This is a genomic window from Flavobacterium sp. CBA20B-1, assembly GCF_028473145.1.
Taxonomy (GTDB): Bacteria; Bacteroidota; Bacteroidia; order Flavobacteriales; family Flavobacteriaceae; genus Flavobacterium.
The window spans coordinates 230,686-288,356 of sequence record NZ_CP092370.1 but is presented as its reverse complement, the minus strand read 5'-3'; the positions used below and the strand labels follow the sequence as shown (position 1 = coordinate 288,356).

At 33.9% G+C, this 57,671-nt stretch carries 60 protein-coding genes (1 of these 60 running past the window's edge); 22 read left to right on the top strand and 38 right to left on the bottom strand.

The window, feature by feature from the left end:
* The first annotated feature begins 190 nt into the window (after nt 1-190).
* The 3 genes from MG290_RS01400 to MG290_RS01390 all read left to right on the top strand — a co-directional run bounded on the left by MG290_RS01400 (nt 191) and on the right by MG290_RS01390 (nt 1,389).
* Nucleotides 191-400: a hypothetical protein gene (locus MG290_RS01400; RefSeq protein ID WP_264562141.1), complete on the top strand. Its 210-nt coding sequence runs from the start codon at nt 191-193 to the stop codon at nt 398-400.
* 91 nt (nt 401-491) lie between these two features.
* Nucleotides 492-1,010 carry a DUF421 domain-containing protein gene (locus MG290_RS01395; RefSeq protein ID WP_264562140.1) on the top strand — a complete coding sequence of 173 codons (519 nt, stop codon included), beginning with the start codon at nt 492-494 and terminating at the stop codon, nt 1,008-1,010.
* Between the two features lie 82 nt (nt 1,011-1,092).
* Nucleotides 1,093-1,389 (top strand): hypothetical protein, encoded by a 297-nt coding sequence (locus MG290_RS01390; protein WP_264562139.1) that lies wholly within the window; start codon nt 1,093-1,095, stop codon nt 1,387-1,389.
* Nucleotides 1,390-1,703: 314 nt separating this feature from the next.
* On the opposite strand, the gene MG290_RS01385 is transcribed toward MG290_RS01390, so the two are convergent.
* From MG290_RS01385 to MG290_RS01350, 8 genes are read right to left on the bottom strand one after another with little or no spacing between them, the layout of a single operon-like run.
* A complete protein-coding gene (locus tag MG290_RS01385) occupies nt 1,704-2,552 on the bottom strand; it encodes a DUF2911 domain-containing protein (protein WP_264562138.1) in 849 nt (282 codons plus the stop codon).
* A gap of 7 nt (nt 2,553-2,559) precedes the next feature.
* Nucleotides 2,560-4,539 (bottom strand): protein-disulfide reductase DsbD family protein, encoded by a 1,980-nt coding sequence (locus MG290_RS01380; protein WP_264562137.1) that lies wholly within the window; start codon nt 4,537-4,539, stop codon nt 2,560-2,562.
* Nucleotides 4,536-5,849: a tRNA lysidine(34) synthetase TilS gene (gene tilS, locus MG290_RS01375; RefSeq protein WP_264562136.1), complete on the bottom strand. Its 1,314-nt coding sequence runs from the start codon at nt 5,847-5,849 to the stop codon at nt 4,536-4,538. Before tilS ends, MG290_RS01380 begins: the two co-directional genes overlap by 4 nt.
* Nucleotides 5,843-7,138, bottom strand: a complete 1,296-nt coding sequence (locus tag MG290_RS01370) for an anthranilate synthase component I family protein (RefSeq protein WP_264562135.1) — start codon at nt 7,136-7,138, stop codon at nt 5,843-5,845. The genes tilS and MG290_RS01370 overlap by 7 nt, the downstream gene beginning before the upstream one ends.
* The gene (locus MG290_RS01365) at nt 7,138-7,659 is read right to left on the bottom strand and encodes an NADPH-dependent FMN reductase (protein ID WP_264562134.1); all 522 of its coding nucleotides are present in this window, start codon (nt 7,657-7,659) and stop codon (nt 7,138-7,140) included. The genes MG290_RS01370 and MG290_RS01365 overlap by 1 nt, the downstream gene beginning before the upstream one ends.
* Before the next feature lie 4 nt (nt 7,660-7,663).
* Nucleotides 7,664-8,134 (bottom strand): hypothetical protein, encoded by a 471-nt coding sequence (locus MG290_RS01360; RefSeq protein ID WP_264562133.1) that lies wholly within the window; start codon nt 8,132-8,134, stop codon nt 7,664-7,666.
* Nucleotides 8,134-9,174, bottom strand: coding sequence for an RluA family pseudouridine synthase (locus MG290_RS01355; protein WP_264562132.1), 1,041 nt, complete (start codon nt 9,172-9,174; stop codon nt 8,134-8,136). The genes MG290_RS01360 and MG290_RS01355 overlap by 1 nt, the downstream gene beginning before the upstream one ends.
* A 3-nt stretch (nt 9,175-9,177) precedes the next feature.
* Entirely contained in the window at nt 9,178-9,801 is a 624-nt protein-coding gene (locus tag MG290_RS01350) for a PASTA domain-containing protein (RefSeq protein ID WP_264562131.1), read from the bottom strand.
* A 113-nt stretch (nt 9,802-9,914) separates the two neighbouring features.
* On the opposite strand from MG290_RS01350, the gene MG290_RS01345 reads away from it, so the two are divergent.
* The 3 genes from MG290_RS01345 to MG290_RS01335 all read left to right on the top strand — a co-directional run bounded on the left by MG290_RS01345 (nt 9,915) and on the right by MG290_RS01335 (nt 12,543).
* A complete protein-coding gene (locus tag MG290_RS01345; protein WP_264562130.1) occupies nt 9,915-10,898 on the top strand; it encodes a D-alanine--D-alanine ligase in 984 nt (327 codons plus the stop codon).
* The gene (gene coaD, locus MG290_RS01340; protein WP_264562129.1) at nt 10,898-11,350 is read left to right on the top strand and encodes a pantetheine-phosphate adenylyltransferase; all 453 of its coding nucleotides are present in this window, start codon (nt 10,898-10,900) and stop codon (nt 11,348-11,350) included. Before MG290_RS01345 ends, coaD begins: the two co-directional genes overlap by 1 nt.
* A gap of 647 nt (nt 11,351-11,997) precedes the next feature.
* On the top strand, nt 11,998-12,543 hold the full coding sequence (locus tag MG290_RS01335; RefSeq protein ID WP_264562128.1) for a transposase: 546 nt from the start codon (nt 11,998-12,000) through the stop codon (nt 12,541-12,543).
* Between the two features lie 130 nt (nt 12,544-12,673).
* Here the strand turns inward: MG290_RS01335 and sucD are convergent, their stop codons facing one another.
* The 9 genes from sucD to hutH form a co-directional block, all read right to left on the bottom strand.
* Nucleotides 12,674-13,549, bottom strand: a complete 876-nt coding sequence (sucD, locus tag MG290_RS01330) for a succinate--CoA ligase subunit alpha (protein WP_257499142.1) — start codon at nt 13,547-13,549, stop codon at nt 12,674-12,676.
* Nucleotides 13,550-13,633: 84 nt separating this feature from the next.
* On the bottom strand, nt 13,634-14,005 hold the full coding sequence (locus MG290_RS01325) for a nuclear transport factor 2 family protein (RefSeq protein WP_264562127.1): 372 nt from the start codon (nt 14,003-14,005) through the stop codon (nt 13,634-13,636).
* A 6-nt stretch (nt 14,006-14,011) separates the two neighbouring features.
* The gene (locus tag MG290_RS01320; RefSeq protein ID WP_264562126.1) at nt 14,012-14,923 is read right to left on the bottom strand and encodes a UDP-3-O-(3-hydroxymyristoyl)glucosamine N-acyltransferase; all 912 of its coding nucleotides are present in this window, start codon (nt 14,921-14,923) and stop codon (nt 14,012-14,014) included.
* 9 nt (nt 14,924-14,932) lie between these two features.
* Nucleotides 14,933-15,499 (bottom strand): elongation factor P, encoded by a 567-nt coding sequence (efp, locus tag MG290_RS01315; RefSeq protein ID WP_257499145.1) that lies wholly within the window; start codon nt 15,497-15,499, stop codon nt 14,933-14,935.
* A gap of 24 nt (nt 15,500-15,523) precedes the next feature.
* The gene (gene lpxA / locus MG290_RS01310) at nt 15,524-16,309 is read right to left on the bottom strand and encodes an acyl-ACP--UDP-N-acetylglucosamine O-acyltransferase (RefSeq protein ID WP_257499146.1); all 786 of its coding nucleotides are present in this window, start codon (nt 16,307-16,309) and stop codon (nt 15,524-15,526) included.
* Nucleotides 16,310-16,327: 18 nt separating this feature from the next.
* A complete protein-coding gene (locus MG290_RS01305; protein ID WP_264562125.1) occupies nt 16,328-17,716 on the bottom strand; it encodes a bifunctional UDP-3-O-[3-hydroxymyristoyl] N-acetylglucosamine deacetylase/3-hydroxyacyl-ACP dehydratase in 1,389 nt (462 codons plus the stop codon).
* Nucleotides 17,717-17,722: 6 nt separating this feature from the next.
* Nucleotides 17,723-18,757 (bottom strand): UDP-3-O-(3-hydroxymyristoyl)glucosamine N-acyltransferase, encoded by a 1,035-nt coding sequence (gene lpxD / locus MG290_RS01300; protein WP_264562124.1) that lies wholly within the window; start codon nt 18,755-18,757, stop codon nt 17,723-17,725.
* A gap of 21 nt (nt 18,758-18,778) precedes the next feature.
* On the bottom strand, nt 18,779-20,017 hold the full coding sequence (locus tag MG290_RS01295) for an HD domain-containing protein (protein ID WP_264563167.1): 1,239 nt from the start codon (nt 20,015-20,017) through the stop codon (nt 18,779-18,781).
* An 88-nt stretch (nt 20,018-20,105) separates the two neighbouring features.
* A complete protein-coding gene (hutH, locus tag MG290_RS01290) occupies nt 20,106-21,599 on the bottom strand; it encodes a histidine ammonia-lyase (RefSeq protein ID WP_264562123.1) in 1,494 nt (497 codons plus the stop codon).
* Between the two features lie 219 nt (nt 21,600-21,818).
* Here hutH and MG290_RS01285 point away from each other — a divergent pair, with 219 nt between their 5' ends.
* Nucleotides 21,819-22,256, top strand: coding sequence for a lipocalin family protein (locus tag MG290_RS01285; RefSeq protein ID WP_264562122.1), 438 nt, complete (start codon nt 21,819-21,821; stop codon nt 22,254-22,256).
* Between the two features lie 783 nt (nt 22,257-23,039).
* Here the strand turns inward: MG290_RS01285 and MG290_RS01280 are convergent.
* The 3 genes from MG290_RS01280 to MG290_RS01270 form a co-directional block, all read right to left on the bottom strand.
* Complete coding sequence (locus MG290_RS01280) at nt 23,040-23,735, bottom strand: hypothetical protein (RefSeq protein WP_264562121.1); 696 nt, start codon at nt 23,733-23,735, stop codon at nt 23,040-23,042.
* Between the two features lie 250 nt (nt 23,736-23,985).
* Nucleotides 23,986-24,369 carry a DUF3037 domain-containing protein gene (locus MG290_RS01275; protein ID WP_264562120.1) on the bottom strand — a complete coding sequence of 128 codons (384 nt, stop codon included), beginning with the start codon at nt 24,367-24,369 and terminating at the stop codon, nt 23,986-23,988.
* Entirely contained in the window at nt 24,359-25,135 is a 777-nt protein-coding gene (locus tag MG290_RS01270) for a HipA family kinase (protein ID WP_413614612.1), read from the bottom strand. Before MG290_RS01270 ends, MG290_RS01275 begins: the two co-directional genes overlap by 11 nt.
* 171 nt (nt 25,136-25,306) lie before the next feature.
* On the opposite strand from MG290_RS01270, the gene MG290_RS01265 reads away from it, so the two are divergent.
* Entirely contained in the window at nt 25,307-26,731 is a 1,425-nt protein-coding gene (locus MG290_RS01265; RefSeq protein WP_264562119.1) for a WG repeat-containing protein, read from the top strand.
* A gap of 45 nt (nt 26,732-26,776) precedes the next feature.
* Here MG290_RS01265 and MG290_RS01260 read toward each other — a convergent pair whose 3' ends face one another.
* Nucleotides 26,777-27,667 carry a lytic transglycosylase domain-containing protein gene (locus MG290_RS01260; protein WP_264562118.1) on the bottom strand — a complete coding sequence of 297 codons (891 nt, stop codon included), beginning with the start codon at nt 27,665-27,667 and terminating at the stop codon, nt 26,777-26,779.
* Nucleotide 27,668: 1 nt separating this feature from the next.
* Nucleotides 27,669-28,322 carry an alpha/beta hydrolase gene (locus MG290_RS01255; RefSeq protein WP_264562117.1) on the bottom strand — a complete coding sequence of 218 codons (654 nt, stop codon included), beginning with the start codon at nt 28,320-28,322 and terminating at the stop codon, nt 27,669-27,671.
* 175 nt (nt 28,323-28,497) lie between these two features.
* Here MG290_RS01255 and MG290_RS01250 point away from each other — a divergent pair, with 175 nt between their 5' ends.
* Nucleotides 28,498-28,779, top strand: a complete 282-nt coding sequence (locus MG290_RS01250) for a GNAT family N-acetyltransferase (RefSeq protein ID WP_257499108.1) — start codon at nt 28,498-28,500, stop codon at nt 28,777-28,779.
* Between the two features lie 48 nt (nt 28,780-28,827).
* On the opposite strand, the gene MG290_RS01245 is transcribed toward MG290_RS01250, so the two are convergent.
* The 10 genes from MG290_RS01245 to MG290_RS01200 form a co-directional block, all read right to left on the bottom strand.
* Entirely contained in the window at nt 28,828-29,103 is a 276-nt protein-coding gene (locus MG290_RS01245) for an ATP-dependent Clp protease adaptor ClpS (RefSeq protein ID WP_264562116.1), read from the bottom strand.
* Between the two features lie 4 nt (nt 29,104-29,107).
* Complete coding sequence (gene prmA, locus MG290_RS01240; protein ID WP_264562115.1) at nt 29,108-29,950, bottom strand: 50S ribosomal protein L11 methyltransferase; 843 nt, start codon at nt 29,948-29,950, stop codon at nt 29,108-29,110.
* Nucleotides 29,951-30,026: 76 nt separating this feature from the next.
* Nucleotides 30,027-31,244 carry an OprO/OprP family phosphate-selective porin gene (locus MG290_RS01235; RefSeq protein WP_264562114.1) on the bottom strand — a complete coding sequence of 406 codons (1,218 nt, stop codon included), beginning with the start codon at nt 31,242-31,244 and terminating at the stop codon, nt 30,027-30,029.
* A gap of 122 nt (nt 31,245-31,366) precedes the next feature.
* A complete protein-coding gene (locus MG290_RS01230) occupies nt 31,367-33,073 on the bottom strand; it encodes a sodium:solute symporter (RefSeq protein WP_264562113.1) in 1,707 nt (568 codons plus the stop codon).
* Between the two features lie 101 nt (nt 33,074-33,174).
* Nucleotides 33,175-35,628, bottom strand: coding sequence for a PIG-L family deacetylase (locus tag MG290_RS01225; protein WP_264562112.1), 2,454 nt, complete (start codon nt 35,626-35,628; stop codon nt 33,175-33,177).
* A 606-nt stretch (nt 35,629-36,234) separates the two neighbouring features.
* On the bottom strand, nt 36,235-36,741 hold the full coding sequence (locus MG290_RS01220; protein ID WP_264562111.1) for a mechanosensitive ion channel family protein: 507 nt from the start codon (nt 36,739-36,741) through the stop codon (nt 36,235-36,237).
* On the bottom strand, nt 36,741-37,322 hold the full coding sequence (locus tag MG290_RS01215; protein WP_319800351.1) for a Maf family nucleotide pyrophosphatase: 582 nt from the start codon (nt 37,320-37,322) through the stop codon (nt 36,741-36,743). Before MG290_RS01215 ends, MG290_RS01220 begins: the two co-directional genes overlap by 1 nt.
* 198 nt (nt 37,323-37,520) lie before the next feature.
* On the bottom strand, nt 37,521-38,414 hold the full coding sequence (locus MG290_RS01210; RefSeq protein WP_264562110.1) for a hypothetical protein: 894 nt from the start codon (nt 38,412-38,414) through the stop codon (nt 37,521-37,523).
* A 19-nt stretch (nt 38,415-38,433) separates the two neighbouring features.
* Nucleotides 38,434-38,961 carry a KdsC family phosphatase gene (locus MG290_RS01205; protein ID WP_257499099.1) on the bottom strand — a complete coding sequence of 176 codons (528 nt, stop codon included), beginning with the start codon at nt 38,959-38,961 and terminating at the stop codon, nt 38,434-38,436.
* Nucleotides 38,954-39,703 carry a Rossmann-like and DUF2520 domain-containing protein gene (locus tag MG290_RS01200; protein ID WP_264562109.1) on the bottom strand — a complete coding sequence of 250 codons (750 nt, stop codon included), beginning with the start codon at nt 39,701-39,703 and terminating at the stop codon, nt 38,954-38,956. The genes MG290_RS01205 and MG290_RS01200 overlap by 8 nt, the downstream gene beginning before the upstream one ends.
* A 202-nt stretch (nt 39,704-39,905) precedes the next feature.
* Between MG290_RS01200 and MG290_RS01195 the strand changes: the two genes are divergently transcribed.
* The gene (locus tag MG290_RS01195; RefSeq protein ID WP_264562108.1) at nt 39,906-41,522 is read left to right on the top strand and encodes an ABC-F family ATP-binding cassette domain-containing protein; all 1,617 of its coding nucleotides are present in this window, start codon (nt 39,906-39,908) and stop codon (nt 41,520-41,522) included.
* A gap of 240 nt (nt 41,523-41,762) precedes the next feature.
* Nucleotides 41,763-43,028, top strand: a complete 1,266-nt coding sequence (locus MG290_RS01190) for a T9SS type A sorting domain-containing protein (RefSeq protein ID WP_264562107.1) — start codon at nt 41,763-41,765, stop codon at nt 43,026-43,028.
* Nucleotides 43,029-43,067: 39 nt separating this feature from the next.
* On the opposite strand, the gene MG290_RS01185 is transcribed toward MG290_RS01190, so the two are convergent.
* Together MG290_RS01185 and MG290_RS01180 are read right to left on the bottom strand one after the other, a co-directional pair.
* Entirely contained in the window at nt 43,068-44,102 is a 1,035-nt protein-coding gene (locus MG290_RS01185; RefSeq protein WP_264562106.1) for an AMP-binding protein, read from the bottom strand.
* A gap of 2 nt (nt 44,103-44,104) precedes the next feature.
* On the bottom strand, nt 44,105-44,989 hold the full coding sequence (locus tag MG290_RS01180) for a CPBP family intramembrane glutamic endopeptidase (RefSeq protein ID WP_264562105.1): 885 nt from the start codon (nt 44,987-44,989) through the stop codon (nt 44,105-44,107).
* A 56-nt stretch (nt 44,990-45,045) separates the two neighbouring features.
* Here MG290_RS01180 and arsC point away from each other — a divergent pair, with 56 nt between their 5' ends.
* From arsC to MG290_RS01130, 10 genes are all read left to right on the top strand, one after another.
* Complete coding sequence (gene arsC, locus MG290_RS01175) at nt 45,046-45,387, top strand: arsenate reductase (glutaredoxin) (protein WP_264562104.1); 342 nt, start codon at nt 45,046-45,048, stop codon at nt 45,385-45,387.
* Nucleotides 45,388-45,496: 109 nt separating this feature from the next.
* Nucleotides 45,497-47,962 (top strand): TonB-dependent receptor domain-containing protein, encoded by a 2,466-nt coding sequence (locus tag MG290_RS01170; RefSeq protein ID WP_264562103.1) that lies wholly within the window; start codon nt 45,497-45,499, stop codon nt 47,960-47,962.
* 55 nt (nt 47,963-48,017) lie between these two features.
* Complete coding sequence (locus tag MG290_RS01165; RefSeq protein ID WP_264562102.1) at nt 48,018-48,944, top strand: EamA family transporter; 927 nt, start codon at nt 48,018-48,020, stop codon at nt 48,942-48,944.
* Between the two features lie 128 nt (nt 48,945-49,072).
* A complete protein-coding gene (locus tag MG290_RS01160; RefSeq protein ID WP_257498579.1) occupies nt 49,073-49,345 on the top strand; it encodes a DUF2089 domain-containing protein in 273 nt (90 codons plus the stop codon).
* Nucleotides 49,346-49,348: 3 nt separating this feature from the next.
* Nucleotides 49,349-49,927, top strand: coding sequence for a YIP1 family protein (locus MG290_RS01155; RefSeq protein WP_264562101.1), 579 nt, complete (start codon nt 49,349-49,351; stop codon nt 49,925-49,927).
* A gap of 5 nt (nt 49,928-49,932) precedes the next feature.
* Entirely contained in the window at nt 49,933-51,288 is a 1,356-nt protein-coding gene (locus tag MG290_RS01150) for an alpha/beta hydrolase family protein (RefSeq protein ID WP_264562100.1), read from the top strand.
* A 1-nt stretch (nt 51,289) separates the two neighbouring features.
* Nucleotides 51,290-51,748 carry a hypothetical protein gene (locus tag MG290_RS01145; protein WP_264562099.1) on the top strand — a complete coding sequence of 153 codons (459 nt, stop codon included), beginning with the start codon at nt 51,290-51,292 and terminating at the stop codon, nt 51,746-51,748.
* 65 nt (nt 51,749-51,813) lie between these two features.
* Nucleotides 51,814-52,158: an SdpI family protein gene (locus MG290_RS01140; RefSeq protein ID WP_264562098.1), complete on the top strand. Its 345-nt coding sequence runs from the start codon at nt 51,814-51,816 to the stop codon at nt 52,156-52,158.
* Between the two features lie 522 nt (nt 52,159-52,680).
* Nucleotides 52,681-52,929, top strand: coding sequence for a type II toxin-antitoxin system ParD family antitoxin (locus MG290_RS01135; protein ID WP_264562097.1), 249 nt, complete (start codon nt 52,681-52,683; stop codon nt 52,927-52,929).
* On the top strand, nt 52,929-53,228 hold the full coding sequence (locus MG290_RS01130) for a type II toxin-antitoxin system RelE/ParE family toxin (protein WP_264562096.1): 300 nt from the start codon (nt 52,929-52,931) through the stop codon (nt 53,226-53,228). Before MG290_RS01135 ends, MG290_RS01130 begins: the two co-directional genes overlap by 1 nt.
* 78 nt (nt 53,229-53,306) lie before the next feature.
* Here the strand turns inward: MG290_RS01130 and ltrA are convergent, their stop codons facing one another.
* Nucleotides 53,307-54,602: a group II intron reverse transcriptase/maturase gene (gene ltrA, locus MG290_RS01125; protein WP_264562095.1), complete on the bottom strand. Its 1,296-nt coding sequence runs from the start codon at nt 54,600-54,602 to the stop codon at nt 53,307-53,309.
* Between the two features lie 1,053 nt (nt 54,603-55,655).
* Here ltrA and MG290_RS01120 point away from each other — a divergent pair.
* Nucleotides 55,656-55,829, top strand: coding sequence for a hypothetical protein (locus MG290_RS01120; protein ID WP_264562094.1), 174 nt, complete (start codon nt 55,656-55,658; stop codon nt 55,827-55,829).
* 295 nt (nt 55,830-56,124) lie between these two features.
* Here the strand turns inward: MG290_RS01120 and MG290_RS01115 are convergent, their stop codons facing one another.
* From MG290_RS01115 to MG290_RS01105, 3 genes are all read right to left on the bottom strand, one after another.
* Complete coding sequence (locus tag MG290_RS01115; RefSeq protein ID WP_264562093.1) at nt 56,125-56,403, bottom strand: hypothetical protein; 279 nt, start codon at nt 56,401-56,403, stop codon at nt 56,125-56,127.
* Nucleotides 56,404-56,496: 93 nt separating this feature from the next.
* The gene (gene yaaA / locus MG290_RS01110) at nt 56,497-57,261 is read right to left on the bottom strand and encodes a peroxide stress protein YaaA (RefSeq protein ID WP_264562092.1); all 765 of its coding nucleotides are present in this window, start codon (nt 57,259-57,261) and stop codon (nt 56,497-56,499) included.
* Between the two features lie 86 nt (nt 57,262-57,347).
* Nucleotides 57,348-57,671: the end of a metal-dependent hydrolase gene (locus tag MG290_RS01105; protein WP_264562091.1), read on the bottom strand. 663 nt of this gene lie beyond the right edge of the window; the window shows 324 of its 987 coding nt (coding positions 664-987); the start codon falls outside the window, past its right edge; its stop codon occupies nt 57,348-57,350.

Sequence of the window (57,671 nt, the reverse complement as noted above, 5' to 3'; positions counted from 1 at the left end):
ACAAGTAAGTAAGCATTTAAAATATGCTACTTTAAAGAATCACTTATAACTCAAAAGATAAGCAAAGATGGAACATTGTTTGCCCATAGATTATTGTGCAATTTAGTTTTTAGGAGAGATTATGTTAGGTATTGACCAAATAAATCCAGAAAAGAATTAAGGAAACATTAATTATAAAATTTGTAGCATTATGGCAACAGCAAGATGGAGCAAATATCCGGAGAATCAGCCTGAAGAATCAGGAGTTTATGTGGTGAATTGGAGAATAAATAACGTGTACATGACCGTTTTATCTTTTTTTGACCGCAACACAAAAAAATGGTACAATTGTAATGATCGGGATCAATTATTAGAGGGAATTAACGCATTTAATCCTTTTAAAATTGTTCCTAATTTTTAGAATTCCGTAATAAAAACGTATCCTATCAAATGAATTTAAACCTTTATAAGCGCTCTTTTGTAGTGCTTTTGTTCACAAATATTTTTAAAATATGAAAGACCTATTCTTCAAAAATTGGGAAAGTTTGTACCACATACTAATTTGTGGAACAATAGCTTATTTAAGCCTCTTTATATTCATTAAAATATCTGGAAAAAGAACATTAGCCAAATTAAATGCATTCGATTTTGTGGTATCTGTAACACTAGGGTCAATATTATCGTCTATTATTTTATTAAAAGTATCGATTGCCGAAGGATTAACCGGTCTTTTTATAATCATCTCGTTGCAATACCTATTAGCTTTTCTTGCTAAAAAATCAGATACAATGGAAAAAGTAATTAATTCCACACCAAGCCTTTTATTTTACAATGGAAAATTTTTAAACGATGCTCTACAAAATGAACTAATTACAAAAGAGGAAGTTTATGCCGAAATCAGGAGTTATAAAATTGAGAATATTAACGATGTACGTGCCGTGGTATTGGAACTTAATGGAGATATGACAGTAGTTAAAAAATCGGATGTATTGAATAAAAAAACTTCTTTAAAAGATATAATTAAAGAATAAAAATCAAAAATTTAGCAGTTAACAAACAATTATTTATTTTTTACGATACAAATATAGTTTAACAAATTAAAACAAATCATCTATGAACAATAACTCGCAAAATAGTGAAAAACCGCAGTCTGATGTATATGTGGAACTTTTTGGATTAGATCAAAATAAATTACAAAACGGTGTTATTTTTAGTAGAGGTAATTCGCTAAAGCAGGATTGCAAAATATCCTACGAACCAAATGAAAATCCATTACCTCCTGGGATTTACTCGTTTGATTTATTTTACGAACCAGATATCACTGTTGATGATGCTGCTCCGAATCAACAAACTACAAATCACCAAGCAAGCAGCAACATAATACTTAAATTGAATAAACCAATAGATTAAAATTAGCAGATAAATGAAATCTTTCTAAAAAAAATAAGAAAATAAAAACCGTATTATTCACCGCACAGGATTTTAAAAAAGCACCAACAGGCTTTGTGTATATTACACCATGTATCGATGCTTAAAATATAAAATTTACTATTGAAGCATCCAGCCGATTTAAAAAAAGCATATATAAAAACAATTTTAGAGAATTAAACCATGACAGCATTATTTCAGAGATATAGAATTTTCAATTATATTTCTTAATAATTTGAGGGTATTTAAATGAACGAAAGAATAAAAAACGTCCCAATAGAGGGACGTTTTCTTCATTATGATCTACTCCATTCTAAAATTGAGTTTCGGTTCATTTTTACATAGTCTTCATTTCCTGCTTTTTCCGAAAGTTCTAAAGACTTTTTAGCGGTTTCAATAGCGCCTTTTTTATCGCCGTTTGCTGCTTGTATCAACGATTTCTGACGCAACATATAGAATGGTGCTTCGCCGTTTTGCATAGCAATTGATTTGTTTACATAATCTAATGCTTTTTTCACATCGGTATTCGATGTAAACAAATAAACACCTGCTGCATAATAATCTGTAGCTTTTGAATTCTCATTGATGCTTGTTTGAATGCTTTCCATTGCGATTTTGTGAGTAGGCACTGTGAAAGGTATATGTACAATGGTTTTTTCCCAAGCCATATCTATTGAGCCTTTTTCATTGTTTTCTGGTGTAATGCTAATGGTAAAATATTCTACATCTTTGGTTAATGTTTCTGGTTTAACCGATGTTTTTATAACCACATCTTCTTCGTTCCATTTTTGTGGCAATCCCCAATTGTCTGTTGTTTTATAGAAAATCACATCCCACATTTGTGCTTTTGGCACTGTGTACAATGCATATTTACCAGCAGGCAATGCACTTCCGTTGATTTCAACATCTGTATCAAATTCAATGGTTGTATTTTGGTTGGCACCTGTTCTCCATGTTTTTCCGTAAGGAACTAAGTCACCAAAAACCAAACGCCCTTTTTTTGCCGGACGAAAATAGTCAACCTCTACATCTGTTAAGCCTACCATTTGTTCCACTTCTGCTTTTAAACTTGCTTGAGGTGTTTTTATTTGTGCATTTGTTTGTATCGCTACTATCAATGCTGCTGCTATTAATATCTTTTTCATTTTTTATTTATTTTGAATAATTTGTAATTCCTTCTTGTAGCCAATTTTCGTATTCAGTAACTTCTGGTGTGTAACCAACCGGTGTGTTCAATGAATTTCCTTCATTATCTAAAACAATATAATAAGGTTGTGCATTTGCCTGATACTTTTCAATCTGGAAATCACTCCATTTATTACCTACCGTTTTAATTTTCTTGCCCGTTGTTTTAGAAACGTATTGTTCTGCTTCTGGCAATGGCTTCTTTTCATCAACGTATAAAGATATTAAAACCACCTGGTCATTTAAAATTTTTAACACATTAGTTTCAGACCAAACGTTTTCTTCCATCTTACGACAATTGACACATGCATGACCTGTAAAATCTAACAAAACTGGCTTGTTGACCTCTTTTGCATAATCCATTCCTTTATCATAATCTGTAAAAGTGATGATTCCTTGTGGCCCTTCTTTTGCGCCATCTGGAATTTCGCTTAAAGATCCTACACCCCCTTTAGAATTCCCTACACCATACGGACTTTCAGAATAGGTCATTGGTGGTGGAAAGCCTGAAATTAATTTCAAAGGCGCACCCCATAATCCAGGAACCAAATAAATGGTAAAAGTTGATACCAACAATGCCATGAATAATCTACCTACCGATATTTTATCTAATTTAGAATCATGCGGTAACTGAATTTTTCCGAACAAATAAACTGCCCACGCTGCAAAAATGGCGATCCATATTGCCAAGAATACTTCGCGTTCTAACCAATGTGCTTGCAAAACCAAATCGGCATTCGATAAAAATTTGAAAGCAAAAGCTAATTCTAAAAATCCTAAAGAAACTTTTACGGTGTTCATCCATCCGCCAGAACGGGGCATAGAATTCAACCAACCCGGAAACATGGCAAACAACATAAATGGTAATGCCAATGCTAATGAAAAACCGAACATTCCTACAAGGGGAGCTATACCACCCATCGAGGCGGCTTCAACTAGTAAACCTCCAACAATAGGCCCTGTACATGAAAAAGACACAATTGCCAATGCCAATGCCATGAAGAAAATACCAATCATACCTCCTCTATCTGCTTGACGATCTACTTTATTTGCCCATGAATTTGGAAGCATAATTTCGAACGCTCCTAAAAAAGATGCAGCAAAAACCACTAACAATACAAAGAAAATTATATTGAATGAAACGCTTGTAGATAATTCGTTTAAAGCATCGGCTCCAAATATTTTAGCAACTGCAAAACCTAAAACCACATATATAAAGATGATTGAAAAACCATAAATAAGTGCGTTTTTGATTCCTTTTGCACGCGATTTGCTTTGTTTGGTAAAAAAACTAACCGTCATGGGAATCATTGGAAAAACACACGGAGTAAATAGTGCGGCAAACCCACCTAAAAAAGAAAGTATAAAAATAGTCATTAATCCTTTCTTTTCTGACTTATCTGTCGCCGGATTATCTGCTAATGGTTTTGTTTTTGTTGTATCGTTTGAAGTAGGTGTAACTGTAGATAAATCTTCAAAATTTAAAACTTCCTTTGATGTAACAGTTGCTAAATCAAACACAAAAAATTTATTCTGCTGAATACACATATCAATACAAGCCTGATAAGAAAGTTCTAATTGAATATTTTTAACTTCAGGGTTTGTAATTTTTATGTTGTGTGTAAAATGCGCTTCTTTAGCAAAATAATATTCATCAACTTCGAAAATATCATTAAATTTTTTGGTGTATTCACTTTCATTTGCTTTTCCTTGGGGTTCGTAGTTTCCTTGGGCATTGTTGTAGATAAACTCTAATGGAAGTGGTCCGCCTTCTGGTGTAAATTGCGAATACATGTGCCAAGGTTCTTCAATGACAGCATCTAGTTTTATTTGATATTCTGTATCTGAAATTTTTTCGATACTCGATTTCCATTTTACAGGATCTTGCACCTGCGAAAAACCTAAACTGGTTACAAACAGCACCAGAAAAGTGAGTAAATTTCTCATTGGTTTAAAGTTATTTTATAGTTTTGTTGAATGTTATTCGTAATTTTAAATCGGTCATCGGCGCGTAAACCAACAATCCAAATTATTTTTCCATCGCCGTTTTGCAAAATCCAAACTTGGTCTTTTTCTATTTGAGACAGCTTTTCATCTTTAAAAAATTTCGACACTTTTTTCATGCCGTTCATGCCAAAAGGCTGAAACACATCTGTTGCCTTTTTTTTCCGCAAAACCAATGGCCATTTTAAAAGCTCCGAATTTACAAAAATTGTATGTTTATCTGTGTTAATTTCGTCATTTTCTATCTTTAAAATATTCATAAAAATAGGCAAATGCAAAACATCTTCTTTATCTTTAATAAAAAAAACGCCTGAATCGCTTTCACGTTGTTGAAAAACAATCAATTCATTTCGGTTTTTTAAAATGGTATGGCTATTGTTTTGAAGTATTTTTCCGGAATGGGCTTTGCAAATTTTTTGAATTTCTGTTAAAGAATGAAATCCATAAGGCATTAAAACTTGCACTAAATAATGTAATTTATTTTGAAATTTTGCTGCTTGTTCCAAATCAATCCGCACCATATCTTGTTCACAAATCACACATTTATCTTTAAAAAAAAGGAATGCATCAGCTGCTAAAAGTTGGGTTTGCTTTAAATGATGAAGCGTGTTTTGAAATGATTTTAAAAACTGATGGTTTTCTTCTTTTAAAACGGGCAACACCAAATGGCGCATTTTATTTCTTAAATATTTTGTTGTTGTATTTGATTGATCTTCCCTCCACTCTACACCATTTTCAATTGCATAATTTAGAATATCCTCTCTAGAAAAATTCAATAATGGCCGAATGATGTTTTCATTTTTTTCAGGGATTCCAACCAAACCATCAATTCCGGTTCCGCGTGTAAAATTGATTAAAAACGTTTCTGCCTGATCGTCTAAATGATGCGCAGTTGCAATCAATTGATAATCGTTTTCGATACAAAGCTGCTTAAACCAATTATATCGTAATTCGCGCGCTGCAATTTGAATGGAAACTTTTCTGCTTTCAACAAACTGCATGGTATCAAATCGTTCTACAAAACACGGAATATTATTTTTTGTACAAAAATCCACAACCAATTTTTCATCTAAATCACTTTCTGTACCGCGCAGTTGAAAATTGCAATGTGCAACAGCAAAATCCAATTTTAAAGCAAAGTACAAATGCAACAACACCATACTATCTACCCCACCGCTCACAGCCAGCAAGGTTTTTTGATTTACAGATTCCTGAAAATGTTGCTCGATATGTTTCTTAAACGCTTTTAACATTGTTCTAAAACTTTTTGCATGGCTTGTGCTTTCAACAAGCATTCGTTGTATTCATCGGCTGCATTTGCGCTGATGGTAATAGCACTTCCCACGCTAAACGATGCGTATTTTTGTTCTTGATTATACAAAATACTGCGGATAATCACGTTAAAATCAAAATCGTTATTAGGCGTGAAATAACCAATGGCACCGCTGTAAAGACCGCGTTTTGTTTGCTCCACATCTTCGATAATCTTCATTGCCGATAATTTCGGTGCGCCCGTCATGCTTCCCATCGGAAAAGTAGATTTAATAATATCAACCACATTTTCGTTGGGTGAAACTTCTGAAACAACCGTGGAAATCATTTGATGCACCTGTTTAAAAGTATAGATTCCGAACAATTCTTCTACTTGAACCGATGCTTTTGTTGCAGTTTTAGATAAATCGTTTCGAACCAAATCAACAATCATTACGTTTTCTGATTGTTCTTTTTTGTTTGATGCCAGATTTTGTTTTAAAAGCAAATCTTCTTCAGCAGAAGTTCCGCGTTTCGCCGTTCCTTTAATTGGTTGCGAAATGATTTTTAAACCGTCTTTTTTAAGATAACGTTCTGGCGAAGCACTCAGCACAAAGTGTTGGTTGAATTTTGCAAAACATGCAAAAGGCGGTTCGGAAATTTTGTTTAATTTCCAAAACAAATCGTTTGAATTCAACTGTACATTCTCTGCGAAAAATTCCATGCAATAATTGGCTTCGTAAATATCGCCTCGCTGAATATGGCTGATTACTTTTTGAAATCCTTTTTCATACTCGTTAAAGGTTAATTTGCTTTCTACGTTGATTTTTTCTTGTTGATGTGTTTTTGTAATTTGAGTAGAAATAATCTCTTGGAAATCATCATCCATATCGTCATCACACATTCCCAGATATTCCAATCGAACCGAATGATCTTCAAAAAAAATGAGTTTCTTTGGTTGAAAAAACAATAAATCAGGGAAATGTAATCCATCAAAATTATTTGATTCCAATCGTTCCACATCGTTTTTTAAATCGTATGTCAAATAGCCAAAAAGCCAATCGTTGGTATTTTGTTGGTATTCTTTTAATTGTTCAAAAGCATTGAAATAATCGGTTTGCAGCAGTGTAAAAGCATCAAAAGCCAAAACAGCTTGGTGTGTGCTGTATTTGGCTTTGTGATTGTTCGATTCTAAAAAAACAACTTCGCGGAACTGTTGCGCCCACTGAAGCATTTGTTTTTTAAAATAAGGAATATTTTCTACTGGATACGTTTTTGAAAACCGTTGCATTAACTTTTTAAAATAATGTTGAGTTTATGATTGATTTCTTCTAAGAATTTTTTGTTGGTGATTTCTTGTGTTTCTTTATTAAAATGTTCTGAAAAAGCTGGAAAGGTGTATGCTTCTGAAACTTCACAACCAAAGCGATGCACCATTTTTTGCAGCAATTCATTTGCACTTAAACCTCCGCGCTTTCCGTTTGATGTACTTAAAATAAAAACTTTCTTTCCTTGTAAAAAACTTTTATCAGCGCGTGACAACCAGTCCAATATGTTTTTGAAAAATGCTGACAAATTGCCGTTGTGCTCATTTGTAGTAATGAAAATGTGTTCAAAGGCATTTATTTGATCTAATAAAGAAACAATTCCTTGGGGCAATTTAATTTCTCGCTCTAAATCTTCGCTAAATAAAGGAACATCTAATGTTTTAAGATCAACAAAGGTGTGTGTTATATTCAGTTGCTTTAAAACCGCTTTGGTTAACTGTTCGTTGATTGATTGTGATGAATTGCTTCCTACAAATACCAGCATTTTTTTAATATTTAATTTCTATATTTAATTGTCTGTTCTCTTCGACTGCTTTTTTGTCCATTGCGGTACCAACCGTTACGCCGATTGCCACACCAATTGGTAAACCTATAGCGAACAAACCCGGCTTTTTTAGGAGTACACCTGCAAGCACTCCTAACGGTATGCCAAAAACAGTCATTCCAAGAGCTAACCAAAGATTTCTATGATAATTTTTAGGAACTAATTTTAACTCGTTCTCTATCAACTTTAAAATTGCGGTTTGCTTTTTCTTTATTACCTTTCTTAAATCGGCAGTAGTTAAAGAATTAGACGTGTTAATTTCTTCCACTTCACTGTTGATTGTCTGAATAATGGAATCAGGCAACCGCCTATTTCTTAACTCGCTTAAAAGAACATCAAACTGATTATAAAGTTGATTTAATCGGATATCGCTATCTAAATTTTTTACGCCTCGTAATTTATTTATCGTCATCATTAATCTTCTTCTTCAATAACTTCGTGGTTGTTTGAATAATTTCGCCAACGTTCAATTGCCTGAACCATATCGGTTGGCAAATCAGTTTCAAAACGCATAAATTCCTTTTTAATAGGGTGCATAAAACCAAGTGTTTTAGCATGCAATGCTTGTCGGGGCAACACTTTAAAGGTGTTTTCTACAAACTGTTTGTATTTTGTAAATGTGGTTCCTTTTAAAATTTTATCGCCACCATAACGTTCATCGTTAAACAAGGTATGCCCAATTGCTTTCATGTGCACACGAATTTGATGTGTTCTACCTGTTTCTAATCTGCATGAAACCAACGTTACATATCCCAAACGTTCGATAACCCTATAATGCGTAACCGCATATTTTGCTCCGGTAGAATCATCGGGAAACGAAGCCATCTGCATACGATCAACCTTATGGCGGCCAATATAACTTTCGATGGTTCCTTCATCATCCTGAACATTTCCCCAAACAATGGCAACATATTCACGTTCGGTTGATTTTTCGGCAAACTGTTTTTGTAGTTCGCTCATGGTCCAATCGGTTTTGGCAATAACCAATAAACCAGTGGTATCTTTATCAATTCTGTGCACCAAACCAGGGCGTTCTGAACTGTTTAACGGTAAATTTTCAAAATGATACGCCAACGCATTTACCAACGTTCCAGTGTAATTTCCATGACCAGGATGCACTACCAAACCTGCGGGTTTATTAATCACTAGCAAATCATCGTCTTCATAAACAATATCCAAAGGAATGTTTTCGGGAACAATGATGTTTTCAAACGGTGGTTGTTCCATTAAAACGCGGATCACATCGTTTGCTTTTACTTTGTAATTGGACTTCACAGGCACATCATTCACAAAAATATTTCCATTTTCGGCAGCTTTCTGAATTTTGTTTCGGGTAGCATTTTCTACCAAATTCATTAAAAATTTATCAACACGCAAGGGCGCTTGACCTTTACCTGCTTCAAAACGGTAATGTTCGTATAGTTCGTCTTCTATTAAATTATTATCTTCTGTCATTCATTAAAAAATTGAATCGATTGCAGGTGCTACATCTTCATACATTTCGCCCAATGTGTCCACTTCGGGTTTGTATCCAAGCATTCCATCGCCCAAAACCAAATTGATTTTAGAATTTTTAAGTACTTTATCACCTGCTCGTAAAATTCTTCCATCTTGTTCAATACGCATTACCACATCTTTGGCAAAATCGGGTTCATAAATAACTTCGCCTTTTTTCAAACCGAGCGATTCAATGATTGCAGTTGCATGTCGCAAGGTGCGTCCGTCTAGATTTGGCAGTCGTATCGAAGAATATCCTTTGGCATTGACTTTTACATAAATTTTTCGTCCTTGTTTCACTGCATCTTTCGGTTTTGGATCTTGATCTGAAATGGTTAATGGTGGATATTTCGGATTAAAATCAACCGTATCAATAATAATAATTTCAAAACCATTTTCAGCAACGGCATCAATTGCATTTTCAACCTTCATTTTTCTTAAATCGGGAATCGCAATTTCTTTGCCGTGGCGTGTATAAATATTTAAAAATTGTAAAGCCCCAAAAACCAGCAAACCCATGATGATTACTGCGGTGATTAGCGAGAAAAAAAACTGTTTACTTTTTATAAATGATGTAAAACCCATAGAGTTATTAATTTTAGCAAAGTTATCAATTATGTTTCGTGTATTTTCATAAATTTGTTCAAAGTAGCATAAATTGCTTCTCACAAAAATAAAATATAAAAATACATTATTAAATGAAAAATGTAGCAATTATTATGGGAGGATATTCTAGCGAGTATAAAATATCCTTAAAAAGCGGCGAAGTTGTTTATAATCATTTAGATAGTTCCAAATATAATTTATATAAAATTCACGTTTTAACGGAAGGTTGGTATTATGTTGATGCACAAGAAAACCAGTTTCCTGTCGATAAAAATGATTTTTCAGTAATTATAGATGGAAACAAAATCAGGTTTGATGTAGTTTTTAATGCGATTCACGGTACGCCTGGAGAAGACGGACTGATACAAGCTTATTTTAAATTATTGAATATTCCGCAAACTTCTTGTAATTACTACCAAGCAGCACTCACTTTTAACAAACGCGACATGCTTTCCGTTTTGAAACCTTACGGAATTAAAACAGCTATTTCGTATTACTTGAACAATGGTGATTTTGTAGATGAAGACCAAATTATTCAACGTGTTGGGCTGCCGTGTTTTGTGAAACCCAATAAATCCGGATCAAGTTTTGGAATTTCGATGGTGAAAGAGAGCGCAGAACTGCTTCCGGCTATTGAAAAAGCCTATGCAGAAGACGATGAAATCATTATTGAAAGCTATTTAAAAGGAACAGAAGTTTCGGTAGGCGTTATTAAATACAAAGGTGAAATAGTAGTTTTACCCATTACAGAAATTGTTTCAGAAAACGATTTTTTTGATTATGAAGCAAAATATGAAGGAAAATCGAGCGAGATTACGCCTGCAAGAATATCCGATGAAGAAAAAGCTAAAGTAGAAGATGTTGCAAAACGTATTTATACTATTTTAAAAATGGATGGTTTTTCTCGGTCGGAATTTATTTTGGTGAGTGGTGAACCTTTTTTATTGGAAATGAATACCGTTCCGGGTTTAACTGCCGAAAGTATTTTACCCCAACAAGCACGCGAAGCAGGAATTTCTTTAAACGAACTATTTGATAATGCTATTGAATTAGCCCTAAACCGCAAGCAATTTTAATGAAAAAAGCTGTTTTTCCAGGTTCGTTTGACCCAATAACAAACGGACACGTAGATGTTATAACCCGCGCTTTGCCTTTGTTCGATGAAATTATTATTGCCATTGGAACAAATGCCGAAAAAAAGTATATGTTTAGCTTAAATGATCGCAAACGCTTTATAGAAGAGACTTTTGCAAACGAACCTAAAGTTAAAGTTGATCTTTACCAAGGCTTGACTATTGATTACTGCAAAGAACAAAATGCTGATTTTTTACTGCGCGGTTTACGTAACCCTGCCGATTTTGAGTTTGAAAAAGCCATTGCACATGCCAACCGATTGGTTTCGGGTATTGAAACGGTTTTCTTGCTAACAGCTGTGGATACATCGTTTATCAGTTCAAGTATTGTGCGTGATTTTATCCGCAATAACGGTGATTACAGTTTGTTGGTTCCACCCGCTGTGAAGAAATAAACAAGTTTATCAATGTAATAATTAATAAAAAAGAGAAATCAAGAGTAAATTATGTATAAAATAACACTAAATAATCCAAAACATGCTTAAGAAAAATTATAAGCTTCTCCTTTTTGTTATTTTGCTAATTATATCAATACCATTTGAATCACTATTTGTAATTCAAAATCCTAGATGGAATACAATTGTAACTGCTACTGATTTTTTAGAGATTTTAGTTTTTTTCTTAATTTTAATTATAGTACTCATTTATTTACTTATTAAGAATAGAACAACAGCCTTTAAATTATTCGTTTTTCATTTTATTTGTTGCATTCCATTAGTTTTATATGCAAGATTCAATCATTTATTAAGACATCTATATTCGAACTATACTAATGATCCTACAGAATTAAGTCATTATTTAGGCATAGTAGCTTATATATCAATCCTACTATTCCTTATTGGTCAAATATTCTTCATTCTTCTTTTAAAAAGTAGAAAGCCCTAAAAAAAGCGATGATAAACTTTCTCAATTTTAAGCAATAACGCACTAAAAAATTTTCCTATACTTGTTTAGTATATCCAGACCTCACAGGTTTTTGAAACCTGTGAGGTCTGAAAAAGAATACAATTCTTGAAAACTTAAGGCTAAAAAACACAATCAAATGGAAAAACAAGATTTTCTAGAAAAAGGTTATTTTTACCATATCTATAACAGAGGCAATAATAAAGAGAATTTATTTATTGAGGAAGATAATTATGTTTACTTTTTAAATCTTGTTTCCAAACATTTACTGCCTGTTTGTGATATTTATTCTTATTGTCTTCTTAAAAATCATTTTCATTTTTTAATTAGAATAAAAGATGATTTAGTTGTTCCGGATGAGAAGTTACATTTACCTTTTTCAAATTTGTTCAATGCTTATACTAAAACCATAAACAAAAAATACAATCGTGAAGAAAGTCTTTTCAAAGAACGATATAAAAGAAAAAGAATTACAGACGAAAAATATTTAATACAGAATATTATATATATTCATCTAAATCCTGTAAAACACGGATTTTCTGAAGATTTTCAAGAATATTCTCATTCTTCGTTTAATGCTTTGACTTCTGATAAATTAACAAAAATTAAAAGAAAGGAAGTTTTGGAGCTATTTGGAGGTAAGGAAAATTTTATTAGTGCTCATCATATGTACATTCATATATGAAAGATGTTTAAAAAGACCTCACAGATTTTAAAAACCTGTGAGGTCTAGAAGAAAGTCAATGTAAAAAAATTACTTATAAACAAAAAAGCGATGACTATTAATCATCGCTTTTAGTTATATTGAAAAGAAATTATCCTAAAACTTCTTTTACTTTTTTACCGATTTCTGCTGGAGAATCAACAACGTGGATACCACATTCTCTCATGATACGTTTTTTAGCTTCTGCTGTATCATCAGCTCCACCAACAATTGCACCTGCATGACCCATTGTACGTCCTTTAGGTGCTGTTTCACCTGCGATGAATCCGATAACTGGTTTTTTGTTTCCGTTTTCTTTGATCCAACGTGCTGCATCTGCTTCTAATTGTCCGCCAATTTCACCAATCATAATGATTGCTTCGGTTTCTGAATCGTTCATTAATAACTCAACCGCTTCTTTGGTTGTTGTTCCAATAATTGGATCTCCACCAATACCAATTGCAGTTGTAATTCCTAAACCTTGTTTTACTACTTGGTCTGCTGCTTCATAAGTTAATGTTCCCGATTTAGAAACAATACCTACTGTTCCTTTTTTGAATACAAAACCTGGCATAATACCAACTTTTGCTTCACCTGGAGTGATTACACCCGGACAGTTAGGACCTACCAAACGACAATTTTCTCTTGTTTTTACGTAGTTGTATGCCGTTACCATATCGGCAACTGGAATACCTTCTGTAATACAAATAATTACTTTTATTCCTGCTTCGGCTGCTTCCATAATTGCATCGGCAGCAAATGCTGGCGGTACAAAGATAATAGATGTATCTGCACCTGCTTTTTCAACAGCATCTTTTACTGTATTAAATACAGGACGATCTAAATGCATAGTTCCACCTTTACCAGGAGTAACACCACCTACCACGTTTGTTCCGTATTCAATCATTTGTGAGGCGTGGAATGTTCCTTCGCTTCCTGTAAAACCTTGAACTATTATTTTAGAATCTTTGTTTACTAATACACTCATAATTTATTTTTAATTATCGTTTTTTGAATTATTTTACAAAAATAAGGGTTACTGAATAATATTAAAATTTTTTGGTTTAATTTTTTATAAATTTGCCAACTGACTCATTTGAACACCTTTGTATAATTTGTCTTCTTTTACTTCCCAAAGCGTGAAAAAGGTTGCAAGCACCATTTCTTCTTCAGGATTTTCGAAAGTTCGCACGTAATATGTATAACGAATCATTACTTTATTTTCTTGACTCATTATATCATGAACATTGGCACGCAAATCAAAGTAAGAGTGTTTTAAATCTTTAGACAATGCCAAAAGATCGGGCAATTCTAAAAACAAATGTCCTTTAGAACTGTGCCATTCCAGCTGAATATCTTCATGGAAAACTTCTAAACAATAGGTTTTGCTTAAGATTCCTGCCGATTCGTAAAACTTTCTCACAATTTGTAATGCGTTACCCATACGTTGCTATTTTACTAATTTTTTTACCTTGGCAATGTGTTTATAATATTCGCGTGCTTCTTCTGCTGGTGCGCCAAAATATACTTTATTGCCTTCTAAATTTTTTGAAACGCCCGATTTTGCTAAAACCACTGTATGTGCACCAATTGTGATGCCACTCGTGGTACCAACTTGACCCCATAAAGTTACATGATTTTCAATTACTACACAACCTGCAATACCACATTGGGCTGCAATTAAACACATTTCGCCAATTACGGTGTCATGACCTATATGCACTTGGTTGTCTATTTTGGTACCTTTTTTTATGCGTGTTTCACCTGTTACACCGCGGTCTATGGTGCATAATGCACCAAGTGTTACATCATTTTCGATTACTACCGAACCACAGGAAACCAACGGATCGAAAAAATCGGTTCGCTTTTTGTAATAAAAGGCATCGGCTCCTAAAACGGTTCCTGCATGAACCACTACGTTATCACCTATTATGGTATGATCATTTATAACTACATTTGCATGAATGATACAGTTTTTACCAATTTTTACATGATTTCCAACAAAAGCATTGGGCTGAATAACGGTTCCCTCACCTATTTCGGCTGTTACTGCTATTGGTGTTGATGACGCTTGAAACGGACGAAAATAAACCGACAGTTTGTTAAAATCGCGAAACGGATCATCTGAAATCAACAGCGCTTTTCCTTCTGGGCATTCTACATCCTTATTTATTAAAATGATGGTTGCATTTGATTGTAAAGCTTTATCATAATATTTTGGATGATCTACAAAAACGATTTCACCGGGTTGCACCACATGAATTTCGTTCATTCCTAAAACAGGAAAATCGGGTGTACCCACAAAAGTACACCCAATTATTTCTGCAATATTTTCTAAACGATATGTTTTAGGAAATCTCATCTGAACAATTTATTCTTTAATACGTTCGATATAACTTCCAGAAGCAGTATCGATTTTAATTTTATCACCTTCATTAATAAACAACGGCACATTTACTTGTGCACCTGTTTCAACCGTAGCAGGTTTTGTTGCGTTTGTTGCTGTGTTTCCTTTTACGCCTGGTTCGGTGTAGGTTACTTCTAAAACAATAGAAGCAGGCATATCAACAGACAGAGGTGCTTCGGTTTCGGTATTGATTTGAACCATTACATTTGTTCCTTCTTTTAACAATTCGGGTGCATCTAAAATGTTTTTTTCTAATGTAATTTGCTCAAATGTTTCATTGTTCATGAAGTGATAGTCATTTCCTTCATTGTATAAATACTGAAAAGTGTGTGTTTCCACGCGTACGACATCAATTTTGTGACCAGCAGAAAAAGTATTGTCTAATGTTTTTCCCGATGTTAAACTTTTCATTTTGGTACGAACAAATGCAGGTCCTTTTCCTGGTTTTACATGTAGAAATTCTACAATTTTAAAAATATCGTTGTTGTACTTAATACATAAACCATTTCTTATATCTGATGTACTTGCCATAATATGATTTTAATTTTATTTTTTTTAATATACTCCTGTGTAACCTTTCATAATCCCGCGAGATGAATTTCGAACAAATTGTATGATTTCATCGCGCTCTGGTGTTGCTTCCATTTCTGTTTCAATAAGCTCTATTGCCTGTGAATTGTTGTAATTTTTTTGATACAACACTCGATAAATGTTTTGTATTTCCCTTATTTTATCTGAATCGAACCCTCTGCGGCGCAAGCCCACGGAATTGATTCCAACATATGAAATGGGTTCACGAGCTGCTTTGATATACGGCGGAACATCTTTGCGAACCAAGGTACCACCGGTTATAAAAGAATGCGAACCTATCGTACAAAATTGATGCACAGCAACCATTCCTGCAAGAACCACATAATCGCCAACAGTAACATGACCTGCTAATGTGCTTGAGTTTGAAAAGATGCAATTATCGCCCACAATGCAATCATGTGCCACGTGGCTGTATGCCTGAATTAAGCAGTTTTTACCAATAACGGTTCGGTAACGGTCTTTTGTTCCGCGGTTAATGGTAACGCATTCGCGTATGGTTGTGTTATCACCAATTTCGGCAGTAGTGTCTTCTCCGTCAAATTTTAAATCTTGTGGTTCAGCCGATATTACAGCGCCTGGAAAAATACGACAGTTTTTTCCGATTCGTGCGCCTTCCATAATGGTAACATTCGACCCTATCCAAGTCCCCTCGCCTATTTCCACATTATTGTGAATGGTTGTAAAGGGTTCTATTACCACATTTTTAGCAATTTTTGCTCCGGGATGAACGTATGCTAATGGTTGATTCATTCTATAAAATATTAATTACTACTTTGCTTTTACTATTTGTGCCATTAATTCGGCTTCGGTTACAATTTTACCGTTTGCGTAAGCAACTGCTTGCATGTGGCAAATACCTCTGCGAATAGGGCTTATTAAATCTAACTTAAAGATTAATGTATCACCTGGCAACACTTGTTGTTTAAAGCGAACATTGTCTATCTTCATGAAATAGGTTAAATAATTTTCAGGATCTTCTACGGTGCTTAAAGCTAAAATTCCGCCTGTTTGCGCCATTGCTTCGATAATTAAAACACCTGGCATTACGGGTGCTCCGGGAAAATGTCCTTGAAAAAATTCTTCATTCATGGTTACGTTTTTCATTCCCACAACGTGCGAATCAGACAATTCTAAAATACGATCCACCAAAAGCATTGGAAATCTGTGAGGCAACATCGCCATGATTTTCGTAATATCCATTAATGGTTCTTTGTTCAAATCAAAAACGGGTACTTGATTTCTGCGTTCGGTTTTAATGATTTTTGCCATTTTTTTGGCAAATTGCGTGTTTACGAAATGTCCGGGCTTGTTTGCAATAACTTTGCCGCGAATACGGGTGCCTATCAAAGCTAAATCACCAACCACGTCTAACAACTTATGGCGTGCGGCTTCGTTTGGGTAATGAAGTGTTAGGTTGTCTAAAATTCCGTTTGGTTTTACAGCGATATCTTCTTTGCCAAAAGCCACTTTTAAACGCTCTAAGGTTTCCTTTGAAATTTCTTTGTCTACATATACTATGGCATTATTCAAATCGCCACCTTTTATCAATCCGTGAGCCAACAAGGTTTCAATTTCATGTAAAAAACTGAATGTTCTAGCTTCTGAAATTTCTTCCTTAAAATCGCTCATACTTTTTAATGTGGCATTTTGAGTACCTAACACTTTGGTTCCAAAATCAACCATAGCGGTGACTTGATACTCATCTGCAGGCATTACGATGATTTCACTACCAGTGCGTTCGTCCACGTACGAAATCACTTCTTTCACAATGTATTCGTTGCGTTCTGCATCTTGCTCTACAATTCCGGCTTTTTCTACAGCTTCAACAAAAAATTTAGAAGAACCATCCATTATTGGTGGTTCTGAAGCGTTTAGCTCGATAATAACATTGTCTAAATCGCAACCAATAAAGGCTGCTAAAACATGCTCGGTGGTGTGCAATTGAACGCCTTTGTGCTCTAAATTAGTACCGCGTTCTGTAGAAACCACAAAATTAGCATCTGCTTCGATCACTGGATTGCCAGGTAAATCTACTCGAACAAAAGTAAAGCCATTGTTCACAGGTGCTGGTTTTAAAGTCATTACAACTTGTTGTCCGGTATGCAAGCCTACTCCGTTAATGGTTACTTCGTGGGCGATGGTTTTTTGTTTAACCATAACTATTTAACTTAAATTTTCTTTATCTTTTATTTTTTTTAATTCTTCTATATCTTTCACGATATTCGGCAATTTTCTGAAATATACATACGATTTAGAATAATCGTTATAAGCCATTGCGGGTGATCCTTGAATAATTTCGCCGTCTTTGATGCTTTTTCCTACGCCTGATTGTGCCTGAATTCGAACATTATCGCCAATGATAATGTGCCCAACAATTCCCACTTGACCACCAATAATGCAATTTTTACCAATTTTTGTAGAACCTGCCACGCCTGTTTGCGATGCAATCACGGTGTGCTCGCCTACTTCTACATTGTGTGCTATTTGAATTTGATTATCCAATTTCACACCTTTTCTTATAATGGTTGATCCTAATGTAGCACGGTCTATGGTGGTACATGAACCTATTTCTACATGGTCTTCAATCACCACATTTCCTATTTGCGGAATTTTATCATAAGTTCCATCGGTGTTTGGTGCGAAACCAAAACCATCTGAACCAATAATTGTTCCTGAATGGATAACACATTTTTTTCCGATAATTGTTTCCGAATAAATGCGTGCTCCGGCAAAAAGTATCGTATCATCGCCAATTACTACATTGTCTCCTACGAATGAATTGGGATAAATTTTAACATTGTTACCTATTTTCGTGTTTTTGCCAATGTACGAAAAACTGCCCAAATACAAATCGGTTCCATAAGAAACACCTTCGGAAATCACAGAAGGTTGTTCAATACCGGATTTCATCAATTTTATTTGATTGGCATATTCTAAAATCTTTGTGAATGCTTTGTAAGAATCTTCTACCTGAATCATTGTAGCCTTTACGGGTTGCAACGGCTGAAATGTTTTGTTTACAATTACGATAGACGCATTGGTGGTATAGAGATAATTGTTATACTTAGCATTCGACAAAAAGGTAATAGCCCCTTGTTCGCCTTCTTCAATCTTGGCCAACTTAAAAACCTCAACCGTAGAATCGCCCACAACGGTTCCGTTTAAAACTTCGGCAATTTGTTCTGCTGTAATCTTCATCGAGTACAAAAATATTAATTTTTAATCAACTTTATGTATTCCTTTTGGATAGCATATAAAGTATTTATAAACCGGCTCCGACAAAGCCCTTAAATTATATTGGTCTGATGCTTCTAAAACATCAACAATTTCATTATTTTTCTTATAGATTCTTATGGGATCTGCCGCTAAATCATACGCCTGATTTTTTAATTTATCACCAAAAACAAAGTAGTCTAATTCATCAGTTTCTACTTGAAGTTTTTCTTTACATAAATGTTGATAGGTGTTTAATTTTGAATACATCTCCTCTTTAGCAACCAATTTTACTTGAAACAATTTTCGGTTTACAATGGCACTGCTTAAATACGACAAAACTCTATCATCATGAAATTGCCAGTTTTTTAATGCAGTGTATATGTCTGCATCGTCTAATAACGCAAAATTGTTTAAAATATTGGTGTTAAAATTATTTTTTGAAACGGAATTTTTTAAGAAAAAAGTGAGTGCATTGCTTGCCTGTAAATCAATTCCTTGCAAAGTGAGTTGTTTGGCACGTTTTAGTATTTTTGACAATAACAGTTCGGCACCAACGCTTGTTTTGTGCAAATAGCATTGCCAGTACATTAAACGGCGTGCTACCAAAAATTTTTCTACTGAATATACGCCTTTTTCTTCAACTACCAACACATCATTATGCACATTAATCATTTGTATCAATCGTTCGGAGTTGATATTTCCTTCGGCAACACCGCTGTAAAAACTATCGCGTTTAAGATAATCCATTCGATCCATATCCATCTGTGAAGATATGAGCTGAATGAGGAATTTGCGCGGATAATTTCCTTTAAAAATCTGAATTGCCAATGAAAGCTTTCCTTCAAATTCTTTATTTAAAGCTTCCATAAAAAGCAAAGAAATTTCTTCGTGATGTATATTTTCTACAATGCTGTGTTCCATTGCGTGGGAAAAAGGTCCGTGCCCAATATCGTGCAATAAAATGGCAATATAAAGCGCTTCTTCTTCTTCTTTTGATATTTCTACATTTTTAAAACGCAATACCTGAACGGCTTTTTGCATCATGTGCATACAACCCAAAGCATGGTGAAAACGGGTGTGTTCGGCTCCTGGATAAACTAAAGACGACAACCCCATTTGTTTAATTCTACGCAAACGTTGAAAATATGGATGCTGCATTAAATCGTACAACAAAGTTGATGGTATGGTTATAAAGCCATAAATAGGGTCGTTTAAAATTTTTAGTTTATTTTCAGATGTCAAAACAATTTCTTTCAAATATCAGGCAAATATAACGATTTTCGGAAAAGAAAAATGCACTTTTCTTTAACAAAAAGTGCATTTATATGTTTTAGTTGAAGTTATAATTGTTTAAAAACTGTATACTTTTTTGAATATCGTAGTGCAAAATGCGGTCATTTTGAACCGTTGGAACCACTTTTCGGTATTCTAAAACAAAATTTTCTATAAAATCGCTCGATTTTCCTGGTCTTCTAAATTCCAGTGCTTGTGTGGCATTGAACAACTCGATTGCTAAAATTCGTTCTAAATTTTCAACAATTTTCAGGGTTTTAGTGGCAGCATTGGCACCCATACTCACGTGATCTTCTTGTCCGTTGCTCGACACAATACTGTCGATACTTGCCGGAGTTGCCAATTGCTTGTTTTGACTCACAATGCTTGCGGCGGTGTATTGCGGTATCATAAAACCTGAATTTAACCCCGGATTGTTTACCAAAAACGGAGGTAAATTGCGCAAACCCGAAATGAGCTGATAGGTTCTGCGTTCTGAAATACTTCCTAATTCTGATAAGGCAATGCCTAAAAAGTCTAATGCCAAAGCTAATGGTTGTCCGTGGAAATTTCCGCCCGAAACAATTACATCTTCCTCTACAAAAATATTTGGATTATCGGTTACGGAATTAATTTCGGTTTTAAAAACTCTTCCTACATATTCAATGGCATCTTTCGAAGCACCATGTACCTGAGGAATACAGCGGAACGAATATGGGTCTTGAACGTGTTTTTTTGGTTGATTAATTAATTCGCTTCCTTCTAAAATCGAACGCATATAATTGGCCGTATGCACCTGTCCTTTGTGTGGACGAACAATATGGATTAAATTGTTAAAAGGATCGATTCTACCATCAAAACCTTCTAAAGAAACCGCTCCAATCACATCAGCCAATTGAGTCAGTTTTTCGGTTTTTATCAAGATATATGCTCCATAGGCACTCATAAACTGCGTACCGTTTAGCAATGCCAAACCTTCTTTCGATTTCAAAGTAATCGTTTCCCAGCCTTTTTCAGCAAGCATTTGTTTTGCAGTGATGCGTTTGCCATCAACAAAAACCTCTCCTTCGCCAATTAAAGGCAAACACAAATGCGCCAATGGAGACAAATCGCCCGATGCACCCAATGAACCCTGTGTATAAACAACTGGTAAAATATCGTTATTATAAAAATCGATCAAACGTTCAACCGTAACCAATTGTACGCCCGAATTACCATAACTTAACGATTTAATTTTAAGCAAAAGCATGATTTTTACAATGTCGTGAGGCACTTCGTCGCCGGTTCCGCAGGCGTGCGATTTCATTAAATTTTCTTGTAGTGTAGTTAAATCTTCCGAAGATATTTTAACGCTGTATAATGATCCAAAACCTGTATTGATACCATAAATGGGATTGGTTTGGGTTTGCATTTTATGGTCTAAATATTCCCGGCATTTATTAATGTTGGCTATTGCTTCTTCGGATAAAGCCAACTTTTGATTTTGACTAATAATTAAGTGTAATTCTTCTAAACTTAATGTGTTGTTGCTGATATAATATGTTGCAGACATGGATTTTTTAAATTGATTGTCAAAATTGCTAAAAGTAATCTATAAATCAAAATGTTTTATGGTAATATTAGAAGCATCTAACAAAAACCTCGCATTAGAGGGTACAAAATTCTCATTATGAAACAGATAAATATTTAAAACAAAAAAAAGTATTTTTCACTACAAAATGAATTAAAATTGATTATTTTCGCTCCGAATTAATTAGAAAAATTTTATCAAATGAAAAAAAATGTTTTTATGTCGTTTGCCGCAATGGCACTTTTACTTGGGCTTTCTTCTTGTAACAAAGATGATGAAGCAACCCCTTCAAACGCCAATTCTATTGTAGGAAAATGGGAATGGTCTAAAGAAACAAATTATAACAATGGTTCTGCCGTTTTAGTTGATTACGAGCATAATGAAGAATGTGGAAAAGATCAATTAATTTTTGAAGCAAATGGTACATTAAGGGATGTTTATTACGAAAAACCTAACAACACAGGCTGCATTGATTATGACATTGCAGGTTCGTATTCTGTTTCAGGCAACACGCTAACAATTACAGAAGATGACGGAGAAACGTATTCAGCAAATTATTCTATTTCAAATAATCAGTTAACAATTGTTAGTAAAGGTACTGATGGTACAGAATATACTAGCATTTTAGTTAAAAAATAAAAAATCGAAATGAGCACCAAAAAAGGTGCTCATTTTTTTTTTACCTCGTAAAAAACCCATTTGGTATCGGTGGATAAAATTTGTATCGAAAGCGTAGCCTTTTACGAGAAATTTGGTGTACGTATTTCCCCATCTGTTTAGTAAAAACTTCTTTTTAAATTACACTTCTCCACATTTAGCAAATATTTCCTGCGCCACTATTTTACTGTTTTTAATGGTCAATTCATTCGTAATATCCACAAATCCGAGTTTACATTTTTTGCCTAAGTTAATCATTAAACTTTTCATAATGTTTTGGATATTTGTTATCAAATAAATCCGATCTACAAATAGAGTTTTCTGTAGTTTTTTCGCCGATGTAACCTTTGTCGACAAAAAGTTTTCCGAAAATCGCTTTGAGAAACTTTTATTTTTAATAGGTTGCCAGTTAATACTTCCGAAAATTAAGACAACAATTTAAAATATGAAATTAAAAAAAATTAATATTAAAACCATTAAACCTAAACTTACTGATTTCAATTTAATTGACTTCATTATTTTGGATAAAAATAAATATATTGACTCTGAGCATCAAATTTTTAGAAACATAAAAGGTTTTAAGATTGCATCTATAATTGAATGATGTTTTTACAACAGAATATAGTGAAAACTATTTGCGATTATGGAAGAAATTAGAATGAAAATGGTGGAAAAGGTAAACGCATTTGAAAACTATTTTGTAATGGATAATTTTTTTAATAAAACAATGTTAATTTTATTTAGATAATACATTGCTGATGAATTTTAAATTAAAATATCACTTTCTAAATCAGATTTTTCAATTAAAAATTCAAAACCTAAACGTTCCACTATTTCAATTACCAGTTTCTTATACCAATTTTCTGATTTTGGGTGAATGTACAAACGTTCAATCATTTCGTTTACATCAATCAACACCTTCACTCCTTCGTTTACTTGCATCTCTAAATGGGTCACATCGGTAATAACACGCACTTCATGTTCGTATTGAAAACTTTTTCGCTTAAAGAGAAAAGGAAAAAAATCATCATCAAACGGAATGTGTTCTTTTTTATAGTCTATATAATTTACCTCGCCAATAAACTGATCGGCTTTTGGTTCAATCAACGCTTTTTTTAAGCTGCCAATGGTTGACTGTATTGCCAAACCTTCGTTGTTTTTGGTGAAAACCTGCCACATGGCATAACTTTCATACGAATTTGCGTGCCAACTGCTAATCACAATATTTTTTCGTTTTGATTTGTAGGCATCTAAATATTTCGGATTATCGGCCAAAAGCTTTTTAATCTCTTCGTATGTTGGTTCGCTAAAAGTTCCTTCAAATTGATCTTCAAACTTATCAGACCTAGCCATAAACATGCGTTTAGACAGCAATAAATCTAGAAATTTAGACAAGTCTAGATATTTCCAAATAATGGTGTCGTTTTCGGGAATATGTAGCTTTTGGTTTTCTTTAAACATTTTTATTAATAGAAATTTTTATTACATCACACTTTCTTTTATTTGAATCATAAATATCAATTTCGATAATGAACTCATTTGATTTGATTTCTTTCACATTAAATAAGTTTTCAAGAAATAAGAACTTTGAATTTTCTAAACTTTTATAAATCAAATCAACATCTGACAAGGGATAGGCTTTGTAAATAGATTTTTCTTTATTGCCTAAAATAAGAAAAATTTGCAATTAGTACCAATAGAACATTATCATTTACAAAACCAATTCACAATACAACTTATCAAAAGTGGCATCCAAATCAGCCGATAAACCTGGATGTGGGCGCGAGGATTGTATGCTGGAGCTTTTCACAGCGGTGATCCATCTAAATTTTTCATCAGCTTCTAAAGTTGCTATTGGTCCGGCGTTTTTTGCACCTGAACAAATTTTAGCAAACGATTCTAAATTCTCCTTTAGCTGAACTAAATCAAATTCGTTGCAAAAGCTTCTAATTTTTTCTTCATGGATATGATATTCAAACCGAATGTATCGTTTTCTTTTGCTGAATAAAATCAGGCCTGTATTAATAAACTCTTCGCGTTCCATTTTTGGAACAACTCGGATTACCGCATATTCATAAACAACTTTATCTTGCATTTTGGGCAGTTTTTAGAAAGATATCGGCATGTGCCAATCGATTCAACAAAAATTGATAATACACTTCTCGAATTTCCTCATTGCTGGGGCCTTCTTCCCAATTTAGAAATTCGTCTGGAATAATATTTACAAAATCACGTAACACGTTATTGTTTAGTTTTGCAGTGAATTGTTCATGCACCTCTTGCAATTTAGTTGCTTTTTTTATCAGTGCGTGATCTTTTATCAATGCAAATGGCGTTTGTGATGTTTGCTGCCAATTGTCCCATGAATGATGAAAATAAAACGAAGCACCGTGATCAATTAACCACAATTCTTTATGCCAAATAAGCAGATTGGTGTTGCGAAAGGTGCGATCCACATTGGTGATAAAACTATCTAACCAAACAATTTTTGAAGCCAGTAGTTCATCACAGTCGTTGGTAGCAACATCATAAGTTACAGCACCCGACAAATAGTGTAGTCCTAGGTTTAATCCTTTGCTAAATTTTAATAAATCTTGTATTTCTTCATCGCCTTCGGTTTGCCCAAAAGCTTCATCTAACTCAATAAAAACCAATTCCGGAACAGGTAAGCCAAGGTATTGCGCAATAACGCCACCTAGCAATTCCGAAATCAACGCTTTCACACCATGACCTGCACCGCGAAATTTTATCACATATTTAAAATCGTCACAAGCTTCAGCAAGTGCCGGTAACGAACCACCTTCGCGCAAAGGGGTAATATATCGGGTAACAGTCACCGTTCGTAAATTTGATAGCATCATGCAATTTTTGTTTGTATATCAAAAAAGGATAAAGGTAGGAATGTTTTTAGAAATAGTATTTAAAATTTTATTTTTGATTTTTAAGATGATAAATCATTAAATTGTAGTCTTACAGCATTTTTATTGTCGTTCCATTCAATTATGTTGTTTAAATTTGATTAAAAACAATCAATGAAATACGGTTTTATATTTTTCTTTTTGGGTATTGTTCATTCTTTTGCCCAAGTTACCTTTAATGACATTGAATATATGTCGGATTTTTCGCATGCTGAAGTTACTTGGTATCGGACCAAAAACGGAAAAAGCGGACTTATAAATAAAGACAGTGTTTTTATTACGCAACCAAAATTTGAATACATTTCTTCTATTCGTAATCAAAATGGAATATTGGAAGCAGGTATAAAAAAAGGAAAGCAGTTTTATCGTGGTTTTATAAATGATAAAGGTGAACAAATTACCGCTTTTATCTACAATTATGTTTTTATATCAGGAGATTTTCTAATAGTTGAAAAAGACAAAAAATACGGTATGTTAGACAAAAAAGGCAACTATATTTTATCTTTAGATTACGAATTAATCAGAAACTATGATGAATTTACTTTAATTCAAAAAAACAATAAACTCGCACTTTTTATTGAAAACCACGGAATGGTAACCGATTTTATTTACAACGACTTGCTTGATATCTTTCCGAATTATATCTTACTTAAAAACAATCAAGGCGATTTTCTAATAAATAACAAAGGTGAAACAGTCTATAGCGTAGATAATAATGAAGAGCTTAAAGACATGAAAGATTCTTTATTGATTGTTAGAAACAAAAAAGCAGATAAAATGTTTCTCCGAGATTTAAACAACAACAACCTTTTTGAATCAGATTACAACGAAATAGAATTTATAAGTGATCTTTTAAAAGTATCAAACAACAAAAAAACGGGTATTGTAACTTATAATAATGAAATTATTATTCCTTTAGATTTTTCTAGTATTTATCAATTTAAGAATGATTATTTTATGGTGCAAAACAATAAAATAAGTGGTCTTTACAAGTTGAATAATTTGGTTTTACCTTTAAAGTACAAACACATGAATCGATTTTTAACTAATTATCTTTATGTTACAAACGATAATGATTTAAGCGGTTTGTATGATGCTAATTTAAATGTTGTAATTCCTGAGGAATATAGAATTTATGAATATTACAAATCGTTCTACTTAGTTGAGCAGAACAATCAACTACTAATTTTTAATATTGATGATAAATCAATTACAAAATTAAATCCAAGCTATAAATTTCGCGATGAAAACCATTATTGGATTACTAAACGTAATTATTTTGTTTTACAAGAAGGCAATAAGTACGGAGTTGTAAATTATAAAGGTGAAATTGTTGTTCCGTTTGAATATGATTATATAGAACCTATTTACGCATCGAACAAATTCATTGCAAAAAAGAGCAATAAATACGGATTAATTTCTAGCAAAAATGAAATCATTAAAGAATTTAAGTTCGATCATGCCCAATTGGTTAAAGAAGCTGTTTTCTTTTATCAAAAGGGAAAGCGAACAGATAGTTACGCCGCTGAATTTGATTAGCACAAATAAAAAACCCCAAACTTTTTAAGAATTTGGGATGATTTATTATTTTCTCTTAAAACCCTCAATAGGTATTAGTATATTATAGGTTTTGTTGCTTGAAACTATTAGAGAGGTGTCAATTAGCCAGGGATTGTACCACTTTAAAAGTTTATAATTAATTCCTTGATTCAATGCCCATCTTTGTAAATCATCTATGTTTGCATTTACAGCAACCGTTTTCGTTTTTACAGGCTGGTACAATTCATCTTTAGAAAAAACAAAACCGTATTTATCAGTATTGTTCATAATTTCTTTTAAAGCTAAAATCCTGAAAACATAGCGCGATGTTTCTTCGTTTAAATACAAATCGTAATAATCGGTTACGCCTTGTGCGGTTAATTGACGTTCCACACCTGCCATTCCACGATTGTAAGACGCTGCAACCAACGTCCAATTGCCAAATTTCGCATAGGCTCTTTTTAAATACACGCAAGCCGCTTCAGTTGCCTTTATCACATCGTATCGCTCGTCAACCGTGCTGCTAATTTCCAAATTGTATTCCCGCGCGGTTTCGGGCATAAATTGCCAAAAACCTTTCGCACCTGCACTAGAGGTGGCATTGGTCAATGCACTTTCAATCACACATAAATATTTAAAATCGCTCGGAATACCATTGCGTTTTAATATGGGTTCTATTTCAGGAAAATATCTATTTGCTCTTTTAATGATTAATGTTGTTGCCGAATGCAGGTTCATATTCACCACCAATTCACGATCTAAACGCTCTTTAACATCGACTATTTCTACTGGAACACGCTCGCCACAAAAGTCGATATTTTTGATATGATAACCGGTTTCGGTAGAAACCTTTTCAATAGTTGTAAACTGATAAAACAAACCACTTAAACCTAAAATAGCAACTACAATTGCTGCGTTTTTATAACTTTTTTTCATATTATTCTTCAAAAATTTCTTCTAATTTTTTATTGATCCATCGGGCGTTTACCAATACCATCACATGTGTTCCATTTTCCAGTAATTGTGCATTTTTAATATGTTTATGCGGAAATATATGGTCTTTTGTGCCATGCAAGTGATAAACGTTTGAAATTGGATTTTTATTTTCCCACAAAATAACATTTTTAAACGCCCAATCCAAATAATTGACCGATCGCACAGAAAGATATTTTTGATACATATCAATGCGTTGTTGGATTTTTTTGGAAGATAATAATTTTTTTGTAAGATGTTCGAATAAATTAAAATAGGATGTGGGAAAAAAACGATACAATTTCCATTTTTTAGCCCAATTTATTCGTACTGGAAATTCAGATGGATCTTTAACACTTGAAATAATAATTACTTTTTCTATGGGGATAATCTTTGCAATTTCTTGTGCAATAATTCCTCCGAAAGAAACACCTACTAAAATAGGGTTTTCTGAAACGATTTGTTCAGAAAAGCGTTTGCAATATTCCTGAAGCGGTTCGTTTTTTGAAGGTTCAAGCCATTCCACAAAGTGCATCTTAAATTTAGAATCATTTAATTTTATATGTTCAAAAATCCCGCAATTAGCCGCCATACCTGGAATAAAATAAATGTTTTTCATCTAAATGGTGTTTCTGTTTTTATAACTTTTTGCATTATTAAAAACTATTTCATTAATTTGTAGATAAATGAAATAAGAATTTAAGGTAAAATTTTTAATAATACTTTTATTTAGGTAATTTAAAAAGCACTTCAAATTCCTTGAAAAGCACTATAAATATAGAAAAAAATGTTATATGGAATTTAAAAACAATGAATTGTTAAGACAATTTGAATGTAGATGTGGCGATCGACATATTATTATTGAATATTCAATACAAGAACGAAAATTATTTTTAACCAAACTAAACCCTAACGGTTGTGATGATGAAGATTTAATAAACGATTTCATTAAAGCTATTTTAGATCAAGCCGAAGAAAAACGCTTGCGAATTGTACCTGTTAATTCAGGTATTGTAGCATTTTTTAAGAAGAACCCAAGCTATAGAGCGTTATTGGCAGCGGGAATTAAGATATAGCATACCGTTTTTTGAAAAAATAAATAAAACCGCATTTCTGCGGTTTTATTAATGTACCTCGGCACTTAAGCCTGCGTCTAATAAGGCGGTGCACATAGGAACCAATTCATGAAAAGTTCCGCTTTTCACATCGCATTTTCCTTTGTAATGTACAATTAAAGCACATTGTTCGGCTTGTAAAGGTTCGTGTTTGCAAACTTTTACCAGGGTTTCGATAACGTGGTCGAAGGTATTTACGTCATCGTTAAAAAGAACAATTACATTTTCAGAGTGAAATAATTCTTCTATTTTAACATCTTCTAATACGCGTTCTTTTGTACTCATTTCTTTATTTTTTAATAAATTTTAATGATGCCCAATTGTTTCTTTCTAATTGGTGGTCTAAATGCAAATTATACTGGTTTGCTGCTTCTTCAATTGCAGGAATATCTTCTATATAAAAACCGCTAAATAGAATAATACCGCCTTTTTTCAATGTTTTGGCGTAGGCTTCCATATCATTTAATAGAATATTGCGGTTAATATTTGCAATTACTAAATCATATTTGTTGGTTTTGGTAGCTAAAAGTGCTGCATCGCCTTCATATACGCTGATATTGCTAATATTGTTGCGCTCTGCATTTTCAATCGAATTCAAATAACACCAATTGTCTATATCAATAGCATCGGCATGTTTGGCTCCTTTCATTAATGCTAAAATAGCTAAAATGGCAGTTCCGCACCCCATATCTAATACTTCCATATTGGTAACATCTATGTTTAATAAATGTTTCATCATCATAAATGTGGTTTCATGGTGACCTGTTCCAAAACTCATCTTTGGTTCTATCACAATTTCATAAGGCACATTTTTGGCTTCATGAAACGGCGCACGCACATAGCACAAATCATCTACATTAATTGGTTCAAAGTTTTTTTCCCATTCTTCGTTCCAGTTCACTTGTTCAATTTCTTCGACGTGATAGGTTATTTTAAATTCAGGATTATTTAAAATGTATATATCATTTAACAAATCGGTAGTATGTAACTGATTTTGAATGTATGCCGATAAACCTTCTTCGGTTTCAACAAAACTATCAAACGCCAATTCGCCCAATTCTGCTAATAAAATTTCTGCACCCGGATCTTTTGGTTCTATTTTAAAATGATATGCAATATAGGTATTCAACATAAAGAGTATTTTTGCAAAGGTATAAATTAAAAAAGTTCGAAGTGAAATAATCGCTCCGAACTCTTTAAAAATATTTTTAGAAATTTACTTGTGCTTGCAGGCGCAATAGATTTCCTTTTTGATGATTGTCTCTCAAAACAAAGTCTTCGTATCTTCGGTTTGATATGGTGTACATAGCTACTAATTCAAAATTTTTATTTAATTGCCATTCCAAACCTAATTCTACTTCGTTTACTTTATAGCTTCTTGCATCTAATTCATGTTTTTTTCCACCTTTGTAATATTGGTAGCGTGCAAACGGAAAGAAGAATTGTTCGTTGTGCTGAATTCTATATGAAAGTGTTGCGTATCCACCTTCTAAACTTTTGGTTTCGATGGTATTGGTTTCTTTGTTAAATTCTGGCCCTTTTCCAATGTTATATTCTGCTTGAATTCCGAATGGTTTTGGATATAAGATAAAAGAGGCAGCTGCGCGTTGGTCGGTATAATTGGCATCGTGTGTGGTTGTAACCCCATCGCTCACTTGCGAAGAAGGCATTACCCAACGTCCTGAATATGCTTGAATTCCAGGTTCGATAATTTGGTCGCCAATTGTGAAGGGATAAGAAACACGTGCAACAACGTGTAAATTGTTATTCAATTCTGGTTTGTTTGCAGTTTGTCCATTGAAAGCACCAATTGCAAATACACCGTAATCGCCAGAACCTTTAAAGTTATTTTTAACTACATCTGCATAAATTTTGCGAATGCGATCAGGTGCCCACATAAAGAATCCTCCTAAATCACGCTCGTTTGCAAATGAACTATTAATACCATCATTACGGTCTAAAGGCAAACGGTTTTGACTTGATTGCATGTTTTCAAATCCATACGGAATTTTACTTTGCCCTAATCTTACTCGGAATTCATTTTTACTGTCGAAACCTATATCAAAATAGGCATCACGTAATTGACCAAAATGCAACCCGGAACTACTTGCCGAGCTGGCAAAATCGGGCTGAATATAAAAGAATACGTTTTTATAAATTTGTCCTGAAAAAACAACACGGGTACGTCTTAAGAAAAAACTACCGTTTTCACCCCAAGATTTATCGCATTGATCACAACCCAAATCGGGATTGGTTTCTAAGAGGCGGTTGTATCGCACTTGGGCGTACCCTCTAATCTTAAACGAGTTGAACCATTCTTTGCTCTTTTGGGTTTCGGGTTGCGCCAAAGAATCTTTGGTTGATTCTTGCGCATTCACTTGGTTGCATGTAATAATAGCAAGTAATAATACTTTTAAAATTTTCATTGCCTTAAACGTTGTTTTTTATCTGGGGCAAATCTATTAACATTACTGCTTTTATGTGTTAAGTTAATGTTACTAAGAAGTGTTCTTAACATTAAATTTAAGTTTTAGAAATAATTTATTTTTTATTTGTTAACATGAGTGGTTTGAGCGTTTTTGTTTCTACTAAAAACCATTTGCAAAACCAAACCAATGAGTATTACTGAAAACACACCAATAGGGTTAAGCCACAGATAGCTTACCACTTCCAAAGAATAAATGTATATAACCAATATTTGGGCTAAAAGTGCACCCCAAAAAGTAGCTTTTGCTTTAATGTATTTTATAAAGAATGCAATTAAGAAGATACCCAGAACGGTTCCGTAGAAAATAGACCCGATAATGTTTACCAATTGAATCAAATTTTCAAAAAGGGTAATGACACACGCCGCCAAAATGCAAATAATTCCCCAAAAAACCACTAAATATTTCGTTACTTTCAGATAATGTTGTTCCGATAAATTGGGCTTATAGGTTTTGTAAATATCAATTGCCGAACTCGACGCCACAGCATATAAACCCGAAGCAGAGCTAGACATGGCAGCAGAAAAAATCATCGCCAATAAAAAACCGATAATTCCGTGTGGCAAATAATTCAATATAAAATAAATGAATACGTAATCTTTATCGTTTGTTTCGGCGCCGCTGTCCACTTTTTTAATCATATCGCGTGCTTCCTGTCGCAGTTGCACTTCATTTTCGTTCAAAGCAACCAGTTTTTCTTCCAACATTTCATTTTCATAACCTTGGTTTAATTGCCCGGTATAAATTTGAGTGATTTCTTTCTTTTCGTTTAATAAACCTTTTAGTTCAATTTCTAAATCTCGGTATGCTTCCTGATATTCTGAATTTAAAACTTTTTCCGTATTTACCGGATTGAAATGCAAAGGGGCTTGATAAAAATGAAAAAAGATAAATACCATGACACCTACCAACAAAATGAAGAATTGCATGGGCACTTTTAACACGCCGTTCATTAACAATCCAACTTGTGTTTCTTTGATGCTTTTGCCCGATAAATACCTCCCCACTTGCGATTGATCGGTTCCGAAATAGGCCAACATTAAAAAGAACCCGGCTGTTAAACCATTCCACAAGGTGTAGGTTTCGGAAAAATCTGTCGAAAAATTCAGCAGGTTTAATTTATCTTCAATCTTGGCAACATTAAAAACATTCACAAAAGTTACTTCTTCGGGCAATCTGAATAAAATGATAAAGAATGTAAGAAACATTCCGGCCATTATTACAAAAGCTTGTTGCTTTTGAGTGATATTCAACGCTTTTGTTCCACCAAAATAGGTGTAAAAAATAATGACGATACCAATGGAAACAATGATAAAAGTTAAATCCCAATTAAGGATTGATGATAGGATAATTGCGGGTGCATAAATCGTTATTCCTGTTCCAATACTGCGTTGCACTAGAAAAATTACCGATGCCAATGTTCGGGTTTTTAAATCGAAACGAGTTTCCAGAAATTCATATGCTGTGTACACTTTTAGTCTGTGAAATACCGGAATAAAAACCATACAAATTACCACCATTGCAAGCGGTAATCCAAAATAAAATTGCACAAAGCCCATACCGTCGTGATAAGCCTGACCAGGTGTTGACAAAAACGTAATGGCACTTGCCTGCGTGGCCATAACCGATAATCCTACGGTAAACCAATTGGTGCTTTGGTTTGCTAAAATATATTCTTGTATATTTTTGCTGCCTTTTGTTCGATAGGTACCATACAACACAATAAACAAAAGTGTACTTAAAAGAATAATCCAGTCTAATAGTTCCATGTTAATTGGTTAAGTGCATGATAAAATAAAAAAGTACAATATAGAACAAATTGATTAACAACACAATGCTGTATGCTTTTCGCCATTTAATCCATTTAAAATCACTCATTTTTTAGTTCAATTAGGTTGATAAATAATTCCAAAGCACCGGTGTTTCCTATTGGTAACTGTCTAAAAAAGCTTAAACCTGTATAAATATAATGTCCTTTGCCGTATTTTGCAATAAGTAACGCACCATTTGTATCTTTTTCATCAAAATCATGTGATGTAAAGACTGGTTGAAACGCTTCATCAAAATCGTCTGCATAATACAAACCTTGTTCTTGTATCCAATTTTTGAAATTTTCCTGCGTAATTTTAAACGGTTTGTTTAGAACCGTTTCGTTTGGATTAATGAATCGCACCACTGCATTTTCATCGGTAATGCGTGTTCTACCAATTTTTAATTTATAGGGAGCGATTTCGTTGGTTTGTAAATTGCCATTGGTTTGATATTGCACAATAACCGTTCCACCATTTTTTGTGTAATCAAACAATAATTTATTTTTGGTTTTTAACGAATTTTCGGTGTTAAATGCTCGAATACCAACAATTATTGTTTCGTATTTTGATAATTCTTCGGCTTTTACAGATTCTAAATGAATCAAATCTACGTTGTAACCCACTTCTTTTAAAACTTGTGGGATTTCATCGCCTGCACCAACAATATAGCCTATTTTTGATTTCTTTAAAACACTTTTATTGAAAGATACCACTTTTGTTTCAACAGGTTTCAAATAATAATTTACCGGAATATGATTGTAATCAACCCATTTTGTTTCGGTTGCATTTATAGCCTTTTTATTTTCAAATAAATCTAAAGTATATGTGTCTTCGATAAAATCATCGGTAATAACAATTTCTTTATTTTTTTCATTTTTATTCAAATTAAAAGCGATTGTTTTATTGAAAGTCAATTTTTTAGATTTATCTGATTTTCTTTTTAGAACTAATGTATCTTTAATTTCCTCATCAGAATAATTACTTAAAACAACAGACACGTTTTGATTTTTATTTGAATTAGAAATATAAACAGGCTGTTTAAACTGCACAGAAACGGCTGGAACCACATGAAAAGGTTTGTAAATTTCGCCTTTCACCACATCTTTGTAATGATATTGAATTGGTAAGTTGTATGCTAAATACACGCCGTTTACTTCTAAACCAATTTCATTTTTTTGGGTTGAATTGAATTGATTTTTAAAATCATTGAAATTGTCAATGAATTTAAAATTCGTATAATCTTGATTGGTGAATTGAGTTTGATAATATTCATAAAAAACTTCTTGATTGACTAATTTTTTATCAACAACTGTTTTGTTATTATTAATTGTAACATCTTTTAGCACAATGTTTTGGTTGGATCTGTTGGCAACTTCAACCTTAATATCAACTTTTTCATTTGGCGTGGTGTAAGGTTCGTTTGTAGTGATATCTAAAAACAATCCAGCGCAATTTTTAATCAGTTCTTTTACTTCGTTTTGCTTGCGGGTTTTCCAAATTGTTTCGGGCAATTTATCTATTTCAGTATAAATTTTTGTCAATAAATTGATTGATTTTGATGGATTTTTAAAATCATATTCATTGAGCAATTGCGTAATCAAAGGCTGAATTTTATTGCCATCTTTAATACGGTTCCAGCTTGTATCAATTCCTTCAAACAAATTGCTCGATTGCAATCCATCACCGTCAACCAGTTCCACATATTCTATTTCTTCACCCCGAGACGACATGTCACCAAAACCTTGCGACTGGTGCTGGCTGCGACTCAGCGATGCTATTTCTTGATTGTTTTTCCCTAATTGATTGTAAAAAACACCAATATGCAACGGAACATATTTTGATTTATCGGCTTTTTCAAACGCTTGTTTGCTGCCAAAAAAGAACCAGGAAACATTGAAAAATAGTCGTTTGGGTTGCCACGTTTCGGTGCTTTCTTGCGATAAATCTTTATAATTTTTATCGTTTGCTAAGTTAAAAGCCAATTTTGATAGTTGAGCCGATGCTGTATGATGCCCATGAGTGGTTCCTTCGGTTCGGTGATCAAAGCGATTTACAATCACATCGGGTTGTTCCTTGCGAATCATATAAACCACTTGTTTCAATAGCAACTCTTTGTTCCATTTTTCAAAAGCTTCTTTCGGATGTTTTGAAAAACCAAAATCATCGGCCGTTGAAAAAAATTGTTTGCCGCCATCTATATTTCGTGCGTTCCACAATTCGTTGGTTCGAATCACGCCCAAATCGGTTCCCAGCTCGTTACTGATTAAATTTTGCCCGCCATTGCCCCGCGTTAACGATAAATAATTGGTATATGCTTTATCGTGATGTGTTAAATAGGTAATTAATCGTGTGTTTTCGTCATCGGGATGCGCTGCAATATAAAGTGCACTCGCCAACACATTGAGTTTTTCCATTTGAAAATAGATTTCTGACGGATTAAGCGTTTGTGGTTTTTGTGCATAAACAGTTTGCATAAACAACGCACAAAAGAGATATATAATGTTTTTCTTCATTTTTTGATATTTCTAATAACTAGTCATTGTTCTTTTACACATAGAAACATAGTTTATTCTGATGCAAATATTTCAATTATCAATTTATTACTTTTAACCACAGATTAAAGGATTTTTTTAGATTGTCAATAAAATTATAATTCTTATAATCGGTGTGAATCTGTGATGAAATTTTATAAAACCACATAGACACATAGTTTATTATTTGGGTCGGCAAATATTTCAATTATCAATTTATTACTTTTAGCCACAGATTAAAGGATTTTTTTAGATTGTCAATAAAATTATAATTCTTATAATAGGTGTGGATCTGTGATGAAATTTTATGAAACCACATAGACACATAGTTTATTCTGATGCAAATATTTCAATTATCAATTTATTACTTTTAGCCACAGATTAAAAGATTTTTTTAGATTGTCAATAAAATTATAATTCTTTTAATCGGTGTGAATCTGTGATGAAATTTTATTAAACCACATAGACACATAGTTTATTCTGATGTAAAATTTCAATTATCAATTTATTACTTTTAACCACATATTAAAGGATTTTTTTAGATTGTCAAAATTGTTTTAATTTCTATGTATATATGTTGTTAAAATACTACAAAACAACCACAGCTTTTTGCAAAAACAGATTATTTGGATACGAAATGCGCTCGCCTTCTTCTGTGATCAATATGGTATGAAATGCTTGAATATCGTCTATCTCTGCTTCAATAGGAAAATCTTTGTCTTGAATTCTTATGCGATCGCCCATTTTATAAGGAAAAGCAAAAAACATAATGACACCTGCAGTAAAATTGCTCAAAACAGACCATTGTGCAAAAAGCGCCACGCCAATAAACGTAATCGCCGCACCCACAAAACCAAAAAGCTGACCGGTATCAACACCCCATAAAAGAATGATGAAAATTACAAACAAAATATGCAGTAACGAATTAAAATACTTAATAATCAATTTGCTGCGATTGTCTGATTTTAAAGATATTTCAGAGAATTTTAAAACTACTTTCCGAAGAATGAATCGCAAAATATAGATAACGATGATTAAAATAACCGTTGTGATTATTTTTCCATAATAATCCTGTATATGAAAATTTTCAAGCATTACCATTTCATTAGTTCTTTATACAATTTTTCCATTGGCATTCCCACCACATTGGTGTATGAACCATTTATTTTTTCAATACCAACCAAGCCAATCCACTCTTGAATTCCGTAAGATCCTGCTTTGTCAAATGGTTGAAATGTTTCTACATAATAAGCAATGTCAGATGGGTTTAATGTGTTGAATGAAACTTCGGTTACATCATAAAAAAGTTGTTCTTTTTGATTCGATTTAATACAAACGGCACTGATTACTTCATGCGTTTTTCCAGAAAGTTGTTGCAACATTTGCTTTGCATCTGCACTGTTTTCGGGTTTTCCCAACGCAACATCATCAATCCAAACAATGGTATCACAAGTAATAACCAGTTCATTTGCTTCCAAATTATTAAAAACCGACGCTTTTTGCTGGGCGATATATAAAGCAATATCCTTGCCCTTTAAATGGGAAGGATATGCTTCGTTGACGTTTGCAGGTTTAACAGTAAAAGTTAATCCTAAATCTTTTAAAAACTGTTTTCTTCTAGGAGAATTTGATGCTAATATTATTTGATGATCGTTATATTTTTCTTGTAAAATCATTTTAAAACGGTTAAAGATAATCCGGCAAAATAATTAAATAACCACATAGATACAACAGTTTTTGCTAATAAATTTAAAGTTTTAATAACTTTTATCTTTGATAAAAACATAGTAAATCGAAACTATGCGTACCAATTGTAAAACTTATAAAGCGTTAAAATATACGTGTCTATATCGTTTAAAAAATTAAATGGATTTCTATTTTAAATTAAAAAATAAAACTACGATAGAAAATATAGTTAACCAAATGATTATGTTTAAAAAATTGTTGATGCCGTTAAAATCTTCGGTAGTTTTTGCTTTCCATAATTTTCCTAGATAAATCAAATAAGGCAAAATTACCAGCACACCGATGTATCCTATTAAAAGTTTGAGATTAAAATGAATGACACAAAAAATTGCAATTAATGTAAGCGGCAATAATGACAAAAAAGTGGTTCTTTTAGCACCAATTTCTCTGCCGTGAATGGTTGCCAGCGATTTGCGTTTGTGTTTGATATCTAATTCCATAAACTTTAAGTCCATTAAAATGGTTTTAATAAAATATAAAAACCAAAGCAACACACATATTTGTAGGGAAATGTTCAATAACTGCTGTTTTTCTGGATTTTGCTCCGCATTCATTTGCAACGAAGGCATTAAATCCATCAGAATCAGAATAAAAAACGGAAATGAAATGATTAATGAATAAACAATATTATCAAAAACCAAAATTTTTCGCCATTGGGTAATATATAGATACAAAATAGCTGCCAAACCCAAAAAGAAACCAAAGTAATAGGTTCTATCAATATCGCTGGCTGCAAAAAAGGCGATACCAATGCCCACGGCGTTTACACCCAAATATTTATAGTATGATTTCTCAATGCTTTTTTCAATGTTTCTATCGGGAAATTCTTCTTGTAATACAATTTTGTAAAGCAAAACACCACCGTACAAAATAAAGCCTATGGCAATTAAAAAGGCAAAATAATGAAGCTGTGTAAGTCCTAAATCAGTAATGAGCGATTCAAATAAAACAAATCTAAATAGTAAAACAGCTACAATAACTTGTAACATCATTTGTGCTTGGTCTTTTTTTAGAACATTCATAAGCTATATTATTTAATTGTTAGTCAAATTTTGCTTCGAAGTGCTCAAGCCATTTTCCTTGAACCTTCATCACTTGTTCAATTACATCTCGCACAGCTCCTTTGCCGCCTTTCACATGCGAAATATATTTGCTAAGTTGCTTAATTTCGGGCACTGCATCTTGCGGACAAGCGGGTAGTCCTACTTTTTGCATCACCCAATAATCGGGTAAATCATCGCCCATATACAAAACATTTTCGGGTTTAATATTGTTCACATCGATATATTCTTGATAAATTTCCACTTTATCGTGAACACCCAAATGAATATCGTAAATGCCTAAATTTCGTAATCGTATTCTCACACCTTCGCTTGATCCGCCTGAAATTACACACACATTGTATCCTTTTTCAATCGCGGCTTTCATGGCGTAACCGTCGCGTATGTTCATTTCTCTTAATAATTCTCCGGTTTGTGTTACGTGAATGGTTCCATTTGTTAAAACCCCGTCCACGTCAAATATAAATGTGTTTATTTGGTTTAAATATTCTTTGTAGCTTTTAGACATTTGTTTGTATGCTTTGTGTAATTAATTTGTAAATTTCTTTAAAAATTGGGTTTGTTAAAAATTGTTCATGTGCATCGATCGTTTTTTGGTCACCTCTTATTGCCGGTCCTGTTTGTGCATCTTTCGGACTTAAATACCTGATTTTATCAGCTGTTTCATTGATTAAAGGCTTTAAAATAGCAAAGGAAATATTGTTTGCCGCACAAATTTCATTGCCAATGGCGTATAAATGATTGGTAAAATTACTCACAAAAACTGCCGCAACATGTAAACTTTTGCGCTGTTCCGATGTAATTTCAAACACATTGTTCGATAATTCGCTTGCCAATAATTTTAATTCGTTTAAATCATTAGGGGCTGCAGCTTCTAAACAAAGCGGAACTTCTTCAAAAAGCACCTCTTTTTGCTTGGAAAAAGTTTGTAAAGGATAAAAAACACCTTTTCTGTTTTTATCATTCAAAACATTCATCGCAGTTGTTCCAGATGTGTGCACCACCAACGAATTGTTATAAGGAATTTTTTCTGAAACTGCTGCAATGGCACTATCTGTAACCGAAATCAAAGTAATGGCAGCCGGTTTTAAATCTTCCAACAAAACCATTAAATCAGTAGCAATAAAATCCACTGGTTTTTCCAACGAACGCACCGCCACATTTTGAATTTTATAATTAGTTGATTTCTCAATAGCACGCAACAGGTGATATGCCACATTGCCCGAACCTATTATGTTAATTGTTTTCATGAAACCAAAGTTAAACCAACCCTTTTTGCTTTTCATTTCAAATTACGTTAAATTTAATATAATTTTAAGAAAAAAGCTTTATTAAAGTTAAATTTAAGAAAATGTGAGCAAAATACTCACCTAGTAAGTGTTTAAGTACTTCGTGTTTAGGCTAAAATTGGATATATTTTTGTAAATTTGCAACTTATAAAAAAATTTAAGTATGTTAACAGTTTCAAATTTATCTGTACAATTTGGAAAACGTATATTGTTTGATGAAGTAAATGCTACTTTCACTCAAGGAAATTGCTATGGAATTATTGGTGCGAATGGTGCCGGAAAATCTACTTTTTTAAAAATTATTGCTGGTGATATTGACCCCACATCGGGGCATGTGATTTTAGAACCAGGCAAAAGGATGTCGGTTTTGAATCAGAACCACAATATGTTTGATGAGCATACCGTTCTTGAAACCATTTTAATGGGAAATAAAGTACTATTCGCTGTTAAAAAGGAAATGGACGAGTTGTATGCCGATTATTCGGATGAAAATGCCGACCGAATTGGTGAGTTGCAATTGCAATTTGATGAGATGAATGGTTGGAATGCCGATTCGGATGCTGCTTCAATGCTTTCAAATTTAGGGATTTCAGAAGATTTTCATTACACCTTAATGAGCGAAATGGAACCTAAATTAAAAGTACGTGTTTTATTGGCACAAGCTTTATTTGGAAACCCAGATGTTTTGGTAATGGATGAGCCTACCAACGACCTAGATTTTGAAACAATTGGTTGGTTGGAAAACTTTTTGGCAAATTATGAAAACACCGTTTTAGTGGTATCGCACGACCGTCACTTTTTAGATGCGGTTTGTACACATATTTCTGATATCGATTTTGGAAAAATCAATCATTTTTCCGGAAATTATACTTTTTGGTACGAATCTTCGCAATTAGCAGCTAAGCAACGTGCGCAGCAAAACAAAAAAGCCGAAGAGAAAAAAGCCGAGTTAGAAGAATTTATCCGTAGATTCTCTGCAAACGTTGCAAAATCGAAGCAGGCAACTTCTCGTAAAAAAATGATCGAAAAGTTAAATGTAAATGAAATTAAACCATCTAGTCGTAGATATCCTGCCATTATTTTTGAACAAGAACGCGAAGCAGGCGATCAAATTTTAAACATCAAAGAATTAGCTGCGTCGGTTGAAGGGGAAGTGTTGTTCAAAGATGTAGATTTTAACATGGCAAAAGGCGACAAAGTAGTTGTTTTCTCGAAAGATTCACGTGCAACTACTGCTTTTTATGAAATTTTAAACAACAATTTAAAAGCTGATAAAGGTACATTTGAATGGGGAATCACCACCACACAATCATATTTACCTGCAGATAACCACGATTTCTTTACAGAAGATTTAACCTTAGTTGATTGGTTGCGCCAATGGGCAAAAACCGAAGAAGAACGCGATGAAGTTTATGTACGTGGCTTTTTAGGAAAAATGATATTTTCGGGTGAAGAAGCTTTGAAAAAAGGTTCTGTTTTATCGGGTGGAGAAAAAGTGCGTTGTATGATTTCTCGCATGATGATGATTCGTGCAAATGTATTGATGTTAGACGAACCTACCAATCACTTAGATTTGGAATCGATTACGGCATTCAACAACTCCTTGAAAAATTTTAAAGGCTCGGTATTGTTCACCACCCACGATCACGAGTTTGCGCAAACAGTTGGTAACCGTATTCTGGAATTAACACCAAACGGAGTGATTGATCGTTACATGACATTCGACGAATATCTAGACGATCCAAAAATTAAAGAATTACGCACAAAAATGTATTCTTAATTACATTTTATGATATTATTTAAAAGCAGTTCCAGAACGGAGCTGTTTTTTATTATATTTACTTTTTAACTAAAACTAAAAAATATAAACAAAGAATTACTTTACTTTTTACTAATTCCATTTTTAGGATTTAGCCAAGTACAGATAGGGCAGGATATTGTTGGGAAAAATATAGGAGATTTAAGTGGAGATGCTCTTTCTATTTCTTTTGATGGAAATATCATAGCAATCGGATCCCAATTGAACAGTGATAATGGGCATTATTCTGCTCATGTACGGGTTTTTGAGAATATATTAGGAGTTTGGACACAATTGGGTCAAGATCTCAATGGGGCAAATATTGTAGATAGGTTTGGTTATAACATTTCTCTTTCAGCAGATGGTAATACTATTGCTATTGGATCGCCAGGTAATGGATCATTAGGAAGTGTATCAGGTCATGTACAGGTTTTTGAAAATGTTTCTGGAGTTTGGATACAACAAGGTCAAAACATACAAGGTGACGTTAATGAATTTAGCCAAGGTGGACAAAGTGGTTCTAGTGTTTCTCTGTCAGCTGATGGCACTATTGTAGCTATTAGTAGTCCAACATTAAATAAACCGTTTGGCTCGAATTTAGGATACGTAAAAATTTTCCAATTTATTTCAGGAAATTGGGTTCAAATGGGAAACGAAATTATTGCAGAAGAAGCTGGAGATGAGAATGGTTTTTGTATTTCTATTTCAGCAAATGGTTCTATTGTTGCTATTGGGGCTAATAAAAATGATGGAAATGGAGTCGATTCTGGCCATGTTCGTGTTTTTGAATATATTTCAGGTGGGTGGACACAGATAGGACAAGATATTGATGGTAAAACGGCTGGAGATTTTAGCGGAACTGTAGTATCACTTTCTGCTGATGGTTCTGTAGTTGCTATTGGTGCTCCTTCAGCTACAGCTAGTAATTTAGGTCATGTTCGTGTTTTTAAAAATATAGCAGGTGTTTGGACACAGATAGGAAACGATATAGCTGGAGGTATTACTGGTAAGATCAGTATTGCTCTTTCAGGGGATGGAGACACTTTAATTGTAAGTAGTAATGGTGTATATCGTTCAAAATTATATAGAAATGTTTCAGGAAATTGGGTAGAAATTACTACAATAGGTACAATAGGTAACTTTTTTAGCGTAGCTCTTTCATCAGATGGGACAATCGCGGCTATTAGCTCACCTCATAGTTCTAGCAATAGAGGAATTACTACGCTGTATGATGTTTCTAATTTATCAAACAATGATTTCGTATCACAAAACTTCAACATCTATCCTAACCCATCATCAGATATATTAAACATTAGTTTAGAAAATAACTTGGTTTTAGAACAAGTAACTATTTACAACAATTTGGGTCAGGTGGTTAAAATAGCAACTAAAAATGTTATAGAAATTAGTCAGCTTGCAAAAGGATTGTATTTTGTTGAGGTTACTACCAATCAAGGCAAAGCGAGCAAAAAAGTGGTTGTTAATTAATGTAAAAAATCGAACTCTAAATAAAGTTCGATTTTTTTTTCAACTAATCGATTCTTTTCGTAACACTTTTCCGTTAGGAGTTTCTTTAAATTTCTCTATGAAAATAGTTTCGCGCGGTTTTTCATATTTTTCCAAACTGTCAAAAGCTTCAGGCACCAACGTATAGGGTTTGTGTTCAATAACCAAAACCAATTTTTCACCTAATTCTTTATCCGATTTTCCCATCACATAAAAGCGATAAGGAATGTATTCTGCTAACTTTTGTTCAATCACTTCGGGGATTAATTTTACGCCGCCGCTGTTCACTAAATTATCATATCTGCCTTTCCATTCAAACTGAATTTCATTGGGCATTTCAACTAAATCATTGGTCACAATTAAATAATCGGCAATAAGAGGTGCTTCAATTACTAAACATCCACGATGGTCTTGCGAAATATTGGCATGTGGCAACACGGTAAAATATTTTTCATCAATTCGTTTGGCTGCAATGTGTGTAATGGTTTCGGTCATTCCGTAGGTTTCATAAACATTCACCATCATATCCATCAATAAATCTTTAGTTTGATCGCTAAGTCGTGCCCCTCCTACAATCAATGTTTTGCATTGTTCGATTTGTGTTATGGAATGATGAACTTGCAAAGGCACCATTGCCACAAAATCATAGACTTTATTTGTGTTTTTAAGAGGTGCTTTCGTTGGGCTCACAAAATCGAGTTCCAAACCCAGCAACACGGCTCTAATAAACATCATTTTTCCGGCAATGTAGCACGTTGGTAAACAAAGCAAAGCAGTGTCTTTTGGTTGCAATTTAAAAAATTCTCCTGTGGCCATTGCAGATGCTTCCATGGCTTGTTTGCTCAGTTCTATGTGTTTGGGAGTGCCTGTTGTTCCGGAAGTGGTGAGAGAAATATAGGTGTTATCGTCAAACCATTCTAAAATTAAGCGGCCAAGGTCTTTTTCGTGCGCTTCGCCATCTTTAATTAAAGCAATTGCCAATTCACAAATGCTATTTTTGGTGTATGATCTGCCGTTTAATTTAAAATCGGGATGAATACAAATTTTCTTTTCCATAGCTAAATAGGTTTAAATAATTTCTGTTTCCAATTTGCCCAATTATATTTTTTAGAAAAAATAAGCAACAAGATAGGAAAAATAATGAAAACTTGTATCAACATTTCATAAATATTGCTTGAACCATTAAAAATAAAAAGAGCATCGGTTTGAAAAACAGCATCGTTAGAGGTCACCAATAAAGCTCCTAACAGATTATTAGCTGCGTGAAAACCCAATGCAAGCTCTAAACCTTCGTCTATCAAAGTCATTATTCCCAAAACAAATCCACAGCCAATATAAAAAATCATAACAGTGAGTCCCATACTTGAAACTTCAGGGTTACTTAAGTGCATTAACCCAAAAACCACCGAGGTAATGATCAAAGCTGCGATTCGATTTTTGGTTACAAATGCAGAAAATTGCATAAAATAGCCTCTAAAAAAATATTCTTCGAAGCTGGTTTGTATCGGTATAAAAATCAAAGCAATTATAAAAAGTGGAATAAATGATTGTACATTGAATTGCAGCTGAAAGCTTTCTGGTTGCAATAGATAACTAATCAGCAATACCAAAATATTAATACCTCCCCAAACGCTAAACGAGAAAAAAAATCGTTTATAATCAATTTTTGCGCGCGATGTGGTTAGTTGTTTTATAGAATACTTGTGAATAACAAGCCACCAACCAAATAGCAAAACCAAGAAAAACGCAAAAGGAATTAAAAAGGTAAAAAAAGTAAAGTTTTTACCCAAGCGGTTAATAGAGTCCTGAATCATGGTGCTTGCATCTAAATTCATCATACTTGAAACAATGATATTCAGCGCCATAAAACCAATAAAACCAACAATAAAAGGAATATATTTTAAGATACTTGGTTGATCTTTTTTGAATTGTTCTAAATACATAAAAAAACGAATATTTATCTACGAAGTTAACTAAATTTGTAAAAAAATTGATACAGATGATTAAGATTTTCCATAATCCAAAATGCAGCAAATCGCGCGAAGGTTTGTGCACGCTTCAAGACCTTGGCAAAGAGGTAGAAATTGTTCAATACATAAAAAATCCGCTATCTTTTAACGAGATAGAAGCGCTTTTAGAAGTTTTAAAAATAGATGCTATTGATTTGGTTCGAACCAAAGAGGCGGTTTGGAAAGAACATTTTAAAGGTAAAGAGTTGACTTCCGATGCTATTATTCAAGCAATGGTTGATTTTCCGCAGTTAATAGAACGCCCTATTGTTGTTAATGGCAACAAGGCTGTGATTGCCCGTCCGGCTGAAAAAATTAAAGAAGTTTTATAAAAAAACTGTTTGTTTTAAAATAACGCAATTTAATCCTCCTTTTTAACATCAAATTTGCAAAAAATAGGTCATCAAATCCTACTTTTGCATAACTTAAATTCACAAATGTATGAAAGCAATAAATTATGTTTATTGTACTGTTTTTGCATTGGCTACGTCAACCGTTTTTTCGCAAGAAAATAATCAAGTATTGGTTACCGGAACTGTTGTTGAAAAAGCAACAAACACGCCGCTAGAATATGCAAACATTACTATTGAAAGTACTACAAACGCTAATAATATTACAGGTGATGTGACCGATGCCACAGGAAAATTTAGCATTCCGGTTACGCCCGACACCTATAAAATAAGAGTAGAATATTTAGGATACAAAACCTTTACCATCGATTCAAAAGAAATCAACACCGCCCTTAGCCTTGGAACCATTGCTGTAGAAGGTGATAATGAAGTTTTAAGCGCAGTTGTTATTGAAACGCAACGTGCTGCAGTTGAACTAAAGTTGGATAAACGAATATACAATGTGGGCAATGACGCCGTTGTGAAAGGTGGAACGGCAAGCGATGTTTTAGACAATATTCCATCGGTTGAAGTTGATTCTGAAGGAAATGTAAGTTTGCGTGGAAACGAATCGGTGCGTGTGTTAATCGACGGAAAACCTTCTGGCTTGGCATCAAATATTGGCGATGCTTTGAAAATGATTCCCTCTGAATCGTTAGATCGTGTAGAGGTAATTACCAATCCATCTGCCCGATACGAAGCAGAAGGTGGTGCCGGCATCATCAATATCATTCTAAAAAAAGGAAGCAACAACGGCATAAACGGAAGCGTGACGGCTAATGTTGGCGATCCTTTGAGCTATGGTACCAATGCAAGTATCAATTATCGCGAGAAAGATTTTAATCTATACACCAATGTTGGATACGCCAAAAACAAAACATTTGGAAACTCTTTAAACGAATCGCAATATTTTGATGAAAACGGCAACACATCAAGCTATGTTGATGAATATTCAAAAAACACGCGCGAGCGCGAAAGTTTTAACGGGAATTTTGGCTTTGATTGGAATTTAACTGACAAATTAATGTGGACACAAGGATTCACATACCGAAAAAGTACAGGTGATAATCCGCGCACATTGAATTATTCTAATTATGATGCGAACCGCAATTTATTGTACCGAAATGTCCGCGAAACCGAAGAAGACGACATGAAAGAAACGGTAGAATATACCACCGATTTCACCTATAAATTCAACGAAGAAGGGCATCAATTATATGTTTCGGGCAGTGTGAACAAGAATACCGACATTGAAGACTCGAACATCACAACCATCAATCAAGCAAATACGATTTTGGCACAAGATGTAACCAAAGCCACTGAAAACGAATTGCGACACATTGCACGTGTTGATTATGTATTGCCTTTCAATGAAAACAATCAGTTCGAAGCAGGTTATTTGGGTAATTTTACTGAAATTGGCACAAAATTCAACATTAATTCGTTGAACGATGCAGGAGTTTTAGAGCCCAATAATTTATTTAGAAACGATTTGCAGTATCTTGAAAAAGTACATGCTTTGTATGCACAATACGGAAACAAAATCAATAAATTTGGTTATATGTTTGGATTGCGTTGGGAAGCAACCGAAATAGATGTAAATCAATTCACCACAATGGATTTCAACAAAAAGAAATACAACAACTTTTTCCCAAGTGCTTTTTTGAATTATGAAGTTGGAAGTAATGAAAATTTCACCATAAGTTACAGCCGCAGAGTGCGCAGACCGCGCGGGCGTATGTTGAACCCAATTAGTAATTATTCCAGTTCAATTAATTTCTTTATGGGAAATCCCGATTTGGATCCATCGTTTACCAATGCTTTTGATTTAGGGTATATGAAACGAATTGGTCAGCTTACTTTAACATCTTCTGTTTATTACAACCATACTACCGATGCCACGCAGTTTGTGCGCCGTGTGGATGGAGTGAACGAAGAAGGTATTCCCATTACGATAAGTGGTCCAATAAACTTGGCAACCGAATACCGCTATGGATTAGAGTTGAATGCCAACTACAATCCGTTTCGCTGGTGGCGTATAAATGCCAATGCAAACTTGTTTCAGGTTTCCACACGCGGCGATTACACCTATACAGACTTTGAAGGAAACACGGTGAACCAAAACTTTGATAACGATGCATTTACATGGAATGGTAGAATTAATTCGCGCGTAACACTTCCATCGAAAATAGATTGGCAAACAAACTTTATGTATCGCGGAGGACAAAAAACAGCTCAAGGAAAAATTCTAGGAATTGCTTCGGTTAACATGGCTTTGAGTAAAGAAGTTTTAAAAGATAAAGGTACTATCGCCCTCAATGTGCAAGATTTATTCAATTCGCGCAAACGAATCATGGAAACCAATATTGCAGCTATAAATTCTTATGCTGAAATGCAATGGAGAGAACGCACCCTCAACTTATCATTTACCTACCGTTTCAACCAAACCAAACAAGATCGACAAAAAGATCAAATAAGACAATCTTCTTCAGGAGAAGATATGGAAGAAATGATGTAATGTTTGAAAAAACTCGGTATTTTTACCGAGTTTTGTTTTTTTTAAATAGTACACTTTGAACTCAACATTAAAAGGAATCATACTCGTTGCTCTAGGAGCCAGTAGTTATGGCATGCTGGCATCGTTTGTAAAAATGGCTTATAAACAAGGATTTACAACCGCCGAAGTTACTTTTTCGCAATTTTTTTTGGCAATACTATGCCTTTTGGTTGTGAATTTATTTATTAAAAACACCAAAAAAGCTACCAAAAGCGATGTAAAAAAACTGCTGATCAGCGGCTCATCGATGGGGTTTACAAGCGTGTTATACTATTTGTGCGTAAAATACCTCCATGCATCGATTGCAGTGGTTTTGTTAATGCAGTCGGTTTGGATTGGTGTTTTAATCGAAGCTTTTATTGCTAAAAAAATGCCTACGTTTTCAAAATTTGCAGCTGTTGTTTTTGTTTTATTGGGAACTGTATTGGCAACAAACTTGTTGAACAACGAAATAATCTATGATTTTAAAGGATTTTTATTCGGATTTTTAGCTGCTATTTCTTTCTCAATAACCTTATACAGCACCAACAGCATTGCAAAAGAGTTGAATGCTTATAAACGCAGTTTGTTTATGCTTTTGGGTGGCGGTATCATAGTGTTGCTTTTTAGTTTGCTTTCGCAAATACTTCCCTCCTACTTAAACATGCAATTAATTGCTTCGGATTTTATTGCTTTAAAAACATTCGATATTTCCATTTTATATACGTGGGGCATTTTACTTTCAGTTTTTGGAACAGTATTACCTCCTATCCTATTAAACAAAGGATTTCCATTAACAGGAGTTGGTTTAGGAAGTATTGTTTCGGCAGTGGAACTTCCTGTTTCAGTAACTTTTGCATTTATCTTTTTGCAGGAACAGGTACTGTTTTCGCAATGGATTGGAATCGCAATCATTCTTGCCGCAGTTTTATTAATCAATTGGAATTTAATCCGTACAAAGTAAAAGTCCAATTAAATAATATTAAACTAAAATCCATCAATATAAAACTGATGGATTTTTTTATTGCTTAATTTATTAATTTTATTTACATTTGTATAAACAAAATTAAAGTACTACTTAATTTTATTAATATGAAAGCAAAATTACCCACCCAATGCCCAAGTTGTGAAACATTGCTGAGTGTATCGCAATTAAGTTGTGAAAATTGCCAAACGGTGGTTCAGGGAAATTATCCGTTGCCGGTATTTTTAAAACTGTCACCTAAGCAACAAGAATTCATTCTACAGTTTTTTTTAACCAGCGGTAGTTTGAAAGAAATGGCAGCTCAATTGGGAGTAAGCTATCCAACGGTGCGCAACCAGTTAGACGATATGATACAACACATTAAAGACCTTAATATGTAATTTATGAAGCAATTATTACAAATTCTGAAAAACCCTTTTGCCATTGTTGAAGATAAAAAATTGTTCTTTGTTGGAATAGCTACTTTCATTGTAGGAATTTTCTTAGCTTATTATTTTCAATTACAGCAACAAATCTTAAGATTAAATATTTTAGAAACACCTGAATTAAAACAAGTCATTATATGGCATTTAATAATTGTTGTTTCATTAACGATTGTATTTTTTACTTTGGGAAAAATAATCAATAAAAAAACGAGATTTATCGATATTTTAAATACCGTTCTCATTGCATTAATTCCTATCTATATTTCATTCTTCCAAAATTTCAATAATTTTTTAACCGAAGAAACCGAAAAAATGCTCAACGCTTTAAAAGACGGAAGTATTTATACACAATCACCCCCTCTATTATTTATTTTTGTTGGAATAGCTGGTTTTGTATTTTTCATCTATTATATCTATTTGCTATTTATTGGCTTTAAAACAGCAACAAACGCAAAAAAAACAGCACACTATGCCCTATTTTTTGTAATCCTTCTTTTTACAGATGCAATATGTTCATTTTTAATCAACTCAATCTAAATATCATGAAAAAAATCATCCTACTTTTTGCCCTACTCTTTAGTTTTGTTTCCTTTGCCCAAATTGAAGGAACTTGGAACGGAAATATTGAATTACCCACCGGAAAGCTTCCCTTTGTGCTGCATATCACCAAAGAAAATGGGCAATACAAAGCAACATCCGACAGTCCAGATCAAGGGGTTTATGGAATCGAATTACAGGAAATTCGATTTGAAAACAATACATTATTCTTGAAAGATGCGCGTATGTTTATGAGCTATGAAGGCGAATTGGCTAACGCGAACGCTATCAACGGAAACTTTAAACAAGGCGGACAATCGTTTAAACTAAATTTCAAAAAAGGTACATTTACACGCAATCGTCCGCAGGAACCACAACCACCATTCAGCTATAAAATCCAAGATATAACATTTGAAAACAAAGAAGCCGGAATAAAATTGGCCGGAACATTGACCATGCCAAACGGCAAAGGACCATTTCCCGCAGTTGTTTTAGTATCGGGCAGCGGCGCTCAAGACCGAAACGAAGAATTGTTGGGACACAAACCTTTCTTGCTTATTGCCGATCGCCTTACAAAAAACGGTTTTGCAGTGTTGCGTTATGATGATCGAGGTGTAGCACAATCGGAAGGTAATTTTGAATCAGCCACTACTTTTGATTTTGCAAAAGATACCAAAAGTGCTCTTGAATATCTTAAAACCATTAAAGAAATCGATAGAAAAAATATCGGTATTTTAGGACACAGCGAAGGCGGAATGATTGCCCAAATTGTAGCTGCTGAAAACAAAGATGTTGCATTTATAATTTCGCTTGCCGGTCCCGGAATTGCAATTGACGAGTTAATGCTTACTCAAAAATACGAGATTGAAAAAGCATACGGACTATCAAACGAAGATCTAGAAGCCAGTAAAAATCTTTACAAGAAAATCTATGAAATCATTAAAAACAATCCATCCAATGAAAAAGCAAAGCAAGCGATTAAATCGTTCTTAAAAACAGATCCTGCTTATAAAGAACTATCCGAAAAACAAATCAACGACTTGGCTGCTGCAACAGATTCTAATTGGTTTACAACTTTTATTAGATACAATCCTGAAAAAAATATTGCCAAAATAAAAGCAAAAGCTTTGATTTTAAACGGCGAAAAAGATGTGCAGGTTACCGCAAAAGAAAATTTAGAAGGTTGGCGAAAAGGTTTGGCACACAATAAGAATGTTACCATAAAATCATATCCAAACTTAAACCATTTGTTTCAATTGGCAAAAACAGGCATGCCGGATGAATACGGTACTATTGAAACTACCATGGAACCTGCTGTTTTAGAAGATATTACCAAATGGTTGAACGAAAATGTAAAATAATATGAAACCAGTTTTCACAGAAAAACAACGCTTTAACCAATGGTGGTTGTGGGTACTGTTGCTTGCTATTTCAGCAGCTCCTTTAATGGTTTTGTATAAAGAAGTTGTAACAAATTCTTTATCAAAAAACAGCCTTTGGATTGTATTCATCCTATTACTTTCGGTATTTTTATTTGCGGTATTGCAACTAAAAACTACAATTACCAATAGCAACATTCAACTAACTTACATTCCGTTTGTAAACAAAAGCATTCATTTATCAGATATTGATACAATGCGTGTGATAAATTACGGTTTTGTTGGTGGTTGGGGCATTCGGTTGTGGACCAGCTATGGAACGGTTTACAATGTACGTGGCAACAAAGGCTTGCACATAAAATTGAAAAATGGCAAGCAACTGGTTATTGGCACCCAAAAACCGCAAGAATTAGAAAAAATAGTTACACAATTAGGTTTTTAATTGCGGTATAAAATCGATTTTACGCAACACACATCGTTCAAAAAAAACTATAACAAATTATAGAAATGGATATAATTTTAGAATATTGCAACCAAATGCTGCTTCTAGTAGGAATAATTTTTATACTTGCTGCGGCAGTAATGTATGTGTTTCCACCAAAAAAAATCAATAGTTTGTATGGATACCGCACAGCATCATCTATGCAAAACCAGAAAAAATGGAATTTTGCGCAAACATACAGCGCCAAAATCATGATGCTTACCGGAGTTGTTTTTTTATTGATTGCCCCCACCAAAGGCTTATTTAAAACCAATGAAACCACCGATCTTATGTTGGGTTTAGGTGTGATGATTATTGGAACAGTTTTAATGATTGTGGTTGTGGAACGCGCACTAAAAAAAATAGACTAGCACACAACAAAAACGATTATTTTGCATTTTTGACATTTACGAAAACACCACAAATTTTGCTTAGAACAAGTTAGCAATAATTGCTAAAATGCTGTTACCAATTAATATGATACACTACCGAAAGCATTGCGTATTTTAAATAGATTTTAAACAAATACCGCATAACTCTATTCAAAATACGCAACATAATTTGAAAGAAAAAATCAATCTTAACAAGCTATTTCAAAAAATACAACATTTTTTTGTTAATTAAAAAACTTTCGTATATTTGGGTGATGTAGCGAAATCCGCTTACGCTCCTTTCGCTACATCGGGGCGACGCCTGCACCGCACGATGCGCTTGTCGCTTCGCGAACTTCGCACATCATGCGGTTTTGCTAAATCCTTTCCCCGAGCAAGCTCGGAAAAAGAACTTCGCAAAGCCGCCGCCCCGTTATAGCTACAACCATCCAAACGAAACGCAGAGAAGAAAATTTTGATTTCATACCAATAGTTGGTATATTTGAAAAAATATTTGGAACTATGGCTAAAAACACATCTATTTTGCTCGGGGATTATTTTGACAATTTTATCAGCCGACAAATTAAAACAGGAAAATATTCTTCCGCAAGTGAAGTTGTTAGAGCGGCTTTGAGAATGTTCGAGTACGAAGAGTCAAAAAGAACCGAACTGATAAAGGAACTGAAAAAAGGAGAAAAATCAGGTTTTGTAAAAAACTTTGACAGAAAAGAACTTTTAAATAGCCTTCATCAAAAGCATTTGAGTAAATAATGGGGTATAAAATCAGTCATGAAGCGAATCGGGATATTGAGAACATTTGGCTTTATACATATGAAAACTGGTCGCTCGAACAAGCGGATAGATACATCAACCTGATAATTGACGAAATAGAATACTTAGCGGAAAATCCAAAATCAGGAAAAGATTATGGGCATCTAAGAAAAGGCTATTTTCGTTCTCAAATAAAATCACATTTCATTTTCTATAAAATCAGTCTAAAAAGAGAAGAAATTGAAATCATCAGAGTTTTGCATCAAAGAATGGATATTGAATCCCGACTGACTGAATAAAAATGGCTGTAGCTAATCGAGTAGACGGCTCCGCCAATAACTGACGGAGTGCGCCTCTCACACCACCGAGCGTACGGGTCACGTACTCGGCGGTTCGCAAAGAGATGGATTAAGCTCTAAATATAATTCGGTTAAGGAAATATACCCCCTTTTCTTCAAGCGTTGTAAAGTAATGGTTGTTCCTAAAATAGGACTTTGTGCAATTGCCCAACCTCCTTTCCGAGTTCTGCTCCAAGCATAGGCGTGGTCTTGGTCAACTCCTAATCGAATCAGGTTTTTCCGCTTTCGTTCAGGTTTCTTCCAATGATGCCAAATGCAGTAGCGCAGTCGGTTACGTAACCAACCATCTAAATCTCGTAATTTGCCCAAAATACTCGTGCCTTGAAAATAGTTCAACCATCCTCGTTGCACTTTTTTTATCTTGGTAATACGTTCTTCAAACGTGGCTGGTGTAGTTTTTCGGGTTATGGCTTTGAGTCGCTCTTTTAGTTTCTTCCATGCCTTTTCCGAAACGATGAGTTGGTATTGATTCTTGCTTCCTTTTTTGTACGTAGGCACAAACCCAAAACCTAAAATCGTGAAGTTGATTGGTTTTCTAATACCGCTCTTTTCTTCATTTATAGTTAATTTGAGCTTGTTTTTCAGGAACTTCTCAATTACCACTCTCGTAGCTTTGGCTTGATTGTGGCTTTTGCAATAGATACTAAAATCATCCGCATAACGTACAAATTTGTGTCCTCTTCGGGTCATTTCCTTATCCAATTGATGCAGTAAAATGTTCGACAATAGCGGACTTAAGGGACTTCCTTGCGGAACGCCTTTTCTTCTCTTTTGTAGCTTTCCGTTGATTTTAATCGGTGCTCTGAGCCATTTACGTATGAGTTGCAGGGTAGCTTTGCATTTTACTTTCTGATAAATTAAATTCAGTACTAAACAATGGTCAACTTCGTCGAAGAAGTTTTTCAGGTCGATATCAACAATGTGATTGAGCCCTGAATGGATGTATTCCCTAGATTGTCCAACAGCTTGTCGGGCATTCTTCTGGGGTCTAAATCCAAAACTATAATTACTAAATTCGGGTTCAAAAAGTGGTGCAAGGGTTTGTGCTACGGCTTGTTGCAACACACGTTCTGTAGTGGTGGGAACACCCAATAATCGGGTGTTTCCGTTTCCTTTCGGAATTTCGATACCTAAAATGGGGTGTACTTGGTAGTTTCCGTGTTTGATGTCTTCAATCAGTTGTAGTTTCTTTTCAGAAAACACCTTGCGGAGTTCTCGGATAGAAACACCATCAACACCCGCACTGCCTTTATTGGCAATAACGTGTTCCAATGGTTTTTGAAGATTAAACGGTTGTACTACTCTTGTTATCATTTTAGCTTGTTTTAACCTGTTTTCGTTAAGTAGGGCTACTATGCGTTCCGTTACTCATTAAAAACCTCTTTACGTTCGGTCCTTCCTTAATTGTGAGTCCTATGCGGTATCTATTCGCACCTCGTTTGCCTTCAAGTACTATGACCTCTGCTGACTTCTCTTTGTGATTAACTCGTAATCTTTTGCCCGCCCGCCTGCTGGCTCGTTCGCTAAAAATGTCCACCGGACATTTTCTTTACGCTCTGCCCTCCTGGTAAATGCTTTTCCCTTCCATCTATCACCGGTACATCTACATAACAATAATCTGATTTAATAACATGTTCAGAACACTGTTTTGGACTTCGTATTGCTGTGGATACTCATCCTTATTGCTATGCCTCATATGTACTTTTTGTTCGTCGGTACAGATTTTTGCCGTTTGACTTCCTTTAGTGCATACCTCACGGTAAACCACCTTGTCACGTGCTAACGGTTCGGATTGTTAGTCCCGCCCGTAAGGGACTTGCACCCTCTGGAAAAATAACACCCCCGAAAACTAGGTTCATAAAACTAAATTTGTATTTTTGAACTATTTGAAAAGCTTTCGGGGTGTGTCCTGCATATGCAGGGCACACACATCACCTATACGCAAGCAAGGGTTTTGTTCTTCATAGGATAGGAAAGTGATAAATTTAAAGTTCAGTTCTTCGTAGAAAGTTCAGTGGTAAAAATCCCTGCCTGCGTATAGCTGAGGACCGTTAGCTTGCATTTAAAAAACGATACGAAAAATTGAACGATAATAATAAATGAAAAAACTATTTACAATCCTTTCCATTCTATTGACAACTCTTTCAGCGTTTGCACAATTTGACAAAAATTCAGAATTATATAAAACCATTATAGCAAAAGACAGTTTACTTTTGACGTTGGTTTTAACCATTGCGACATCAAACAGTTTGAGAATTTGTTGAGCGACAACCTTAAATTTTATCACGACAAAGACGGAATTTCTGATAAAACAAAATTTCTTGCAGACCATAAAAATGGAATTTGCAACAACCAAACCAATCGCCAATGCAGCAATTTTTGGTAAAAGAAAGTAGTGAAATTTTCCCTCTTTATAAAATGGGATTCTTTATGGGGCGGTTCAGAATGGCGAACATAAATTTTCAGAAAAAAGAGAAAGTCAAGGTGGAATTGCAAAGTTTACCAACGTTTGGCAATTGGAAAATGGCGAATGGAAACTAACAACTTCTTTTAGTTTCGACCATCTAGCTGACAAAAATATAAAAAACAGAAAAATCAACTTTTGATAATCAAACTAATATTGAAAAATGGTTGAAAGAAAATAAAGTTCCAACTTTGGGAATTGGCGCTTTTGAAAATACCAAACTGCAACAAGTAAAAGTTTTTGGCGAAATCATAAAAAAGTAGATGAGCGCCTTAAATACCGTTTCTAATGTAGCTTTTTAACAAAATCTATAACCGCAATGGTTGCCTTAAAATTTATGAATTGAGACAAGGAGAATTTGGAAGAACCCGTTTATAAATATTTGACTGACCCAGATATTATTAACGACCTAGAAAATAAAAATTGACAACAAGAATTTTCCTCTCGAACAATTACAGTATTTGCTCCTTTGCTTTTTAAATAAGCATTAAGTTCCTTTCCAACTACATCTGGAAATACCAATTCAAAATCGGGATAATTTTTCTCAATATATTCAATACAATAGTGAATTATAAATCTATTAGGATAAAAAACTCCTTTATGTAATAGCGTATCTAACAAAATTTCTTGTTCTCTTCCAAAGGTTAACATCTTGTTTATAAGCATATTCTATAGCTTTCTCCCAAATAAGAACTTTTTTTTTCTTTAAATTTTCTGGCGTCAATTCATTTATTTGTAATTCATTTACCTCGTAAAAACCCATTTGGTATCGGTGGATAAATTTGCATCGAAGCCATATCCTTCTTCATTGAACTGTTTAATATCTTCAACATTTGTAATATTATTTTTTGCCATGTAGCGCACCATCAACCCGCGCGCTTTTTTAGCGAAAAAGCTAATCATTTTTAGTTTTCCGTCTTTGTAATCTTTAAATTCGGGCGTAATGATTTTTGCTTTTAGTGTTTTTTTATCAACTGCACCGAAATATTCGTTGCTGGCTAAGTTTACCAACACATCGCCTTTTTTATAACCTTTGTTTAAAGTTGCTGTGACAGTTTCTTTCCAAAAATCGTGTAAGTCTTTTTTATCGGCAATTGGCAGTTTTATCCCCATTTCCAATCGATAAGCTTCTATTAAATCTAAAGGTTTTAGCAAACCATACAAACCTGAAAGTATATTAAGGTGTTTTTGCAAATAATCTATTTCGCTTTCTTTTAATGTATAAGCGTTTAACCCTGTATAAACTTCACCGTTGAAAGCAAAAACCGCTTGGCGAACTGAATTATTAAGTTCCGTTAACTTATATTTTCTTGCTTTATTTCGTTGCCAATTTAAATCTGCTAGGTTAGCAGAAATATCCATTAACTTACTTAAATCTTCGGGTTTTAGTGTTTTTAAAACTTTATGCACCTCTTTACTTTGCTTGATAAATGCAGGCTTTGTAAAGTTTTGTGTAGGTAATTCGGTTTCAAAATCTAAAGATTTTGCTGGTGATATGATTATTTTCATTTTCTGTTTTATTTTTTTTATAGCTTATGATGATAAACCACAGATTTCACAAATTTACACAGATTAAACTTTTAAAAAGCAACACTTCACCTATTAAAAATTCGATTCCATATATTTTTTAAAAGTTGCATGCCGTCACGTTTATCTTTTGGAAGTTCTTTCACAGCATATCCATTTTTTGTAGGAATTAACTGATAGGAAAAAGCAAATTGGGTTTCGTTATCGGTATTTTTCAACAATCCAAAACGCAAATCATTAAAAACCAATCCGTTTTTGTTTTGTGTTATAATGTATTGATTTTCGGATAGTTCTTTTAATCGATTGATGTTCTTATCATTCAAATGATTGATTAATTTTTTGTTTTGCTGGAAATATTGAAAATTCATTTCTTTTGAATCAAAAATAGCATA

Bases quoted from the DNA above. Each gene is read 5' to 3' on its own strand.
- MG290_RS01230 (WP_264562113.1), bottom strand. From the start codon at position 33,073: ATGGAACTATTAGACTGGATTATTCTTTTAAGTACACTTTTGTTTATT.
- MG290_RS01210 (WP_264562110.1), bottom strand. From the start codon at position 38,414: ATGAATGTTCTAAAAAAAGACCAAGCACAAATGATGTTACAAGTTATT.
- MG290_RS01115 (WP_264562093.1), bottom strand. From the start codon at position 56,403: ATGTTAACCTTTGGAAGAGAACAAGAAATTTTGTTAGATACGCTATTA.
- MG290_RS01400 (WP_264562141.1), top strand. From the start codon at position 191: ATGGCAACAGCAAGATGGAGCAAATATCCGGAGAATCAGCCTGAAGAA.
- MG290_RS01305 (WP_264562125.1), bottom strand. From the start codon at position 17,716: ATGGTTAAACAAAAAACCATCGCCCACGAAGTAACCATTAACGGAGTA.
- MG290_RS01265 (WP_264562119.1), top strand. From the start codon at position 25,307: ATGAAATACGGTTTTATATTTTTCTTTTTGGGTATTGTTCATTCTTTT.
- MG290_RS01205 (WP_257499099.1), bottom strand. From the start codon at position 38,961: ATGTCTAAAAGCTACAAAGAATATTTAAACCAAATAAACACATTTATA.
- ltrA (WP_264562095.1), bottom strand. From the start codon at position 54,602: ATGATAACAAGAGTAGTACAACCGTTTAATCTTCAAAAACCATTGGAA.
- MG290_RS01365 (WP_264562134.1), bottom strand. From the start codon at position 7,659: ATGCTGGTATTTGTAGGAAGCAATTCATCACAATCAATCAACGAACAG.
- MG290_RS01220 (WP_264562111.1), bottom strand. From the start codon at position 36,741: ATGCTTGAAAATTTTCATATACAGGATTATTATGGAAAAATAATCACA.
- MG290_RS01215 (WP_319800351.1), bottom strand. From the start codon at position 37,322: ATGATTTTACAAGAAAAATATAACGATCATCAAATAATATTAGCATCA.
- sucD (WP_257499142.1), bottom strand. From the start codon at position 13,549: ATGAGTGTATTAGTAAACAAAGATTCTAAAATAATAGTTCAAGGTTTT.
- MG290_RS01260 (WP_264562118.1), bottom strand. From the start codon at position 27,667: ATGAAAAAAAGTTATAAAAACGCAGCAATTGTAGTTGCTATTTTAGGT.
- MG290_RS01225 (WP_264562112.1), bottom strand. From the start codon at position 35,628: ATGAAGAAAAACATTATATATCTCTTTTGTGCGTTGTTTATGCAAACT.
- lpxA (WP_257499146.1), bottom strand. From the start codon at position 16,309: ATGAATCAACCATTAGCATACGTTCATCCCGGAGCAAAAATTGCTAAA.
- MG290_RS01355 (WP_264562132.1), bottom strand. From the start codon at position 9,174: ATGACAGAAGATAATAATTTAATAGAAGACGAACTATACGAACATTAC.
- MG290_RS01130 (WP_264562096.1), top strand. From the start codon at position 52,929: ATGGGGTATAAAATCAGTCATGAAGCGAATCGGGATATTGAGAACATT.
- MG290_RS01280 (WP_264562121.1), bottom strand. From the start codon at position 23,735: ATGTTTAAAGAAAACCAAAAGCTACATATTCCCGAAAACGACACCATT.
- MG290_RS01345 (WP_264562130.1), top strand. From the start codon at position 9,915: ATGAAAAATGTAGCAATTATTATGGGAGGATATTCTAGCGAGTATAAA.
- MG290_RS01155 (WP_264562101.1), top strand. From the start codon at position 49,349: ATGAAGCAATTATTACAAATTCTGAAAAACCCTTTTGCCATTGTTGAA.
- MG290_RS01195 (WP_264562108.1), top strand. From the start codon at position 39,906: ATGTTAACAGTTTCAAATTTATCTGTACAATTTGGAAAACGTATATTG.
- MG290_RS01200 (WP_264562109.1), bottom strand. From the start codon at position 39,703: ATGAAAACAATTAACATAATAGGTTCGGGCAATGTGGCATATCACCTG.
- MG290_RS01140 (WP_264562098.1), top strand. From the start codon at position 51,814: ATGGATATAATTTTAGAATATTGCAACCAAATGCTGCTTCTAGTAGGA.
- MG290_RS01135 (WP_264562097.1), top strand. From the start codon at position 52,681: ATGGCTAAAAACACATCTATTTTGCTCGGGGATTATTTTGACAATTTT.
- MG290_RS01150 (WP_264562100.1), top strand. From the start codon at position 49,933: ATGAAAAAAATCATCCTACTTTTTGCCCTACTCTTTAGTTTTGTTTCC.
- MG290_RS01185 (WP_264562106.1), bottom strand. From the start codon at position 44,102: ATGGAAAAGAAAATTTGTATTCATCCCGATTTTAAATTAAACGGCAGA.
- MG290_RS01180 (WP_264562105.1), bottom strand. From the start codon at position 44,989: ATGTATTTAGAACAATTCAAAAAAGATCAACCAAGTATCTTAAAATAT.
- coaD (WP_264562129.1), top strand. From the start codon at position 10,898: ATGAAAAAAGCTGTTTTTCCAGGTTCGTTTGACCCAATAACAAACGGA.
- MG290_RS01335 (WP_264562128.1), top strand. From the start codon at position 11,998: ATGGAAAAACAAGATTTTCTAGAAAAAGGTTATTTTTACCATATCTAT.
- prmA (WP_264562115.1), bottom strand. From the start codon at position 29,950: ATGTTGAATACCTATATTGCATATCATTTTAAAATAGAACCAAAAGAT.
- MG290_RS01235 (WP_264562114.1), bottom strand. From the start codon at position 31,244: ATGAAAATTTTAAAAGTATTATTACTTGCTATTATTACATGCAACCAA.
- tilS (WP_264562136.1), bottom strand. From the start codon at position 5,849: ATGTTAAAAGCGTTTAAGAAACATATCGAGCAACATTTTCAGGAATCT.
- MG290_RS01120 (WP_264562094.1), top strand. From the start codon at position 55,656: ATGCAGCAATTTTTGGTAAAAGAAAGTAGTGAAATTTTCCCTCTTTAT.
- MG290_RS01390 (WP_264562139.1), top strand. From the start codon at position 1,093: ATGAACAATAACTCGCAAAATAGTGAAAAACCGCAGTCTGATGTATAT.
- MG290_RS01370 (WP_264562135.1), bottom strand. From the start codon at position 7,138: ATGCAACGGTTTTCAAAAACGTATCCAGTAGAAAATATTCCTTATTTT.
- hutH (WP_264562123.1), bottom strand. From the start codon at position 21,599: ATGTCTGCAACATATTATATCAGCAACAACACATTAAGTTTAGAAGAA.
- MG290_RS01275 (WP_264562120.1), bottom strand. From the start codon at position 24,369: ATGCAAGATAAAGTTGTTTATGAATATGCGGTAATCCGAGTTGTTCCA.
- MG290_RS01360 (WP_264562133.1), bottom strand. From the start codon at position 8,134: ATGATGACGATAAATAAATTACGAGGCGTAAAAAATTTAGATAGCGAT.
- MG290_RS01285 (WP_264562122.1), top strand. From the start codon at position 21,819: ATGAAAAAAAATGTTTTTATGTCGTTTGCCGCAATGGCACTTTTACTT.
- MG290_RS01380 (WP_264562137.1), bottom strand. From the start codon at position 4,539: ATGAGAAATTTACTCACTTTTCTGGTGCTGTTTGTAACCAGTTTAGGT.
- efp (WP_257499145.1), bottom strand. From the start codon at position 15,499: ATGGCAAGTACATCAGATATAAGAAATGGTTTATGTATTAAGTACAAC.
- MG290_RS01385 (WP_264562138.1), bottom strand. From the start codon at position 2,552: ATGAAAAAGATATTAATAGCAGCAGCATTGATAGTAGCGATACAAACA.
- MG290_RS01325 (WP_264562127.1), bottom strand. From the start codon at position 14,005: ATGGGTAACGCATTACAAATTGTGAGAAAGTTTTACGAATCGGCAGGA.
- MG290_RS01270 (WP_413614612.1), bottom strand. From the start codon at position 25,135: ATGATGCTATCAAATTTACGAACGGTGACTGTTACCCGATATATTACC.
- arsC (WP_264562104.1), top strand. From the start codon at position 45,046: ATGATTAAGATTTTCCATAATCCAAAATGCAGCAAATCGCGCGAAGGT.
- yaaA (WP_264562092.1), bottom strand. From the start codon at position 57,261: ATGAAAATAATCATATCACCAGCAAAATCTTTAGATTTTGAAACCGAA.
- MG290_RS01145 (WP_264562099.1), top strand. From the start codon at position 51,290: ATGAAACCAGTTTTCACAGAAAAACAACGCTTTAACCAATGGTGGTTG.
- MG290_RS01255 (WP_264562117.1), bottom strand. From the start codon at position 28,322: ATGAAAAACATTTATTTTATTCCAGGTATGGCGGCTAATTGCGGGATT.
- MG290_RS01250 (WP_257499108.1), top strand. From the start codon at position 28,498: ATGGAATTTAAAAACAATGAATTGTTAAGACAATTTGAATGTAGATGT.
- MG290_RS01170 (WP_264562103.1), top strand. From the start codon at position 45,497: ATGAAAGCAATAAATTATGTTTATTGTACTGTTTTTGCATTGGCTACG.
- MG290_RS01245 (WP_264562116.1), bottom strand. From the start codon at position 29,103: ATGAGTACAAAAGAACGCGTATTAGAAGATGTTAAAATAGAAGAATTA.
- lpxD (WP_264562124.1), bottom strand. From the start codon at position 18,757: ATGAAGATTACAGCAGAACAAATTGCCGAAGTTTTAAACGGAACCGTT.
- MG290_RS01320 (WP_264562126.1), bottom strand. From the start codon at position 14,923: ATGAGATTTCCTAAAACATATCGTTTAGAAAATATTGCAGAAATAATT.
- MG290_RS01160 (WP_257498579.1), top strand. From the start codon at position 49,073: ATGAAAGCAAAATTACCCACCCAATGCCCAAGTTGTGAAACATTGCTG.
- MG290_RS01395 (WP_264562140.1), top strand. From the start codon at position 492: ATGAAAGACCTATTCTTCAAAAATTGGGAAAGTTTGTACCACATACTA.
- MG290_RS01350 (WP_264562131.1), bottom strand. From the start codon at position 9,801: ATGGGTTTTACATCATTTATAAAAAGTAAACAGTTTTTTTTCTCGCTA.